Annotated in this window: 43 protein-coding genes and 1 pseudogene (1 of these 44 cut by a window edge); 18 read left to right on the plus strand and 26 right to left on the minus strand. The window is 75.7% G+C overall.

Annotated features, from left to right (window positions below):
* The 5 genes in view from ABTX81_RS23140 to ABTX81_RS23160 are tightly spaced (at most 54 nt apart) and all read right to left on the minus strand, a layout consistent with a single transcriptional unit that may run on beyond the window.
* On the minus strand, nucleotides 1-129 hold the 5' end (the start) of the coding sequence (locus ABTX81_RS23140) for a cytochrome P450 (protein ID WP_350548696.1). 1,383 nt of this gene lie to the left of the window's left edge; the window shows 129 of its 1,512 coding nt (coding positions 1-129); its start codon is at nucleotides 127-129; its stop codon lies beyond the left edge, outside the window.
* A gap of 54 nt (nucleotides 130-183) precedes the next feature.
* Complete coding sequence (locus ABTX81_RS23145) at nucleotides 184-804, minus strand: GTP-binding protein (RefSeq protein ID WP_350548698.1); 621 nt, start codon at nucleotides 802-804, stop codon at nucleotides 184-186.
* Nucleotides 785-1,144, minus strand: a complete 360-nt coding sequence (locus tag ABTX81_RS23150) for a DUF742 domain-containing protein (RefSeq protein ID WP_350548700.1) — start codon at nucleotides 1,142-1,144, stop codon at nucleotides 785-787. Before ABTX81_RS23150 ends, ABTX81_RS23145 begins: the two co-directional genes overlap by 20 nt.
* Nucleotides 1,141-1,548 carry a roadblock/LC7 domain-containing protein gene (locus ABTX81_RS23155; protein WP_350548702.1) on the minus strand — a complete coding sequence of 136 codons (408 nt, stop codon included), beginning with the start codon at nucleotides 1,546-1,548 and terminating at the stop codon, nucleotides 1,141-1,143. Before ABTX81_RS23155 ends, ABTX81_RS23150 begins: the two co-directional genes overlap by 4 nt.
* Nucleotides 1,545-3,191, minus strand: a complete 1,647-nt coding sequence (locus tag ABTX81_RS23160) for an ATP-binding protein (RefSeq protein ID WP_502892833.1) — start codon at nucleotides 3,189-3,191, stop codon at nucleotides 1,545-1,547. The genes ABTX81_RS23155 and ABTX81_RS23160 overlap by 4 nt, the downstream gene beginning before the upstream one ends.
* Nucleotides 3,192-3,619: 428 nt before the next feature.
* On the opposite strand from ABTX81_RS23160, the gene ABTX81_RS23165 reads away from it, so the two are divergent.
* Entirely contained in the window at nucleotides 3,620-4,498 is an 879-nt protein-coding gene (locus ABTX81_RS23165) for a hypothetical protein (RefSeq protein ID WP_350548706.1), read from the plus strand.
* An 18-nt stretch (nucleotides 4,499-4,516) separates the two neighbouring features.
* Here ABTX81_RS23165 and ABTX81_RS23170 read toward each other — a convergent pair whose 3' ends face one another.
* Both ABTX81_RS23170 and ABTX81_RS23175 read right to left on the minus strand, forming a co-directional pair.
* The gene (locus tag ABTX81_RS23170; RefSeq protein WP_350548708.1) at nucleotides 4,517-4,963 is read right to left on the minus strand and encodes a PIN domain-containing protein; all 447 of its coding nucleotides are present in this window, start codon (nucleotides 4,961-4,963) and stop codon (nucleotides 4,517-4,519) included.
* 218 nt (nucleotides 4,964-5,181) lie between these two features.
* Nucleotides 5,182-5,853 (minus strand): hypothetical protein, encoded by a 672-nt coding sequence (locus ABTX81_RS23175; RefSeq protein WP_350548710.1) that lies wholly within the window; start codon nucleotides 5,851-5,853, stop codon nucleotides 5,182-5,184.
* Nucleotides 5,854-6,116: 263 nt separating this feature from the next.
* Between ABTX81_RS23175 and ABTX81_RS23180 the strand changes: the two genes are divergently transcribed.
* Entirely contained in the window at nucleotides 6,117-9,353 is a 3,237-nt protein-coding gene (locus ABTX81_RS23180) for a fibronectin type III domain-containing protein (RefSeq protein ID WP_350548712.1), read from the plus strand.
* A 150-nt stretch (nucleotides 9,354-9,503) separates the two neighbouring features.
* Here the strand turns inward: ABTX81_RS23180 and ABTX81_RS23185 are convergent, their stop codons facing one another.
* Together ABTX81_RS23185 and ABTX81_RS23190 are read right to left on the minus strand one after the other, a co-directional pair.
* Entirely contained in the window at nucleotides 9,504-10,616 is a 1,113-nt protein-coding gene (locus tag ABTX81_RS23185; protein ID WP_350548714.1) for an LLM class flavin-dependent oxidoreductase, read from the minus strand.
* The gene (locus ABTX81_RS23190) at nucleotides 10,613-11,644 is read right to left on the minus strand and encodes an LLM class flavin-dependent oxidoreductase (RefSeq protein ID WP_350548716.1); all 1,032 of its coding nucleotides are present in this window, start codon (nucleotides 11,642-11,644) and stop codon (nucleotides 10,613-10,615) included. The genes ABTX81_RS23185 and ABTX81_RS23190 overlap by 4 nt, the downstream gene beginning before the upstream one ends.
* Before the next feature lie 313 nt (nucleotides 11,645-11,957).
* Between ABTX81_RS23190 and ABTX81_RS23195 the strand changes: the two genes are divergently transcribed.
* Complete coding sequence (locus ABTX81_RS23195; RefSeq protein WP_350548718.1) at nucleotides 11,958-12,407, plus strand: hypothetical protein; 450 nt, start codon at nucleotides 11,958-11,960, stop codon at nucleotides 12,405-12,407.
* Nucleotides 12,408-12,534: 127 nt separating this feature from the next.
* Here the strand turns inward: ABTX81_RS23195 and ABTX81_RS23200 are convergent, their stop codons facing one another.
* The 4 genes from ABTX81_RS23200 to ABTX81_RS23215 all read right to left on the minus strand — a co-directional run bounded on the left by ABTX81_RS23200 (nucleotide 12,535) and on the right by ABTX81_RS23215 (nucleotide 18,271).
* Nucleotides 12,535-12,708: a hypothetical protein gene (locus tag ABTX81_RS23200; protein WP_350548720.1), complete on the minus strand. Its 174-nt coding sequence runs from the start codon at nucleotides 12,706-12,708 to the stop codon at nucleotides 12,535-12,537.
* Between the two features lie 145 nt (nucleotides 12,709-12,853).
* On the minus strand, nucleotides 12,854-15,718 hold the full coding sequence (locus ABTX81_RS23205; protein ID WP_350548722.1) for a helix-turn-helix transcriptional regulator: 2,865 nt from the start codon (nucleotides 15,716-15,718) through the stop codon (nucleotides 12,854-12,856).
* Nucleotides 15,719-15,864: 146 nt separating this feature from the next.
* Nucleotides 15,865-16,377: a recombinase family protein gene (locus tag ABTX81_RS23210; RefSeq protein ID WP_350548724.1), complete on the minus strand. Its 513-nt coding sequence runs from the start codon at nucleotides 16,375-16,377 to the stop codon at nucleotides 15,865-15,867.
* Between the two features lie 508 nt (nucleotides 16,378-16,885).
* The gene (locus ABTX81_RS23215; RefSeq protein WP_350548726.1) at nucleotides 16,886-18,271 is read right to left on the minus strand and encodes a cellulose binding domain-containing protein; all 1,386 of its coding nucleotides are present in this window, start codon (nucleotides 18,269-18,271) and stop codon (nucleotides 16,886-16,888) included.
* A gap of 299 nt (nucleotides 18,272-18,570) precedes the next feature.
* Between ABTX81_RS23215 and ABTX81_RS23220 the strand changes: the two genes are divergently transcribed.
* The 3 genes from ABTX81_RS23220 (at nucleotide 18,571) to ABTX81_RS23230 (ending at nucleotide 20,661) form a co-directional block, all read left to right on the plus strand.
* Nucleotides 18,571-19,077, plus strand: coding sequence for a hypothetical protein (locus tag ABTX81_RS23220; protein ID WP_350548728.1), 507 nt, complete (start codon nucleotides 18,571-18,573; stop codon nucleotides 19,075-19,077).
* Between the two features lie 62 nt (nucleotides 19,078-19,139).
* Entirely contained in the window at nucleotides 19,140-19,970 is an 831-nt protein-coding gene (locus ABTX81_RS23225) for a hypothetical protein (RefSeq protein WP_350548730.1), read from the plus strand.
* Between the two features lie 178 nt (nucleotides 19,971-20,148).
* The gene (locus tag ABTX81_RS23230) at nucleotides 20,149-20,661 is read left to right on the plus strand and encodes a TetR family transcriptional regulator C-terminal domain-containing protein (protein WP_350548732.1); all 513 of its coding nucleotides are present in this window, start codon (nucleotides 20,149-20,151) and stop codon (nucleotides 20,659-20,661) included.
* 210 nt (nucleotides 20,662-20,871) lie between these two features.
* Here the strand turns inward: ABTX81_RS23230 and ABTX81_RS23235 are convergent, their stop codons facing one another.
* Complete coding sequence (locus ABTX81_RS23235) at nucleotides 20,872-22,050, minus strand: Cmx/CmrA family chloramphenicol efflux MFS transporter (protein WP_350548734.1); 1,179 nt, start codon at nucleotides 22,048-22,050, stop codon at nucleotides 20,872-20,874.
* Between the two features lie 297 nt (nucleotides 22,051-22,347).
* Nucleotides 22,348-22,575: pseudogene (locus ABTX81_RS23240) on the minus strand (SDR family oxidoreductase); the annotation flags it as partial.
* Between the two features lie 389 nt (nucleotides 22,576-22,964).
* On the opposite strand from ABTX81_RS23240, the gene ABTX81_RS23245 reads away from it, so the two are divergent.
* On the plus strand, nucleotides 22,965-23,552 hold the full coding sequence (locus ABTX81_RS23245; RefSeq protein ID WP_350548736.1) for a lytic polysaccharide monooxygenase: 588 nt from the start codon (nucleotides 22,965-22,967) through the stop codon (nucleotides 23,550-23,552).
* A 72-nt stretch (nucleotides 23,553-23,624) separates the two neighbouring features.
* On the opposite strand, the gene ABTX81_RS23250 is transcribed toward ABTX81_RS23245, so the two are convergent.
* The gene (locus tag ABTX81_RS23250; RefSeq protein WP_350548737.1) at nucleotides 23,625-24,047 is read right to left on the minus strand and encodes a cold-shock protein; all 423 of its coding nucleotides are present in this window, start codon (nucleotides 24,045-24,047) and stop codon (nucleotides 23,625-23,627) included.
* A gap of 807 nt (nucleotides 24,048-24,854) precedes the next feature.
* Between ABTX81_RS23250 and ABTX81_RS23255 the strand changes: the two genes are divergently transcribed.
* The 4 genes from ABTX81_RS23255 (at nucleotide 24,855) to ABTX81_RS23270 (ending at nucleotide 30,829) form a co-directional block, all read left to right on the plus strand.
* Entirely contained in the window at nucleotides 24,855-25,982 is a 1,128-nt protein-coding gene (locus tag ABTX81_RS23255; protein ID WP_350548738.1) for a nucleotide disphospho-sugar-binding domain-containing protein, read from the plus strand.
* A gap of 182 nt (nucleotides 25,983-26,164) precedes the next feature.
* Entirely contained in the window at nucleotides 26,165-26,794 is a 630-nt protein-coding gene (locus ABTX81_RS23260) for a GNAT family N-acetyltransferase (RefSeq protein WP_350548740.1), read from the plus strand.
* A 160-nt stretch (nucleotides 26,795-26,954) separates the two neighbouring features.
* The gene (locus ABTX81_RS23265) at nucleotides 26,955-28,754 is read left to right on the plus strand and encodes an HSP90 family protein (RefSeq protein WP_350548742.1); all 1,800 of its coding nucleotides are present in this window, start codon (nucleotides 26,955-26,957) and stop codon (nucleotides 28,752-28,754) included.
* Nucleotides 28,751-30,829 carry a hypothetical protein gene (locus ABTX81_RS23270; RefSeq protein WP_350548744.1) on the plus strand — a complete coding sequence of 693 codons (2,079 nt, stop codon included), beginning with the start codon at nucleotides 28,751-28,753 and terminating at the stop codon, nucleotides 30,827-30,829. The genes ABTX81_RS23265 and ABTX81_RS23270 overlap by 4 nt, the downstream gene beginning before the upstream one ends.
* 246 nt (nucleotides 30,830-31,075) lie before the next feature.
* Here ABTX81_RS23270 and ABTX81_RS23275 read toward each other — a convergent pair whose 3' ends face one another.
* The 3 genes from ABTX81_RS23275 to ABTX81_RS23285 form a co-directional block, all read right to left on the minus strand.
* Nucleotides 31,076-31,765 carry a polysaccharide deacetylase family protein gene (locus tag ABTX81_RS23275; protein WP_350548746.1) on the minus strand — a complete coding sequence of 230 codons (690 nt, stop codon included), beginning with the start codon at nucleotides 31,763-31,765 and terminating at the stop codon, nucleotides 31,076-31,078.
* Between the two features lie 154 nt (nucleotides 31,766-31,919).
* Nucleotides 31,920-32,213 carry a putative quinol monooxygenase gene (locus ABTX81_RS23280; RefSeq protein ID WP_350548748.1) on the minus strand — a complete coding sequence of 98 codons (294 nt, stop codon included), beginning with the start codon at nucleotides 32,211-32,213 and terminating at the stop codon, nucleotides 31,920-31,922.
* A gap of 22 nt (nucleotides 32,214-32,235) precedes the next feature.
* Complete coding sequence (locus tag ABTX81_RS23285; RefSeq protein ID WP_350548750.1) at nucleotides 32,236-33,096, minus strand: helix-turn-helix domain-containing protein; 861 nt, start codon at nucleotides 33,094-33,096, stop codon at nucleotides 32,236-32,238.
* Between the two features lie 385 nt (nucleotides 33,097-33,481).
* Here ABTX81_RS23285 and ABTX81_RS23290 point away from each other — a divergent pair, with 385 nt between their 5' ends.
* Together ABTX81_RS23290 and ABTX81_RS39705 are read left to right on the plus strand one after the other, a co-directional pair.
* Complete coding sequence (locus ABTX81_RS23290; RefSeq protein ID WP_350548752.1) at nucleotides 33,482-34,123, plus strand: DoxX family protein; 642 nt, start codon at nucleotides 33,482-33,484, stop codon at nucleotides 34,121-34,123.
* 309 nt (nucleotides 34,124-34,432) lie between these two features.
* Entirely contained in the window at nucleotides 34,433-34,660 is a 228-nt protein-coding gene (locus tag ABTX81_RS39705; protein WP_502892834.1) for a winged helix DNA-binding protein, read from the plus strand.
* Nucleotides 34,661-34,673: 13 nt separating this feature from the next.
* Here the strand turns inward: ABTX81_RS39705 and ABTX81_RS23300 are convergent, their stop codons facing one another.
* On the minus strand, nucleotides 34,674-35,546 hold the full coding sequence (locus ABTX81_RS23300; RefSeq protein ID WP_350548756.1) for a hypothetical protein: 873 nt from the start codon (nucleotides 35,544-35,546) through the stop codon (nucleotides 34,674-34,676).
* Nucleotides 35,547-35,765: 219 nt separating this feature from the next.
* Here ABTX81_RS23300 and ABTX81_RS23305 point away from each other — a divergent pair, with 219 nt between their 5' ends.
* Nucleotides 35,766-36,158 carry a hypothetical protein gene (locus ABTX81_RS23305; protein ID WP_350548758.1) on the plus strand — a complete coding sequence of 131 codons (393 nt, stop codon included), beginning with the start codon at nucleotides 35,766-35,768 and terminating at the stop codon, nucleotides 36,156-36,158.
* A 24-nt stretch (nucleotides 36,159-36,182) separates the two neighbouring features.
* Here the strand turns inward: ABTX81_RS23305 and ABTX81_RS23310 are convergent, their stop codons facing one another.
* Together ABTX81_RS23310 and ABTX81_RS23315 are read right to left on the minus strand one after the other, a co-directional pair.
* Nucleotides 36,183-37,055 (minus strand): SCO4651 family lipoprotein, encoded by an 873-nt coding sequence (locus ABTX81_RS23310; protein WP_350548760.1) that lies wholly within the window; start codon nucleotides 37,053-37,055, stop codon nucleotides 36,183-36,185.
* A gap of 173 nt (nucleotides 37,056-37,228) precedes the next feature.
* Nucleotides 37,229-38,332 (minus strand): NADH:flavin oxidoreductase/NADH oxidase, encoded by a 1,104-nt coding sequence (locus ABTX81_RS23315; RefSeq protein WP_350548762.1) that lies wholly within the window; start codon nucleotides 38,330-38,332, stop codon nucleotides 37,229-37,231.
* A 197-nt stretch (nucleotides 38,333-38,529) separates the two neighbouring features.
* On the opposite strand from ABTX81_RS23315, the gene ABTX81_RS23320 reads away from it, so the two are divergent.
* From ABTX81_RS23320 to ABTX81_RS23330, 3 genes are all read left to right on the plus strand, one after another.
* Nucleotides 38,530-39,246 (plus strand): hypothetical protein, encoded by a 717-nt coding sequence (locus tag ABTX81_RS23320; RefSeq protein ID WP_350548764.1) that lies wholly within the window; start codon nucleotides 38,530-38,532, stop codon nucleotides 39,244-39,246.
* Nucleotides 39,247-39,327: 81 nt separating this feature from the next.
* Nucleotides 39,328-39,714, plus strand: coding sequence for a hypothetical protein (locus tag ABTX81_RS23325; protein ID WP_350548766.1), 387 nt, complete (start codon nucleotides 39,328-39,330; stop codon nucleotides 39,712-39,714).
* A 36-nt stretch (nucleotides 39,715-39,750) separates the two neighbouring features.
* On the plus strand, nucleotides 39,751-40,452 hold the full coding sequence (locus ABTX81_RS23330; protein ID WP_350548768.1) for an Lsr2 family DNA-binding protein: 702 nt from the start codon (nucleotides 39,751-39,753) through the stop codon (nucleotides 40,450-40,452).
* Nucleotides 40,453-40,621: 169 nt separating this feature from the next.
* Here ABTX81_RS23330 and ABTX81_RS23335 read toward each other — a convergent pair whose 3' ends face one another.
* From ABTX81_RS23335 to ABTX81_RS23345, 3 genes are all read right to left on the minus strand, one after another.
* Nucleotides 40,622-41,236 (minus strand): TIGR03086 family metal-binding protein, encoded by a 615-nt coding sequence (locus ABTX81_RS23335; protein WP_350548770.1) that lies wholly within the window; start codon nucleotides 41,234-41,236, stop codon nucleotides 40,622-40,624.
* 343 nt (nucleotides 41,237-41,579) lie between these two features.
* Complete coding sequence (locus ABTX81_RS23340; RefSeq protein ID WP_350548772.1) at nucleotides 41,580-42,809, minus strand: serine hydrolase domain-containing protein; 1,230 nt, start codon at nucleotides 42,807-42,809, stop codon at nucleotides 41,580-41,582.
* Nucleotides 42,810-42,936: 127 nt separating this feature from the next.
* Nucleotides 42,937-43,968: a medium chain dehydrogenase/reductase family protein gene (locus ABTX81_RS23345; protein ID WP_350548774.1), complete on the minus strand. Its 1,032-nt coding sequence runs from the start codon at nucleotides 43,966-43,968 to the stop codon at nucleotides 42,937-42,939.
* 277 nt (nucleotides 43,969-44,245) lie between these two features.
* Here ABTX81_RS23345 and ABTX81_RS23350 point away from each other — a divergent pair, with 277 nt between their 5' ends.
* Nucleotides 44,246-44,977 (plus strand): dienelactone hydrolase family protein, encoded by a 732-nt coding sequence (locus tag ABTX81_RS23350; RefSeq protein WP_350548776.1) that lies wholly within the window; start codon nucleotides 44,246-44,248, stop codon nucleotides 44,975-44,977.
* Nucleotides 44,978-45,040: 63 nt separating this feature from the next.
* Here ABTX81_RS23350 and ABTX81_RS23355 read toward each other — a convergent pair whose 3' ends face one another.
* Entirely contained in the window at nucleotides 45,041-45,586 is a 546-nt protein-coding gene (locus ABTX81_RS23355) for a DinB family protein (protein ID WP_350548778.1), read from the minus strand.
* Nucleotides 45,587-46,170 lie beyond the last annotated feature (584 nt).

Genomic DNA, 46,170 nt, shown 5'->3' on the forward strand with positions numbered 1-46,170 from the left:
TTCGTCGGGGCCGGGGTCGTCGAGCGCGTCGAGCACGGCCTGGTCCCGGCCGCCCGGGGCGCCGGCCCGGTGGGCGGGGCAGCCGGCCGGCGGGGCGAGGGGGGCGTCGTCACGGAACGGGGAGGTCACGGTGGCTCCGGGGGTGTGCGGCGGGCGGGGGACGGAGGTGGGGAGGGGCGCGGGTCAGTGGGCAGGCGGCGGCCCCGCGAGGTCGTAGAGGTAGTGCATGAGTGCGAGCAGCACGTCCCGCCCGGACTCGCGGACCCGGGCGTCGCACGCCACGATCGGGACCTCGGCCGGCAGGTCGAGCGCGAGCCGCAGCTCCTCGTCCGGGCAGTCGGGGGAGCCGGGGAAGGCGTTGACGGCGACGACGAACGGCACGCCGCGGTCCTCCAGCCGCCCGATCACGTCGAAGCTGATCTCCAGCCGGCGGGTGTCGAGCAGCACGACCGCCCCCAACGCCCCTTCGAACAGGCCGTTCCACAGGAACCAGAACCGCTCCTGCCCCGGCGTGCCGAACAGGTAGAGCACCAGCTCGTCGCTGATGCTGATCCGGCCGAAGTCCATCGCGACGGTGGTCTCGGACTTCCGTTCGATCCCGGCCAGGTCGTCGACCTCCGCCCCGGCCTGGGTCATCGTCTCCTCGGTGGTCAGCGGGCGGATCTCGCTCACCGAGCCGACCAGGGTCGTCTTGCCGACGCCGAAGCCGCCGACGATCACCACCTTGACGGCCGCAGCGGCCGAGTCCGGCAGCAGATCCTCGTCCGCCGGCCCGAGCACCGTGTCAGAGCCGCTGAAGTCCATGCATCACCGCCTCCAACAGGGCACGGTCGGGGAGTAGGGCGGCCGGGACGGCGGCGCGCGCCTCGACCCGTTCCCCGGCCACGAGGTCCGCCAGCAGCTGGGTGACCGCGCTGACGGGCAGCCGCAGGTAGGCGGAGACCTCGGCCACCGAGAGCGGCGATCCGCACAGGCGCAGGATCGCCGCGTGCTCCGGCGGCATCGAGGGGGCGGGCTCCGCCCGGGAGACGATCAGGGTGACCAGGTCCAGCGCGGCCTCTCCGGCCGGCTGGGTGTGGCCGCGCGTGACCACGTAGAAGCGTTCCGGGGCCTCGTCGCCCCAGTCCCCGCCGGTGGTGCTCATGCGACGGGCTCGCCCCTTCGCGGAGGTGTGCTGAGGTGCTCGCCGATCCGGGCGACCAGGTCGCGCATCCGGTGGCCCATCAGCCCGGCGTCCACGCCCTCGTCGGCGAGCACCGCGAGGTAGGCGCGGGCACCGGCCGCCATGAGGTAGAAGAAGCCGCCGCCCATCTCGATCACCACCAGCCGCATCCGGCCGTCCCCGTGCGGGAACTCGTGGCCGACGGCGGCGGCCAGGCTCTGCAGCCCGGCACAGGCGGCGGCGAGCCGGTCGGCGGCGTCGGGCGCGGTGCCGTACTGGGCGATCCGCAGGCCGTCGGCGGAGAGCACGACGACGTTGCGGACGAGCGGGACCTCGTCCGCGAGCTGCTTGAGCAGCCAGTCCAGGTTGGTCCGTGGCTGAATCATCGCTCGTCCTTCCGCGTCCCCGTCGGGTCTCCGTCGCTGTGGTCGGCCGGTCCGGTGCCGTTGATGCCCTCGGTGAAGGCGGCCAGCCAGAGGCCGGGCTGCACCGCGTCGTTGCCCCCGTCCGCCGGTCCACCGGGCCCGGCCGCGGCCGGGCCGGGGCCGCCGATGGGTCCGCCGCCGATGGGTCCGCCGCCGGTCGGGGTGCCGCGGGCGGGGGTGCCGCCGGTGGGGACGGCCTGACCGGCGCCGAACCGGACGGCCGGCGCGGAGTGCCGGCGGCGCCGGGGCAGACCGCCCGCGGTCCGCTCGGTCACCAGCGGGACGCCGTCCCCGCCGGTCGGCGTGCCGTCGAACGCCCTGCGGGTGCCGCTGAGCGGCCCGGGCGGCGGGCCGAACAGCGGGCGGCGCGGCGGCGGCGAGGTGTGCGGCCGGCGGTCGTCCACCGGGTCGGGGCCGGACGAGCCGGTGACGCCGATGCCGTGGGCGCGCCCGGTCGCGGGGGCGGTGGTGATCAGCTCCTGCGGGAAGACCAGCACCGCCCGCACCCCGCCGTAGGCCGAGGGGCGCAGCGAGACCTGGAAGCCGTACGCCCGGCAGAGCCGGCCGACCACCGCGAGGCCGAGCCGCGGCGTCTCGCCGAGCTCGTTGAGGCCGAGGCCGGCCTGGGCCTCGGCCAGCATCCGCTCGGCCCGGGCCCGGCCCTCCTCGCTGAGGCTCAGCCCGCCGTCCTCGATCTCGATCGCGATGCCGCTCTGCACCTCGACCGCGGTCAGGTGCACGAGGGTGTGCGGCGGGGAGTAGCGGGTGGCGTTGTCCAGCAGCTCGGCCACCGCGTGGATGAGCGGTTCGACGGCCGGGCCGACCACGGCGACGTCCGAGACCGGGTGCAGCTCGACCCGCTCGAAGTCGAGGATGCGCGACATGCCGCCGCGCAGCACGCTGTACAGCGGCACCGCCTTGTTCCACTGGCGGCCCGGCCGGGCGCCGCCGAGCACCGCGATGCTGTCGGCGAGGCGGCCGATCAGGGCGTTGCCGTGGTCGAGCAGCAGCAGGTCGCCGAAGACGGCGGGGTCGGTGCCGTGCGCGTGCTCCATGCTGCGCAGTTCGGCGGCCTGCCGGTGGGCGATCGCCTGGACGCGGCGGGCGATGTTGACGAAGGAGCGCTGGGCGGCCTCGCGCCGCGCCTCCTCGTTCTCGACGATCTCCAGCACGGCGCGCAGCAGGGTCTGCTGCGCCGCCCGGAACTCGGCGCCGACCGTGACGTCCTGCAGGGTGTACGCGCGGACCACGTTCTCCAGGCCCTCGCCCATCGAGAGCCTGGTCATCGCGGCGGGCAGGACGGACTTGGCCAGCCGGACGTACTCGGTCTCCTGCCGGGTCAGCCGGCGCAGCAACTCGCCCTCGCGCTGGAGCGCCCGGGCGCGCAACTCCTCCGCCGTCCGGCCCCGGCGGGCGGCCTCGGCGGCCACCAGGACCACCGCCAGGGTGCCCACCACCGCGCACAGGGCGACCCCGGTCCGGGCGCCGGGAGAGGCCGCGGCCACCGTGACGGCGGCGACGGCGGCCGTCGCGAGGGTGGGCAGGAGCCAGACGAGCACGGGGGCGGAGCGCCGGCGTCCGGGTGACGAACCAGCACCAAGCATTCAGCATCCTCAGAACGGTCGAAGAGCGGGGGGAAGGGACGGGCGGGCGGTCGGCCCGGGGGCGTGCGTGGTCAGGGCGGGGCGGGTGGCGCCGGGGCCCGCCGTCGCCGTGCGCTGCGCGCGCCGGCGGGAGCGGCCCGGCCGGACTCCGGGACCCGCGACCGGGCCGGTGTCGGGCTCAGGTTTACCGTGCGCCGCCCCCCGCGCACGGGCGCCCACGCCCAGTTCGCCAATGCGAGCGGACTCCCGGTGAACTTGCCACGAGCACGCGCCGTTTCGTGCTAGGGAGCGCGGGGGTGCGCCCCGGCGTACTGCTGTGGCCGGCGCTCCGGTGCGCCCTTGATCAGCCGAAATGACGAACCGTCGGACGGGTCGGGGGCGGGCGGCGGGGGAACCATGGCCCAACACGCCCGACTCCGGGGGGACGGATGTCGAACGGATCCCGGCCGGCGACCGGTCCGGCCGCCCAGCTGCTCGACCTGGTGGCCACCGCCGTGGGCCTCACCGTGGCCGCCGCCGTGGTGGCGGGCTTCGACCTGGGCGGTCCGCCCGCCAACCGGGGCGCCGCCGTGCTCGGCGCGGCGGGCCTGCTGGTGGCCGTGCACGCCGCCGGGGGCGCGCTGGTCCGCCGGTTCCCGCCGGACCGCTCGTGCGCGTCCTGCCTCGGGGCGCTCCTGCTGGTACCGGTGCTGCTGGCGGCGGAGCCGGCGGCGCTCTGGCTGGCGGTGCGCCTGGCCGGCGGGCTCGGCCTGCCGGCCGGGCTGTCGGGGCCGGGCGCGACGGTGGTGGCCGCGGTGGTGGTGATGCTCGTCGGGGTGACGGTGCGCCAGCTCTGGTCCGTCCTGGCCGACCACGACGGGGACGGCGCGGCGCTGCGCGGCGTCGCCCGGCACCTGCTCGCCGTGGCCGGCCTGGCGCTGGTGGTCGCCGTGCTCGACGGCGCCGTGCTGGCGAACGGCCCGGGCTGGCGGCAACTGCTCACCCTGGTCGCCCTGGGGGCCGTGCTCGGCCCCAAGTTCAGCCGGCTCTCGCTGCCGGGGCGCGGCGTGCGGCTGCGCTCGGCGGCCGGCCTGGCGGTCGCGACGGCGGGCAACCTGCTGAAACTGTGGCTGGTGACCTGGCTCAGCACCTGGATGGAGCTGCCGCTGAGCCTCGCCGGGTTCGCCGCCTTCGCCGCCGCGGCGCTGCTGGTCGCGGTGGTGATGCTGCCCACCTCGGTGGCCGGCCGGTGGGCGGCGGACCCCGGTGGGCCGTCCCTGCCGGGGGCGGTGGCCGAGCTGTACGGCCGGCTGCCGCCGGCCCTGTGAGCGGCCTGGCGCCGGTGGTCAGCGGGGGCGGACGGCGCGCGGCCCCGTCACCGCGGCGCCGAGGGCGGTGACCCGGGCACGCAGCCCGCGGTCGGCCGTGACGACCAGGCAGTCCCGTCCGGGGCTCGCGGCCAGCGCCGCCGCGACCAGGTCGACGATCAGATCGTCGCCACTGCCGCTCGCGGCCTCCACCCGGACCTCCGGCGTCGCCGCCACTCCCCGGGCGGCGCCCTCCACGACCAGGACGACTTCCAACGGCCCGGTCCGCGCCCACGCGGGCAGACCGGGGCGCTCCTCGCCCGCGGCGCCGCCCAGTCCGTGGCCGCCGAGCGGCGCGAGCGCGTCGCGCAGGCGCTGCGCCGCGCCCCGCCGGTCGCGCCACCAGCCGTCGGGCACCGAGCCCACGACGTTGGCCCCGTCCACCACCAGCAGCGGAACACCCCGCGCGGCCTCGCTCTCACCCATGGCGGGCAAGTCTGTCACCTCGTGGACGCGCCACGGCCGACGGGTGTGGGCGGTGAGCGGAAGTCGCACGACCGGTGCCGCCTTCCCTGCGCGGGGCACCGCCCGCGGGCCCCGTGTGTACGCCAGCGTGGATGAGCGGAGCAGGCGTCATGTCCGGTGGCGTACACACGGGGGCGGGGTGACCCGGCGCACGCCCCGCGCCCCCTGCTGTCCCGGCCTCAGAACTCCGGGAAGCACTGCTCGGCGAACTCGCCGCCGAACACCCGCCGGGCGTGGGTGAGCATCCGCCGGGCGTACACCGGGTCCCGGGCCAGGCGGGAGTAGCCGTCGAGCCCGACGGTGATGACGCCGGCGGTGTCGGCCAGGTAGACGTCCAGCCCGGGGTACATCAGCTCGACACAGGGGACGTCGTCGATGTCCAGCGCGAACACCGGGTACTCGCCGTACTCGTCGCCCGCCCCGGTCGCCAGCACCCGGCGCGAGTCCGAGCCGCCGGCGAGCAGGAAGCACTCGTCGAAGCGGTCCGACACGGTGTCGAAGCACGAGCCCCAGACCTCGCCGAGCTCCTCCCGGGCCAGCTCGCCCAGCGACCGGGGCGTGAACCGGCCGTCCCCGTCGAGCCACCCGAACCGGCGCAGCAGCCCGGCGTCGAACGCCAGCCAGCGCCGCAGGCTCGGCGGCAGCGGCCGCCCGCTCGGGAAGACCGCCCCGGCCAACAGCCCGTCCGGCAGCGGCTCGGGCGCACCGGTCAGCCACGGCCCGGCCCACGGGCCGTACTCCAGGATCGGCCGGTGCGGGTCGGCCGCCACGGCGGCGACGGCACGCTCGGTGAGCGCGACGCCGTGCGCGTCGCTCGGGGGGATCGGGGGGATCGGGATCGCGGGGTTCATGGGGCTCGCTGTCCTGTCCGGGAATCGCTCGGCTGGTAGGCGGTCGCGCCGAATCTACGGGGCCCCGCCGACACCCGGAGTCCAAGGGCCCTGACCACGTTCCGTACGCCTGTCGCGGGAGGCTCACTGGACGCCAATTCTGGTGCAATTGCACTGAGTTGAGGATGGTTTGGTTCCGCTTCCCCGTCGGTAGCATCCGGCGGGGCCCCACCGGGGCCCGGTCCCGCGGACCCGTGTGTGCCGCGGGCGGAGAGGTAGTGACCATGTGGCATTCGAGGAAGACCGGGACCGGGCGCTTACGCGGCCGCTCGGTCCTGGCCGTCGCGATCGTGCTGGGGCTGGGCGCGGGAACGGTCGGAGCGGCCGGCGCCGCTCCGGCGCCGGCCCGGGCCGGCGCCCTGACCCAGGCGGTGCAGGCGCCGCTGATCGACTCCGTGCAGCCGTTCGCCTCCGGCACCGTGCACGTGACCGTCACCCCCGGTGACACCGCCCAGGAAGCGCTGGCCAAGGTCGACGTGTACGTCTACCCGTTGGACGCGGACGGCAACGCGGGCTTCCCGGCGTTCGCCGTCGGTACCGTGAACCACCCCGACCCGGCCAACCCGCCGGTGGTCGAGATCGGCGGTCTGACCGACGACGTCAACTACGCGTTCCGGGCCGTCGAGACCACCGCCGGCGGCACCGTCTCCGGCACCTCGCCCGCCTTCATCGGCGGCCCGCAGACGCCCAAGGCGCCGCTGGCCCCCACCCTGGCCACCTTGCTGGGCCGGCACGAGGGGCTGATCGCCTCCTGGAACCCCGCCCACCCCAACGGCTCGCCCGTGACCGGCTACACCGTCACCGCGACGCCGAACGGCCCGGGCGCGAGCGTGACCGTGAACGTGGCGGGCGATGTGCTGAGCACCGCCGTCACCGGGCTGGTCGACAACAGGTACTACTTCGTCTCGGTCACTGCCACCAACGCGGCCGGGACCGGACCGGCCGGCACCTCGGACAGCCAGACCACCGGCGCCAACGACAACGGCACCGTCCTCACCAGGCCCGCCTACACCGCCGGCGCCCCGCAGGACGTGATCGCCGCGCCGCCGCCGGTCGGCGCGGACGGCGGCCAGCCCGATCCGTCCTCGCTGAAGGTGACCTGGGACGCCCCGCTGGACGACGGTGGGAACACCCTCACCAGCTACACCGTGGACGCCACCGCCCCGGGCCACCCGCCCGCCACGGCGACCGTGCCGGCCGCCACGAAGCAGGCGACGCTGACCTCGCTGGCTCCGGGCGTCGAGTACGCGATCACGGTCACCGCGACCCAGCAGGACGGCGCGCGCGGCGCCACCAGCGCCGTGGTCAAGGCCGAGCCCGCCCCGGTCCTCGCGGCCGGCACGGTGCTGCTGTCCGCCGCCTCGGCGGCGGCCGTCACCGAGGTCACCGGCAACAGCGTGGTGTTCACCGACCCGCCCGCGCAGGTGACCGGCCTGAAGGTGAAGAACGTCATCGTCGTCGGGGAGAGCAGTAACCCGCTGCTCCACGACGGACTGCTGCGCACGGTGGAGAAGATCAGCACCGTCGGCGGCAGGGTGACCGTCACCACCAGCCATGCCGCGTTGGAGCAGGCCTTCCTGTCCCTGGCCTTCACCGCCACCGGCAGCCGGCTGGCCTCCGGTCCCGACGGCTACCGGATCAAGATGCTCAACCCCAACGTCCAGGCGTCGGTGGCCTCCCAGGGCTCCGGCCCGGGAGCGAGCAAGACCTTCACCCTCGACCTGGCCGAGAAGCTCACCAACGATCCCAAGATGAAGGAGCGGCTGGGCGACAACACGACGGTCACGGCGAAGCTCACCGCGGCACTGAGCCTGAGCACCAACTGGTCGGCCACCGCCGGCATGGAACGCGACCCCAACTACTACGCCGTGGATCCCCGCGGTTACACCCTCACCTACGACTTCTCCGCGACCGCGACCGCGAAGGCGTCGATCCAAGGCGAACTGGGCATCGCGTACAAGCACGAGACGCAGCGCGAACCGCTGCTCAGCCTCAAGCCGGCGACCTGCCTGACGGTGTACGCGGTCGTGCTGTGCCCCTCGCTGACGGTCTACACCGAGACCTCGATCGACGGGTCGATCAAGTTCTCCTTCTCCGCCTCCTACGAGCGGACGATGGGCGGCAGGATCAACCGTGACAACACCGGGACGGTCCACAAGACGGACCTGACCAAGGACCCCGTCACCACGTTCGACTACTCGCTGAACGCGGCGGCCAAGGTCACCTTCGCCTTCCCCGTGGCGCTCGAGATCCTCGTCTACAACCTCGTCGGCCCGCGGCTGGAGATCACGCCCGCCATCGAGATCAACGCGGACACCTCCGCCAACCCATGGCTGACGGTGAAGGCACCACTGAAGGTCGCGCTGTACTTCGTCGTCGACTTCAAGGTCGCCAGCATGTCCGCCGGCGGTGAGTTGTACAACACGAGCTTCGACCTGTACAAGGCCGCCGGCCCCTTCCCCGGACCGTCCCTGTCCGGCGGCTCGTCCCTCGCCCTGGGCGCGCGCGGCGCGGCGTCCTCCGAGAGCCTGACCGCGGCGGCCGGGCAGCACCAGTACACCGTGACCTGGCCCGCCGGATGCGACCCCGGCCAGGGGGTCACCTGGTCCATGACGCCCGGTTCGCTGGGCACCGTCGACCAGAACGGCCTCTACACCCCGCCGCACCCGCGCCCCAGCCACTACGTCGACCTGGTCAACGCCACCACCGCCGGCACGCCCACCTGCCCGCCGGCCACCGCCCAGGCGGCCGTCCACCACGGCTCGACCCTCCCGGGCGCCCCGAAGCACCCCGGGATCAGCCCGGACGGCTCGACCGTCAGCTGGACCGCGCCCGCCGACGGCGGCAGCGCCATCCAGGAGTACGTGGTGACCGTGGTGCACGATCGGAGCGACCCGGCCGGCGCCGAAACGGTCCTGGGGAGGGTGCCCGGCACCGAGACGTCGCTGGCGATCCCCGCCGACCGCGTCGCGCAGATCGAGGCGGACCACGCCGAGGTGCAGGTCACCGCGGTGAACGAGCGCGGGCAGGGCCCCGCCTCCGTCCCGTCGCGCCCCGCCCCGTCCACCAACCCGCTGCCGTTCGTGGCCTGGACGAAGGGGGCCGTCAGCGGCGGCACCTTCTCCGTGACGCCCCACATGGTGAACGTGGGTACGAACGACGCCACGAACGTCCGCTACCAGCTCAGCTACCCCGAGGGCTTCACCAGCCGCACCAGCCCGTCCGCGTGCACCGTCGACGCGGCGCAGCGGCTCCTGACCTGCGACATGGTCGACATCGCCGCCGGGCACCAGGCGATCACCCCGCTGATCTCCTTCACCCTCGGTCAGCTGACCCCGGGCACCGGCTACCCGCTGACCATCACCCGCCTGTCGGCCAGCCCCTACCCGAGCGATCCCAACAACGGCACCATGACCCTCCTCTGCACCGCCGACACCGCGGGCAAGGTCACCTGCGCCTGACCGTCCCGCGTCGAGAAGGCCGGTCGGACCGGGGCACCGCCCCGGTCCGACCGGCCCACGCGGTGAACAGAAGCCCGTCGTGACCGCGGTGTTGCCCATCGGGCCTGGCGGTCGGCCGCGGAGACTGCGCGCCCCTGCTCATCGAGGAGATCAAGCCCATCGGGGCGATCCGGCCGGCAGGCCGAGGTGGCCGTGGAGGGTGTGGGACGTGTAGGCGGTGCGGAAGGCGCCGCGGCGCTGGAGTTCGGGGACGAGGGCGCGGGTGATCGCCAGGAGGTCGTGGGGGAGGCGGGCGGGGCGCAGGCGGAAGCCGTCCAGGCGGAGGCCGGCGGTGTCGACGGCGTGCCAGGCGAGGAGGAGGTCGGCGAGTTCGGCGGGGGTGCCGGTGAAGACCTCGGCGTCGGAGGCGAGCGGGGCGCCGTCGAGGTCGTCGAGCCGCGCCTTCTGCCGGGCGGCCTCGCCGGGGCGCTCGTCGAGGAGGACCAGCAGGTCGGCGAAGACCTTGAGGGGGCGGTCGGCCGGCCGGGCGACGGCGGTGGCGGCGGCCGCGACCTCGGTGAGGACGGCCGCGGCGTCGGCGGGGGAGTGCGGGGTGACGAAGACGACGTCGCCGCCCCTGGCCGCCAGTTCGTACGGGATGCGGGCGTGGGCGAGGACGGTGACGGGGAGGGCCGGCCGGTGGCCGTCCCAGAGCCGTCGGACGGTGGCCAGCACCTCGGCCGCGTCGTCGAAGAGCGGGGCGAGCCGGGCGGAGATCGTCTCGGGCGAGCCGAGGTCGTCCTCCCTGAGCGTCGCCGGCGGGCGCCGGCCGAAGTGGGCGGCGTCGTCGGCGCGGGCGGAGATCTGCGGGCGCCAGCCGGCCCGGCCGTGGCCCGCCCGGTCGAGGGTGGCCAGGGCGGCGGACAGGTGGAGCGGCTCGGTGTGGGTGACGTTGGTGGTGGGCACCAGCCCGATCCGGGAGGTCAGCGGTGCCACCCGGCTCGCGATCAGGACGGCGTCGAGCCGGCCGCGCACCTGGTCGGTGCGCTCGTCGGGCCCGCGCAGGCTCACCGACTGGACGGCGAGGGCGTCCTCGAAGGTGACCAGGTCGAGCAGGCCGTGCTCGGCCTCCGTGACCAGGCCGGCCCAGTAGCCGGCGGTGAACAGCTCGCCGGGGCGGGCGCCCTCGGCGCGCCAGGCGGCCGGGTGCCAGCCGGCCCCGTCCAGGGCGACGGCGAGGTGCAGCGGCGGCAGGCCGTGAACGGTGTCGGCGGGGCCGGTCATACGGCGTTCTCCCGGCTGGGTCGGCGGGCCTGGGCGAGCCCGAGGTGGTCGCGGAGGGTGGTGCCGGCGTACAGGGTGCGGTGCGCGCCGTCCGCCTGGAGCAGGGGGACGACCAGGTCGACGAAGTCCTCCAGCGGGCCGGAGGCCGGGTGCGGGGTGAGCAGGAAGCCGTCCGGGCCGCCGCCGCGCACCTGCGCGGTGAGCGCGTCGGCGACCTGGCGCGGGGTGCCGGTGACGTCGGCGGCGCCGTCCCGCGCCGCCGACGGGGTCTCGCCGAGCGCGTAGCCGACGGCGCTGAGGATCCTGAGCCCGTCGGGGGACCGGCCGTGGGCGGCGAGCCGGCCGGCGAGGTCCTGCCGGATCCTCCGGGCCTCCTCCAGCCCGGTGAACGGGACGATCACCACGTCCGCGTCGGCCGCCGCCGGGTCGAGGTCCCGTGCGGAGGCGACGGTCCGGACGACGACGGGGTGGCCCTGCGGGGCGCGCGGGGTGGTGAACCGGCCGTCGAGGGCGAAGTGTTCGCCGCGGTGGGTGAAAGCGCCCGCGCCGGGCCGGACGAACACGCCGCCGTCCGGGTCCGCCGGGACGTCGTCCTCGGCCCAGCTGTCCCACAACGTCCGGGCGGCGCGCAGGAACTCGGCGGCGTGGGCGGGCCGGTCGGCGTCCGGGGGCGAGGCGGCATGCCGGAGCGCGCCGACGGCGGGGCCCTCGGGGCCGGGCGTCACGCTCCAGGCCGCGCGGCCGCCGCTGAGGTGGTCGAGCGAGGCCAGCCGCCGGGCCAGTTCGTAGGGTTGCCGGCCGACCGGGCCGAGGCCGGCGGCCAGGCCGAGGCGGGTGGTGGTGGCGGCCAGGGCGCCGAGGGCGGTCAGGACCTCGGGCCCGGGCGGGGCGCTCTCGGGCAGGAGCAGGAAGTCGAACCCGCCGCGCTCGGCGGTGCGGGCGAGCCGGGTGAGCCCGGCCAGGCCGTCCGGGCCGGGGTCGTCGGCCACGGGCGGGAGTACGGCGAGATGGATCTGCTGTGCGGACACGACGACGATCGCCTCCTGTCGGCCGCCCGTTCGCCGCGCGTTCGTCCGCGCGGCCGGGCCCGCTCATCCTGCGCGTCGGCGCACCGGCCGGGCAACGGTCGCAACGAAGTCTTCACGCGCGGAAACCGGAGGCCATGAAGGGTTGCCCTCCCGATGGGAATCGGTCATTGAAAGGCCGAAATCGACATCAGTCTTCAATTGGGAGGGTGGAATTAGGAATTCCGCGCGAATCGATGCCAGCATGTGCGGTGTGAAGCGTGAAATGTCACATGGCTTCATGCCGTCGTCCCTACCCATGAACGGGAATCACCCGATGAACCGGCTCCTCGCCACCCTCGCCACCAGCGCCGTCCTGACCGTCGCCGGGGCCACCGGCGCCGTCGCCCAGGGCGCCGCCCCCGCCGCCGACGCGCTCGAGTCCTCGCCCGCTCCGGGCGTCTGCGTCACCGGATACCGGGGTGTGGTGGTCAACGAGATCTGCGCCGTCGTCAGCGGCGACCAGGTCACCTTCTACGGCCAGACCACGCCCGGCAGCGTCGGCTGGACGGCCCGCACCGTCCCCTACCGGATGACCGCCTCGGTGGTCGGCGGTGCCGCGCTCGGCACCATCACGCCCACCGTCCTGGTCGACCACTCCAGCACGCCGGTCGGCCGGATCTCCGGCACCGTGCCGTGCGGTTCGAGCGCCACGGCGACGCTGGAGACCACCGCGTGGGGCTGGCCCCCCGCCACCGCCACCATCACCGTGGCGGCCGGCTGCTGATCCCGCCGGCCCCCGGCACGGCGAAGGCCCTGCCCGCTTCCCCGGGCAGGGCCGTTCGTCCTTCCATGATCAGCCGGTCCCCGGCCGCCGCCGCCCGCACGCGGCAGCGGCCGGGGACCGGTGCGCGTCAGTGCGCCCAGTGCGCGGGGCCGGAGCGGCTCAGCCGGGCCAGCCGGACCAGGGCGGGATGGTTCCCCGCCTTGCGGGGGGACGGCGAGAGCCGGACGGTTGCCCCCGCCGGGGCCGGTCCGTCCGTCGCCTGGACGGCGGTCGCGCTCGGCGCGTGGTGACGTGCACTCATCCTGGGATCCCTCCTGGTCGGGGAGCGGCTGCCCCGCTCGCTCGCCGGTGCCACCAGGGAACCCGCTCGGGGTGGCCGGATCAATGCGGGTGACTACCTATCGGTCCCCGGGAACGATGAGGGGCCGGCTGCGCCCCGGCCCCGCTCAGCCGTCCGCCGCGTCGTCGGCCCCGGGCTCGGCGTCCGCCCGGGCGAGCGCCTCCGCCGTCCCGGCCCGGCTGGTGCCCAGCTTGTGCAGCACGTTCGCCACATGGTGCTCCACCGTGCGCGGCGAGAGGAAGAGGGCCTGGGCGATGTCCTGGTTGGCGGTGCCCTGCGCGAGCAGTTCCGCCACCTGCCGCTCACGCGGCGACAGCTGCTTGCCGTAGCCCCGGCGCCCCGGCGAGCCGATCCCGCCGAGGTCCAGGTCCCGGCGCAGCTTGCGGCACCGCGCGGTGTCGGTGGTCGCGCCCAGGTCGAGGTAGACCCGCTCGGCGGCCGCCATCCGCTCCGCCGCCCGGGCCCGGTCGACGGCGGCCAGCGCGGTCGCGATCCGCTCGTCGGCCCGCGCCGCCTCGTACGGGCGCCCGATGTCCTGCCAGCGGTCCCGGGCCCGGGTGAACGCCTCCGCCGCGCCCGGCCCGCCGTCCGCCGTCAGCAGCAGCCCCCGGGCCTGGTCCAGCGCCGCCGACACGGCGGGCGCGCTCCGGTCGGTGAGCGCCTCGGCCGCCTCCGCGACGACGGCGCCGGCCTCGTCCCGCCCGCCCGTCGCCAGCAGCGCCTCCACCGCCACCGGCAGCAGCTCGGCGGTGCGCGCCCAGGCGCCCGCCTGCCGCGCGGTGGCCAGCGCGGGACCGACCGTCGCGGCGGCGCCGGCGCTGTCGCCCTCCAGCAGTTGCAGCCCGCCGAGCCCGGCCGCCGCCCGCAGCGCGACGGTCACCTGCGACTCCCGCTGCCCGTACCGGGCGGCGACGGTGAACTCCTCCCGGGCCGGCGCCAGCCGGCCCCGCCCCGCCGCCAGCCGTCCGAACAGCAGCGAGCGCTCCGCCCCGGCCATCGCCAGGTCGTCGAACTCCGTGCCCAGCGCGGCGAACCGCTGCTCCACCCCGTCCCAGCGCCCGGCCAGCATGTCCAGCCGGATCAGCGCCAGCCGGCTGTAGCACTCCAGGTACGGGATGGCCGTCAGCATGGCCAGCCGCCGGCTCTCCGTCAGCAGGTGCGCGGCCCGGGTGTCGTAGCCCAGCTCGATGGCGATCTCGCCGGTGTTGTACAGCGCCCGGGTGGTCTGGCGCATCACCTCGGGGCTCTCGGAGGCGCGCGGCAGCTCGTCCAGCCGGCCCCAGACCGCGGGATCGCCGGCCCGGGCCTGGAAGGTCAGCGAGGTGGCCCGCACGGCGGCGGCCACGTCCTCGTCCGGGTGGGCCGCCAGCAGCCGCTCCGCCCGGTCGAGCCACTCCCGGGCGTGGCGGCCGGCGCCGTCGCGCTCGTCCATGGAGATCGCCACCATGGCCCGGGCCGCCCGGACCGGGCGGTCCTCCAGCTCCTCCAGGGACTCCCGGATCCGGCCGAACCCGGCCCGGTTGCCGCTGTGCACCGCGGTCAGGAAGCCGAGCGCGAGCCGGATTTCGCCCCGGTCGGCGACCGGCAGCCGGGGGTCGGCGACCATGCCGCTGAGCACCTGCACGCTGGCCGCCGGGTCGACGTCGTCGGCCGCGAGCCGGGCCAGCGCCAGGGCGGCCCGGCCGCGCCGGCGCGGGTCGAGGTCGGGCTCGTCCAGCAGGCCGCGCAGCATCCGGCGGGCGCCGCCCGGGTCGCCGAGGGCGAGGGCCTGCTCGGCGGCGTCCTGGGCGAGGTCCTGCCAGGCCGCGCGGTCGCCCATGGCCAGGGTGTGCTCGGCGATCCGGGCGAGCGGCCGGGGGTCGCGGGTCTCCAGCGCGGCGACCGCCCGGCGGTGCAGCAGCCGGCGGCCGGGCCCGGGGATCCGCCCGTGGGCGACCCGCCGGGCCGTCGGGTACCGGAAGGCGTACCGGTCGGGCGAGGTCTCGTGCAGGACGGCCGCGTGCAGCGCCTCGGCCAGGCCGTCCGCGCCCTCCCCGGCGTCCAGCCCGGCGACGGCGGTGAGCAGGTCCTCGTCGGCGGGCACCCCGAGCACGGCCGCCGCGGCGACGACGGCCGCGCCGTTCGCGCCGAGCCGGGCGAGCCGCCCGGTCACGGCGTCCACCACGGCGCGCGGGACCTCGGCGTCGGCCAGCTCGGCGGCCAGATCGGACGCCCGCCGGGGCCGCGGGCGGCCGGCCAGGGCCCGCAGGTCCTCCTCGACGGCCAGCGGCAGGCCCTGGCCGCGTTCGTGCAGCACCCGGACGAGTTCGGCGGTGGCCGCCGGACCGAGGACGGTCCGGGCCAGCTCCGCCACGTCCGCGGAGTCCAGCGGGTCCAGCCGCACCAGGCCGACGCCCGCGCCGGGCCCGGCGGGCGCGCTGCGGTAGGCGGCCGCGGGTGCCGGGGCGCCGGGCGGCAGGTCCTCGGGGCGATAGGTGATCACCAGGGAGAGCCGGGGCGGCAGATCGCGGGCCAGCCGCAGCAGCAGGTCGAGGGTCGCCCCGTCGGCCCACTGCACGTCCTCGACCACCAGCACCGGGTCGTCGAGCGCCGCCAGCAGCGCCCGCACCCCCTGGGTCAGCAGCCGCCGGGCGGGCAGCAGCTCGCCGCCGTCCGCCGGCGCGGCGGGCAGCCGGTCGGCGAGGTCCGGCAGCACCCGGCGCAGCGCGCCCGTGCTGGGCGGCAGCTCACCGGGCGGGGGCAGCAGCGCGGCGGCGTCCCGCAGGGCGTCCACGACGGGGCCGAACGGCTCCGGCTCGCGCAGCGGATGGCAGCGGCCGACGAGCACGGCGCGCCGCGTCCCCTCCAGCGCTCGCAGCGCCTCGGTGACCAGCCGCGACTTGCCGACGCCGGCCTCGCCCTCGACGGTCAGCACGGCCGGCGGCCGGGCCAGAGCGTCGGCCAGCCGGGCGAGCTCCCGGGCCCGTCCCACGAAGGCGCGTCCCACGGAGGCGTCGGGCGCCGGCGCCCGGTTCACCGGCACCGGGCCCGGCCGGAGGCGGAGGGAGTGTGAGCGGACATGCCCCCATGATGCCCGCGCCCGCCGCGCACCCGTCGGGCGGGGCCGGGCATGCCCGCTCAGAGCGCCCCGTAGGCCACCGGACCGCCGCCGACGAGCGGCGCCGGCGCGGCTGTGGCGGCGAGGACGGCAGGGGCGGCCGCGGCAGCGGGGACGGCGGGGACGGCGGGTGCGGGGAGGTGCCGGCGGACGGGGGCCTCCCGGCGCAGGCCGCCCGGGCGGACGACCCGCCCGCGGGCCTCGACGACCTCGCAGCCCGCGCGGGCCAGGCGCTCGACGGTGTCCGCCGCCGCGCGGTCGTCGAGCGAGAACACGAACGGGCCGGGCACCAGCACCACGTCCAGCCAGCCCCGCTCGGCCGCCGTCAGCAGGCTCGCCAGGGCCGGCAGCGGGCCGCGGGTGCTCAGCCCGTGGTCGGCGTACACATCGGGGTAGGGCAGCGAGAGGCGGTGGGCGAGGTGCTCCATCGCCGAGCGTACGTAGTCGGCCTCCTGCGGGTCGTACGGACGGCACCGCAGGTACATCGCGGACCGCCGGACCGACCGGTGCACCGGTTCGTGGGGGTCGTGCATGCCGTTCACCTGGCCTTGCTCACTGTGACTCACTGTGACGGGTGGGGGTGCGGTCGGGGGTGGGGGAGTGCGGGGTGGGGGAGTGCGGCCGCGGCCCGGTGTCCAGCGGACCGCCGGAACGGTACGGGGATCAATGGGGGCCACTACCCATTGCTGCGCTCCGCGGTGGGCGGTGGGCGCCGGACACCTGAGATCGTGCGGATTCCCGGGGCCGGGGCCAAGGGTGGGACGGCGGCGCCCGGTGGTGCGGGTGGTGACAGCCGGGCGCCTGTGCGCCGGTTTGCCGGAGCGATCTTCCGGCCCACCCCCGCCCACCTGCGGGTTCACCCGGCCCTTGCCCCCGTGGGCCGGGGGCCGGGCGGCCCGTCGGCCCACCCGTCCGCCGCAGTGCGCGTCGTCCGGCCGTGGTGCACGAAGCACCGCGCGCCCCCGGCGTGCTTCGCACCCGCCCCGCCGTGCCCGGCCGCGTGGTGGCGCGGCCGGGCCGGCAGGATCTGGACGGTCGGGATCAGGAGGCCGGGACGGTGTCGGTGAAGGTGGTCCCCGCGGCGCGGTAGGCGGCGACGGCGCTGCCGACCTGGGCGGGGGTCAGCACCCGGTCCTTGACGTGCAGGACGTAGTCCACCTGCTCCTCGTAGCTGCGCGCCTCGGTGCCGGTCTGGCCGGCGAGGTCGGTGAGCCACTGGTTGAAGGCGATCACCATCGGCCGCTCGGGCAGGTAGCGGGCGTCGTGGCGGGAGAACTCGACCCCGTCGACGTAGTAGACGATCGCGCTGTCGTCGATGGTCAGCACCAGGTCGTGCCAGCCGGCGAACGAGGTCCGGGAGGTCGTGTACTGGTTGACGGAGCCCTCGGGGCCGTAGGTCTCCCAGGAGGTGGTGAAGAAGATGTTGGAGGTCTCGCCCCAGCCGCCGTTGGGGAGGTACTCGAAGTCGTACTCGGAGTAGTCGTCGGCGTTCGGGGCCTTGAGGTCGTTGATCGCGAAGAAGCTCTGGATCAGGTGGTCGCCGTCGGGGCCGCTGACCGGGGCGTCGGTGAACCGGACCCGGGCGGCGTACGTGCCGTTGCGGAACTTCATGGCCTGGCTGTGGAACTCGCTCTGCCGGGTGGACTCGGCGGTCCCGGAGGTCGAGGTCCGCAGGGTCATCACCGAGTTGCCGGCCTGCTTGGCGAAGGTGACGTTCTCGGGCGCCCAGGTCGCCCCGGCCACACCGGGCCCGCCGCCGCCGGAGCGCGCGTTCCAGCCGTGGGCGGCGAGCGAGGGGTCGTCGTGGCCGGTGTAGTCGAGGTCGTCGAAGAGCACCGCGCCGGTCGGGACGGTCGGTGCGGTGGGGGCGGTGCCCCAGACCTGGACGCCGCCGACGGTGGCGGTGACCTTGGACCAGTTCGCGTACCCGGTCTGCGCGGCGCCGAAGGAGTAGTCGTCGCCCTGCTCCATGGACTGCCAGTCGGTGCGGTGGACGCGCAGCTGGAGGTCGCCGCTGTCGGCCCCGGGGGCGAGCGTGCCGGCGCCCGCGCTGAAGCCGATCTCCAGGTAGCGGTCGGCGGCCGCGCCGGACTCGTTGATGGTGCCGATGGTGCCGGTGACGTTGGCGCAGCCCCGGACGGCCCAGTCGCAGGCGAAGCGGTACGCGGCGAAGGGGGAGTCGGATCTGAAGTAGTAGCGCAGCTTGACCTGGTCCAGGGTGACCGGCGCGGAGCCGGTGTTGACGACCTTGAGCCACGGCGAGGCCTGCGAGGTGCCGCTGCCGCCGTTGCGGTACTGCACGGCGAGCGGCTCGCCGGCGGCGGCGGCCGGCAGGGCGCCGAGGACGCCGGCGCCGAGCCCGGCGGCGACGGCGGCGGCGAGCGCCGCGCGCAGGCGGGGGCGCCGGCGGCTGGTGGGGACGGTCATGGGGGTCCTCTCCTGCTGTGGGGGATGGCGCGCGGCACCGGCGGAGGGGAGCCCGGTTCACCTCGGACGCGGTGGTGGGGGAGGAGGTGGCGGGCCGCGCGATCAGAAAGTGGCATAGACCAATTTGATGGTCAACCCCGAAGCGGGGCGATCGGCCGGAACGCGGCGTCGATCGCCCGGAGTGGCTGATAGTGCCCGTCGGCGGCCGCCGTACGGCGGTTCCGGCCACGGCGTTTGAGGCCGCGACAGCCGGGGAACTGAGGTTCGAAATGCGCCGGGCCGCGATACGATCCCGCGTCATGGCAGCGGAAAGGGGGCGGGGCGTGGTCCAGGGCGAGCGTGCGCCGGCCGGCGTCCCCGACCCGGATCCGGACGAGCACATACGGTTCGCGCGCTACCGCCGGGCCCTCGGCCCGGTGGCCCCGGAGGACGCGGCCGATCTCGTCGCCCGGGTGCTCACCGACCCCGATCCGGCGATGGCGAACAGCGCGGTCTGCGAGTACCTCGACCGGCGGGCCGCCGAACTGCTCACCGACCCCGGCTACCCGGCCTGGTGCCGGGAGCTGACCGGGCCCGTGGCGGTGGACGGCTTCACCGCCCGGCGGCTGCGGGAGAGGTCGCTGCTGCGCGCGATCGCGGTGGACGAGCCGTGGGACGCCGAGGAGTTGCTGGCGGCGTCCACCTGGCTGCAGCCGCGGGTCGCGGAGGGATCGCTCGCCCCGGCCGCCCTGGCGGTCCTGGCCGGGGACGGTCGCACCCGGCGCGTCCGCACCATCGCCGGGTCCCGGATCCCGCGCCCCGGGTAGCCGGCACACCCGCCCCCGTCCCCGTCCCCGCTCTCTTCCCCCGTGCAGAAGGGCCCGCCCCGTTGAGCATCCCGTCGCACCGGCAGCCGCCCGCCCCGGCCGGGGCCGGCCCGTCCGCCGGCCGGGTCGATCCCACCCTCGCCGACCGCCTCACCGACGCGGTGCTGCTCGCCGGTCTGCCGGTGGCCTTCGGTGACCAGGGGCCCGGCGTCCGCATCCGCCCCGCCCGGCCCGTCGACGACGGCGACCGCTGCGCGGGCGTGGCCGCCCTCGACTGGCTGCCGTCCCCGCGCCTGAGCGGCGCCGCGGCGATGGCGGAGCCGGGCGCGGCGGCCGGGTCGGCGCGGGAGGTGGTGGAGACCGCCATGATCAACGCGCTCGCCGAGTTCCTGCCGGCGCTCGGGCTGGAGACGAGCCGCGACCGCACCGGCCGGGAACTGAGGGTCGACGGCCGGGCGGCGCTCGGCGGCGGCCTGACCGTCCCGCCCGGCGTCCTGGTCGCCCGTCCGGCCGGGCCGACGCCGGCCGAACTCGGGCTCCCGGCGGGCGTGGTGCACACCGTCCGCCGCAGCGCCACCCTCGCGGGCCTGCCGCTGGCCGCCCATCTCGGCGCCACCGGTATCACCCTTACCCCCTTCACCCCGACCGGCGGCGCGGACGACCGGCCCGGCGCGGCGGACCTCGGCTGGAACCCCGCGCGCCGCCTCGCCGACCTGGCCGACAGCTCCCTCCCCGAGGCCGCCCGCGCCGCCGCCGCCCGGACAGCCGTCGACGGCGCGATGCGCCACGCCCTCGGCACTGCCCTGCGCGCCTGCGGCACGGAGTTGCGGTGGCTGCACGCCCACCACCGCCTTCGCGCCTTCGGCGAGTCCGCCTCGACGATCCGCCGCTGAGGTAGGCCGGGCCGGGTGCGTGGTCGAGGGCGGGATGCGTCACGTGGGTCCCGCTCGCGTGGATGTCGGCGCATGGCCCCGGACACCCCCGACTCCGCCGCGGCCCCCCGCGCCACGCGCCGACGGCCGCCGCGCCCGCGGCGACCGGACACGGCACGAAGTCGCCCGGCAGGCGGCCATGTCCGCGACCGTGCACGGGCTGGACGCCATCACCGTCGGCGCGCTCGCCGCCCGGACCGGGCACAGCAAGAGCGGCATCCTCCCGGTGTTCGCCAACCGGGAAGCCATCCGGATCTCCGCCGTCGCCGAGGCCCGTGTCCTGTACCTGCGGCACGTCGTCGAGCCGTCGTCGGCCGCCGCCCCGGGGCGGCCCCGGCTCTGCGCCCTGCTCGACAGCCGGGTCGCCTACCAGCGCGACGGCGTCTTCCCCGGCGGGTGTTTCATCACCACGACCTCGGTCGAATACGGCCGCCGCACAGGCCCCGTCGCCGATGCCGTCCGCGACCTCGTCCGGGAGCGGCTGCACCTGCTGGAGTCCGAACTGTCCGCCGCCGGCAGCCGCTTCCCGGCCGACGACGCCTTCCGCGTCGACGCCCACCTGCGCGCCGCCAGCACCCGCTACCCACTCTTCGGCGACGACACCGGTGCGGACCGCGCCGGACGTCTGTCCCTGGACGTGCTCGGCGTCTGACGCCGACGCCCGAAAGGATCGTCGGACCGACGCAGGATCGCCGGCGGCGGCTGTGCCCGGCGGAGGCCGGCGGTCCGGCCCGGGAGCCGGACCGCCTGCTCGCCGAGCGCGGGGAGTCGGACGGCGACTGCGTGTCCTCGGCGCCCGGGCTCGCCGGTCGTGGGGCCGGTGAGCCCGGGCGCCTCGGCACGGCGGGTGCCGTGGTCGCGGCTACCCGGGTGCGTCGGTTCGGCCGGTGCCCCGGAGGGCCGGGTGCAGGGGAGCGGCGAGCAGGAGGGCGGACAGGGCCAGCAGGGTGCTGAGCCAGAACGGACCGAGGTCCCCGGCCGGGGTGTCCAGGGTGGTCGCGGCGGCGAGGGGGCCGGTGGCGGCGCCGAGGTTGAGGGCGGCGGTCGCGCAGGCGCCGGCCAGGGTCGGGGCCGCCGCGGCCTCGTACAGGACGCGGGTGACCAGCGTGCTGCCCACCGCGAACGACAGCGCACCCTGGACGAAGACCAGGGCGAGCAGCGCGGCGGGTCGGTGGGCCAGCAAGGCCAGCGCGGGCCAGCCGAGGAGCAGCAGCGCGCCGCCGGTGGCCAGGACCGGGCCGGGGTGCCGGTCGGACAGCCGCCCGGCCGCGGTGACGCCGGTGAACGAGCCGGCGCCGAACAGCACCAGGACGACCGGGACCCACGACTCCTCCAGTCCGGCGGTGCCGGTGACCACGGGCGCGAGATAGGTGAATCCGGCGAAGGTGGCCGCGTTGACCAGCGCGGCGAGCAGCATGACCGCCATCAGCCGGGGATTCCTCAGCTGTGCGAACTCCGCGCGCACGGCGGGCCGTTCGGCGGCGTCCTGCGGGGTGCGGCGGGCCGGGACCCCGGTGAGGATCCCGAGGGCGGCGGGCAGGCAGAGCGCGGCGACGGCCCAGAAGACGGCCCGCCAGCCGAGCGCCGAGCCCAGCGCCGCCCCGGCGGGCACGCCGGCGACCGTGGCCGCCGTGGTGCCCGACAGCAGGACGGCGAGCGCGCGTCCCTTGCGGTCGGCGGGCACCAGTGCGGCGGCGGTCGTCAGCGCGACGGCGAGGAACCCGGCGTAGGCGAGCGCCGCGACCACCCGGGTCGCGAGCAGCACCGGGAGGTCCGGGGCGACGGCCCCGGCGGCGTGCGCCGCCGTGAAGAGCAGGAGGGACCCGAGCAGGCTCCACCGGCCGGGCAGGGCGCGGGCGAGCACGGCCGTCAGCGGCGCGCCGACGACCAGGCCGATCGCGAAGGCCGAGGTGAGCGTGCCGGCCGCGCCGACCGTGACATCGAGGTCCGGGGCGATGGCCGGCAGGAGACCGGCGAGCATGAATTCCGAGGTGCCCATGGCGAAGACCGCCACGGCGAGCAGGTACAGCGAAAGAGGCATCGAGTGGCTCCGGGGTGAGGAGAGGCGCGGAAAGGGCGACTCGTCACCGCGGTCAGCACCCAGGGGCCCAGGGGCCGCACGCGTCGGGCCGCGCCGGGTGGCGGCGCGGCCGGGACTGCGGGCTCAGCGGTTCATCGGGGTTCAGGGGGCTGACGGCGCGTGACCGAAAGCCCCCACCTCGTCCGACTCGGGGCTCGACATGGCCGACACGCTACCGGACCGGCGCCCGCCGCCGCACGCGGTGCGGTCCGCGTGGCCGGAGCGACGGGAGCCCCGCGGTCAGTGGTTGGCGCTCATGCCCATCCGGCCGGCGGGCTGCAGCCCGGCGAGGAACGGGTGGGTCTGCTCGGGGTGCATCGGGGTCCTTACGGAGCCCGGGGAGACGGCGTTCACCCGGATGCCGCGGGTGGCGTACTCGACGGCGAGCGACTTGGTGGCGGACTGCAGGCCGCCCTTGGTCAGCGAGGCGAGTACGGCGGGGACCCGGGCGTCGGCGTTGTCGACCAGGCTGGTGGTGACGTTGACGTGACGACGGCGACCTTCTGGTGGCGGATGCCCATGACAGCCATCCTGGGTGTGGGGTGAGCGCGAGCCCGTGCCCGCCGGGGAGGGGATTCCTCGACGGTAGGCAGCACGGCCCGCGCGCCGCAACGTCGGACGTCCGGGCCCGGTGCCGGAAGGAATCCGCCCGTGGACGGCCGTCACCGTCACGGCGCTCGAACCCCGCCCCAACGGCCCCGGCGCCGGCTCCGGTTGACCGAACGTCAAGGTGGTCCAGACCATTGACGGTGGGCGTCGCGCTCCCTACGGTATGGGCATCCACCTGGCGCAGGCATGCCAAGATCTACGGCTGGCGCACCCCCACGCGCTTCCTGCGGTCAGGCGCACTCTCCATCCCCCCACGGAGGAGCATCATGCGCAAACGCCACATCGTCGGCGCGGCCCTGGCCGCGGTCGCCGTCCCGCTCGCGATGGCCGTCCCGGCCAACTCGCACGGGTTCATCAACCTCCCGCCGAGCCGTTCGGCCCTGTGCGGCGCGGGTGTCGTCAAGAACTGCGGCGACATCCAGTGGGAGCCGCAGAGCGTCGAGGGCCCGAAGGGCTTCCCGACCCGCGGTCCCGCCGACGGCACCATCTGCGCGGGCGCCGACGCCCGCTGGGCGCCGCTGGACAACCCGCGCAACGGGGCCTGGCCGACCACCAAGGTGACGGCCGGCGGCCAGCAGACCTTCACCTGGGAGATCGAGGCCCGGCACTCGACCACCAACTTCCGCTACTTCCTGACCAAGCAGGGCTACGACCCGACCCAGAAGATCACCCGGGCCGGCCTCGACCTCACGCCGTTCCTGACGGTGCCCTACAACGGCCGCCAGCCCGCCGCCGTCACCACCCACACCGCGACCCTCCCCACCGGTCGCACCGGGCACCATGTGGTCGTCGCGGTCTGGGACGTCGCCGACACGGCGAACGCGTTCTACTCCTGCACCGACGTGCTCTTCTGAGCCATCCCGGACAACCGTCGGCCGGCCCGCGTACGGGGCCGGCCGACGGCGCTTTCGCAGCGACTGCCGGGCTCAGCCCTCGGTCCAGCCGTGGCCCTTCGCGCACTGCAGCATGGCGTTGCGCACCTTCAGGACCTGCTCGCCGGTGAGCGACGGCGCGTGCTCCAGCAGCAGCTCGGTCACCTCCACCAACAGCTCCGCGGAGGTGAGGACGTCGCACTCGACGTCGTCGCTGTCGGGCGCCGGCACCCGCGCCACGGACCCCGCGGGACCGGCCGGACGGGCCAGTGCGCCCTTGGGCAGGCGCACCGAGGAGGCCTTCAGCCCCCGGTCGCCCTCCTCCATCTCGAACTCGACCACCAGGCCCGAGTGCACCAGCGACTCGGGCATCAGCATGTCGTTGACGTGCAGGAAGACGTCCTCCCCGCCGTGGTCCGGAGCGATGAACCCGTACCCGCGCACACTGTCGTACCGCACCACTCGACCGGTGACCACAACACACCCCCATGGACAACAACCCGGGCCCCCTGCCCGACACCTGACGTAGAGGATAGAGGACCGGGCGCCATGTGCACGCCGTCGCCCGGCCGCGTTCAGGGGGCGATGGACTCGATCGCGGCCCTCAGCCGGGCGAGCAGGCCGGCGAGTTCGCCGCGCGGCCGGAATCGGCCTGGTCAACGCGGTCGTGCCGGCCGGTGAACTCCTCGACGCCGCCCGGGAGCCGGCGGCCCGGAGCACCCGGCACGCGCCGACCGCGGTGGCCGTCTGTCTGCGGGCGGTGACCGGGGCGTCAACCGGCCGATCGCGGAGGGCCCGGCCGTCGAGGCTGTCCGGTTCGCCGCCACCGTCCCCGCCGAGGGGGTGCGCGACGGCCTGCGGCGCTGCCTGGACCGCTCCGCCACCCGGCGCCGAGGAGCGGTGGCGCGGGGGTTCCCGGGTGCTCGCGCCACCCGCCCGAACCGGCCGACGCGCCCGGCCTCGCCGCGCGCGACCGGCGGGAACCGGCCAGGTGTGGACCCGGCCCCGGCGCGGCGCCCGGCGGCTCGGCCACGTCGGTGGCCTGCCCGCTCCGGGGCCCCCGCCAGGGCGCGCGGACCCCCGGCGAGCGCCGTGCCCCGCACGCGCGCGCCGGGAACACGGGCCGAGCGGCCGCCCCGACCTCCCACCTTCGCGCTCCAGAACGTCCGATTATCGATCCCACGGGGAAGAGCAACTGATCGTCCGTCAGTTGAGGGCGGACGATGGGGACCGCCCCCGCGCGATCCCGATGACGACCGACCCGCGAACGACCAGGAGTCAGCTGTGCGCATACTCTTCACCGGCCCGGCAGCACCCAGCCACCTGTTCCCGATGGTGCCGACCGCCCAGGCCGTGCGGGCCGCCGGGCACGAGGTGCTGTTCGCCAGCGGGCGGCCGCTGGACCAGCTCCGCCAGGCCGGGTTCCCGATCGTCGAGATCGGCGACGGGCGGCCCGTGCGGGACTCCTTCGAGGAGGTCGCCGGCCACCAGGCGCATTACACCCAGCCGGATCTGACGCAGGCGGAGATCCTCGAGATCGGGGCCGCCTCCTTCGCCCTGGCCTCGCGCTCCACCGTGGACGACCTGCTGGCGGTGGCCGCCGGCTGGGGCGCCCAGCTGATCGTCCACGACTCCTGTCTGGCCTCCGCCCAGCTGGTCGCGGCCAAGCTCGGCATTCCGGCGGCGCTGCAGAACTTCGGCATCAGCTCCGGCCTTGAGATGGCCTCCCGGCTGGCCGCCCACTTCACCGACGTCTACGAGAAGCACGGGGTGGCCGGGCCCGCCGACACCACCCCGCTGAACATCGTGCCGGCCTCGCTCGGCGGCGACCCGGGCGGCCTGCGGATGCGCTACGTCCCGTACAACGGCGGCGGCGTCGTCCCCGCCGCGCTGCTGCACCGGGGCGTCCGGCCCCGGGTCGCCGTCACCCTCGGCACGGTGATCGCCGGGATAGACGGCCTGGAGGCCATCGCCCCGCTGACCGCGGCGGCCGCCGAGGTCGACGCCGAGTTCCTGCTCGCTGTCGGCGACGCCGACCTCGCCGACCTGGGCAGCCTGCCGGCCAACGTCCACCCGCTGCCGTGGGTGCCGCTCGCCGAACTGCTGCGGGTCTGCGACGCCGTCGTCCACCACGGCGGGTCCGGCAGCACCCTCACCGGGATGCAGGCCGGCCTGCCCCAGCTCCTGCTGCCCCAGGGCGCCGACAACTTCACGGTGACCGACGCCCTGGTCGCCACCGGGGCCGCGCTGCGCTCCACCAGCGCGGACGTCGACACCGCGCTGCTCACCCGCCTGGTCACCGACCCCGGGCTGCGCGCGGCCGCCACCCGGCTGCGCGCCGAGAACGACGCGCTGCCGAGCCCGGCCGAGCTCGTCCCCGACATCGAGGCCCTGGTCACCGGCCGCCCCTGACCCGCCGTCCGGGCGGCGCCCCGGGCCGCCCGCGCGGCGGTCCGGGGCGCTTGCGGTGCCGGTGGCCGAAGTCGCCGCCGCGACACCGCCGTTCCGCGCCCTCCGCTCGACCGCCCGCCGTCACCCGGCCTCGCACCCGCCTCGCAACCCCGGCCCTTCGCCCAAGATCAACACGATGCAGAATGGCCGTCATGTCGACCACGAACACTCCGGCCGCCGGGCCGGCGAACCTGCCGAGGACCGCGACCGCCCACGACGCCGAAACGATCAGCCGGCTGCTGGCCCGCGCCTTCGACGACGATCCGATGATGCGCTGGTTCCTCCCCGACGCCACCGTCCGCGAGGCCGAACTGGGCCGCTACTTCAGCACGATCTTCACCCGCCAGTACGCCCGCCACGGGCTGTGCGAGCGCACCGGCGCGGCCGCCGCCTTCTGGGTCGCGCCCGAGGCGCGGGCGAAGGCCGTTCCGGACGCCGAGACCATCGGGGAGCTCCAGGACATCCTCGGCGACCGGGCCCCGCTGCTGCGCGACGCCGCCGAGGCCGTCGCCGCGCACGCGCCCGACGAGCCGCACTGGTACCTGGCCCTGCTCGGCGCCGACCCGGCCGCCCAGGGCCAGGGCCACGGGGCCGCCCTGCTCCGCTCCGGCCTGGCCAGGGCCGACGCCGCCGGCCTGCCCGTCCACCTGGAGTCCTCGAAGGCGGCCAACCTGCCCGTCTACGAGCACTTCGGGTTCACCGTCCGGGCCGAACTCGACCTCCCCGGCGGCGGCCCCACCCTCTGGGCCATGCGCCGCGCCCCCCGGCCGTGAACCGTCAGGCCCGCTGTGCCCGTCCGCCGTCCGCCGTCCGCCGCCGCGACGGACGGCGGGCGGCCCCGGCCTCCGCAGGTCGAACCCCCGCACGAAATTCGCTCCCGTGTGTCGGTGCCCCGCCCTAGGGTGCTCCCAACACGACTTGGGAGAAGAACCCGTGAGCCAAACGTTTCGCGTCGACCTGCGCGGAATCGTCGATCTGCTGAGCCATCACCTCTACACCAGCCCGCAGGTCTACGTCCGCGAACTGCTGCAGAACGCGGTCGACGCCATCACCGCCGTCCGCCAGGACGACGCCTCGCCGCAGCGCACACCCCGGATCGCCATCTCCTCCGCCGAGGCGACCGGCGACGGTTCGCTGACGATCAGCGACAACGGCATCGGGCTGAGCGAGGCCCAGGTGCACGAACTGCTCGCGACCATCGGCCGCAGCTCCAAGCGCGACGACCTCGGCTTCGCCCGGCACGAGTTCATGGGCCAGTTCGGCATCGGACTGCTCTCCTGCTTCATGGTCTCCGACGCCATCGAGGTGGCCACCCGCCGGGAGGGCGAGCCCACCGTGCTGTGGCACGGCCGCTCCGACGGCGGCTACACGCTGGAGCCGGCCCCCGCCGACCGGCAGCGCCCCGAGGCCGGCACCACCGTCACCCTGCGCCCCCGCCCCGGCCGCGAACACCTGCTGACCCGCCGCGCCGTCACCGAACTGGCCGCCCACTACGGCGCCCGGCTGCCGCACCCGGTCACCGTCGACGGCGAGCCGGTCACCGGCGGACCGGCCCCCTGGGAGCGCCCCGAGGGCGAGGGCGCCGCCGAGCGCCGGGCCCGCCTGGAGGCGTACTGCGAGGAGGTGTTCGGCTTCGCGCCGTTCGATGTCGTCGACATCGCCGCGGCGGAGGCCGGCCTGCGCGGCGTCGCCTTCGTCCTGCCGATGCCGGCCAACCCGGCCGTGCCGGCGGCGCACCGCGTCCACCTCAAGCAGATGCTGCTCTCCGAGGGTGCCGAACGGCTGCTGCCCGAATGGGCGTTCTTCGTGCGCTGCGTGGTGGACACCACCGAGCTGCGGCCCACCGCGAGCCGGGAGGCGCTCTACGAGGACTCGCTGCTGGAGGCGACCCGGGAGGCGCTCGGCGACCGGCTGCGCGGCTGGCTGGTGCGGCTCAGCGTGCAGGAGCCGGCCCGGCTGCGCTCCTTCCTGCGGGTGCACCACCTGGGCGTCAAGGCGCTGGCGCTGCACGACGACGAGATGCTCGGGCTGGTCACCGAGTTCTGGCCGATGGAGACCAACGTCGGCCCGCTGACCCTCGCCGAGTTCACCGCCCGCTACGGACTGCTGCGTTACACCCCGCTGCTCGACGAGTTCCGCCAGGTGGCCCCGGTCGCCGCCGCCCAGGGGCTCGCCGTCGTCAACGCCGGCTACGTCTACGACGCCGAGCTGATCGACCGGTTCGCCACCGTCGACCGCGCCCTGGAGACCGAACGGCTGCGCGCGGCGGACCTCACCACCCACCTGGCCCGGCTGGACGCCGCCGACGAACGCTCCATCGCGCCCTTCCTCGCCGCCGCCGACCCGGTACTGGCACGGCTCGGCTGCGACCTGCTGGTCCGCTCCTTCGAACCCTCCGGCCTGCCCGCCCTCTACCTGCTCGACGACGACACCGCCTTCCAGCTGGACGTGCGCGGCGCCCGCGAGCAGGTGGACGAGACCTGGGCGGCGATCCTCGGCAGCTTCCAGAGCGAGACCGAGCCCCGGCCCCGCCTCGTCCTCAACCACCGCAACCCGCTGGCCCGGCAGGTGCTCGCGCTGGCCGAGCCCGAGCTGCGTGCGATGTGCCTGGAGGGCCTCTACGTCCAGGCGCTGCTGCTCGGCCACCACCCGCTGCGCCCGGCCGACACCGCCGCCCTCAACCAGTCCTTCCTCGGCCTGATCGGCCGGGCCGTCGCCGGAGGCGCACCGTGAGCCGGACCGAACGGGAACTGCGCGAACTGTTCCGCAGCACCCATGTGATGCCCGACGGGGCCGCGCGGTTCGCCGCCCTGGAGGAGGTGATCCGGCACGCCGACGCCCTCGGCCTGGTCGAGTTCGCCTTCGACGTGCGCATGGAGGCCACCGAGGTGTTCCAGCAGAGCTGGGCGCCGGCCAAGGCCTTCCTCACCTTCTCCTGGTGCCTGGCGGCCTACGACCGCGAGCCGGGGCGCTTCGACGGCGACCACGAGGAGACCCTGCTCTGGCAGTTCAAGTGGATGGTCTCCAGCGTCCACCAGTTCCCGGAGATCCCGCTGGGCCGCTCCGCCGACCTGCTCGACGACATGGAGCGCCGCTACCGGCGCGGCGGCCACAGCCCGCACGCCGTCCTCCAGCACCGCGGGCTGCTGGCCGAGGCCGTCGGAGACCCCGTCCGCGCCCAGGAGTACTACGAGCAGATGGCGCTCACCCGCCGCGACGCGCTGTCGGACTGTTCCGGCTGCGTGCCGAGCAGCCAGGTGCGGACCCTGGTCGCGCTCGGCCGGGACGAGGAGGCGATCCGGATCGGCGAGTCGGCCCGCCGCTCGGGCTGCACCGAGCAGCCGCAGTGGATCAACTCCGAGCTGCTGCTTCCCTATCTGCGGACCGGGCGCGGCGAGCAGGCGGCCGAGGCGCACCGCGTCGCGTACCGGCGGATCCGCGGCAACCCGGGCGACCTCGGCCTGCTCGGCGCCAATCTGCTGTTCTGCGCCCAGAGCGGCAACCCGGCGCGCGGGCTCGACCTGATCGAGCGCCACCTCTCCTGGCTGGACCGGGCGCGGACCCCGCTGGCCGAGATGGAGTTCGCCGCGGCCGCCGTCGCGGTGCTCTCCGCGGTGGAGGCGGGCGGCGACGGAACGCTGCTGCTGCGCTTCCCGACCGTCGAGGGCCGGCGCCGGCCGGACGTCACGGTCACCGGGCTCGCCGCCGAACTGCGCGAGCGCGCCCTCGGCCTCGCGGCCCGGTTCGACCACCGCAACGGCAACGCCTACCAGACCACCCGGACGGGGGAGTGGATGGCCGCCGGGCCGATCGGCGAGCCCGTCCCGCTGCCGGCGTCCGGCACGGACCTCCGCTCGCGCAGCGGCGAGCGCGTCCACCGGCTCACCGACCGGGTGGCGGCCCTGGTCACGGCCGGCGACCCGGCCGGCGCCGCCCGCGCCCGCGTCGAGCTGGCCGAGACCCTGCTGGCCGCCGAACGCTTCGCCGAGGCGGTGGAGGCCGCCGAGGAGGCCGTCCGCGAACTGGACCGGCACGGCCCGCCCGGGGAGGCGGCCGCCTGCCGCTGGCTGCTCGCCCGGATCGGCCTGGAGCGCGGCGAGCGCGGCGACGCCGCCGAGCGGCTGCGCCAGCTCCTGGACGAGACGGACGACGCCGACCGGCCCGACTCCCTGCCGTCCCGACCCGACCTGGAGGTCCGGCTCGGCGAACTGCTCGGCTACCGCGAGGAGTCGGCCGCCCGCTACCTCGCCGCGGCCCGGGGCTTCGCCGCCGCCGGACGGCGGGCCGACGGCCTCGGAGCACTCGCGCAGGCGATCGGCCGCCACCCCCACGGCGGCCCGGAGTCCGCGACCGGCCTGCTGCGGGACATCCTGACGGAGGCCCGGACGGTGCTCGACGGCGCCCCGGACCCCGCCCACGCCACCGAGTCGGTCGCCGTCCTGCGCGGCTACGCCGACCGGATGCGGGCCACGGGCCGGCACGGTGAGGCCGCCCACCGCCTCGCCACCGCCCGCACCCTCCTCGAACAGCGCCTCGCCACCGACCCGGCCGCCCCCGACACCGCCGAGGACCTCGCCGACGTCCTGACCGAGCTGGGCCAGGAGCACCTTCACCTCGGCGACCACGCCGCCGCCGAGGAGGCCGCCCGCGCCGCCCTCACCGCCGCCGAGGGCCTCGGCCTCAGCTGGGACGCGGCCCTGCTGACGGTCCGCGTCCTGCGCCTGCGCGGCGCCACCGACGAGGCCGCCGACCTCATGGCCACCCACGAGATCACCGAGGAGGACCTCCTGGAGGCCGAGGAGGACTGACCGGCGCCACCCGGACCCTCGCGCCCGGCGCGCGGTGGGCGTCGGGTCACGCCCACCGGCGTCGCGGTGTTCCCCGCCGACGTCGCCCGGCCGGTCCGGCGGCTCGCCGAACGCGACCACACCCTCGTCCACTGGTCGAACTGCCCCATGGCGGTCACGTCGCCGCCATGGAACAGCCCGGCCTGTTCACGGCCGACGTCCGCGCCTTCTTCCGCCGCTTTCGCCGATGTCCCCGGCGCCCGGCGGTCAGCTGCAGGGGAGGACGGCGAAGGTGTAGCCGCGGGACTTGAGGGTGCGCAGGATGGCGGGCAGGGCGGCCACGGTCTGGCTGCGGTCGCCGCCGCCGTCGTGGAAGAGGACGACGGAGCCGGGCTTGACGGCGCCCAGCACGCGGCGCTCGATGGCGGCGCGGCCGGGGCGGGCCCAGTCCTGGGGGTCGACGCTCCACAGCTGGATGCTCTTGCCGAGGCCGGCGGCGCCCGAGCGGACGGTGCCGTTCACCCCGCCGTAGGGCGGGCGCAGGCAGCCCGGGGTGGTGCCGGTCTGCGCCCGGATGCGCGCGTCGGTGGCCGTCACCTGGTACTGGAAGGCGGACTTGGAGAGGTTCCGCAGGTCCGGGTGGGACCAGCTGTGGTTCTGCACGCTGTGCCCCCGGGCGCTCACCAGGCGGGTGACCTCGGGGTACGCGGCCACGTTCTGGCCGATCTCGAAGAAGGTGGCACGCGCGCCGTACTGGGACAGCAGCGTGAGGATCTGCGGGGTGTAGCGGGGGCTCGGGCCGTCGTCGAAGGTGAGGTAGACGACCTTGGGCGCGGCGGCCTGCGCCGGGACGGCCGGCAGCGCGACCACGGCGGTGGCGGCCGCGACCAGGGTTCCGGCGGCGAGCCGGGCGGCCCGGCGCCCCCGGGGCCGGTCCGCTCCTCGGGGTGAAGACACAGGTCCTCCCAACGGCCGCGGCACGGGAACGAACCCGGTGCCCGCCCCCTCCCCGGCACTGCGCCCAATGTAGCGTTCCGTCCCCGCACCGTCCCGGGTGCGCGACGGCCGGGGGTCGCACTTCGGCCACCCCCGGCCGGTCCCGGCCAGGGGCTCAGCGGCCGTGGGCGGTGAGCGCCTCCGCGAACTCCACCTGCGGCTCCTCGGCGAGGAGTTGGGGGAAGCGGGCGAGCAGGCCCGTCACATAGGGGGCGGCGAAGTGGGCGTCGCGGGCCGCGCCGTCGGCGTACCGCTCGGCCACCAGGAAGCGGTTCCCGTCCTGGCGGCCGACGGTGTACGCCAGCGCGCCGGGCTCCCGCGAGGTGGCCTCGGCCACCTCGCGCAGCGCCGCTTCGAGGGCGTCCGCCTGCCCGGGCCGCGCCCGCAGGATCGCCAGCACCATGGTCATCCGCTGTCTCCGTTCGTCTCGGTCACTCCCGGTCAGCCTCGCCGCCGGCGGCGAGCGGCGGATAGTAGAAATGCGACACGCCGCGCCCGAGCAGGGCGGTCGGCGGCGCGCCGGTGAACCGGCGGAACTCGCGGATGGCGTGGGCCTGGTCGTAGTAGCCGGCCGCCAGCGCCGCCGGCAGGTAGTCGCGCCGGTCCTCCCGCAGGAGCAGCCGGGCGAGGCGCTGGAACCTCGCCAGACGCTGGAACTCCTTCGGCCCGGCCCCCACCGCCGCCGGGAACGCCCGCTGCAGCCGGCGCGCGCCGACCCCGGCCGACTCGGCGAGCCGGTCCATCCGCAGACCGGCCGGCCGGTGGTAGACGCGCCCGACGGCGGCGTCCAGCCACGGCTGCGGGCGGTGGTGCTCGGCCAGCAGCCCGGTGAGGAACCGGTCCAGCACCGCGACCCGTCGCGCCGGGCCGGCCGCCGCCCGGACCTGTTCGCCGAGCCGCCGCCCGGCCGCGCCCCACAACTCCTCGGCGCCCACCACCCGGTCGGCCAACTCGTCGACGCCGACCGGCGAGAGATGGCGCAGCGCGCCGGCCCGGAACCGCACCGCGACGAAGCCGGCCGAGCCGGCGCACCGGTCCAACTGCCAAGCGGCGCGCCGGAGGCAGACCAGGTGGGCGGCCGGCAGCGGCGTCGGCGCCCCGGCTCCGCCGACGGCCCGCAACTCCACCCCGCCCGCCAGGTGCACCCACAGTTCGGCGCCGGTCCCCGGCAGCAGCCGGGGCAGCGGGCCCGCCCCGCCCCCGCACCACCAGTACCGCTCGACGAACGCCCGCAGCGCGGGCGCGGGCGGCGCGTGGCCGATGCCCGGGAGGCCGGGTGGGTGCGGGGTCATGACGGCGATGCCGGAAGGCCTCACCCCGACCTGATCCGACCTCACCCCGGCCTCATCCGGCCTCATCCCGGCCTCATCCCGGCCTCATCCGGCCTCATCCCGGCCTCATCCGGCCTCATCCCGGCCTCATCCGCCCGCATCCGCGGTGGAACCGGCGATTCCGCCGCGGGCCGTCCCCGCGCCGCCCCCACGGTCGAGCGGCTCCGGGAAGCCTATGCGGCGCGGCAACAGCGCGCTAAGCTGCGGACTTCTGAGCCAGTACCTGACAGGCCATGCCACGGTCGGTGCTCCGGGCCGCCCCTCACCCGGATCCCATCGGCCGTGACATGCCCCGTCGCCGTTCGGGTGCTGGGAACTCTGATGGACCGGAATGAAGGAGGGGCAGATGGAGTCGTTTCCCGCACGGATGGTGCGGTCGTCCAGACGCCGTGCCGACAGTTTCGCCCGCGCCTACCGGCGGGTGGCCCCCGGCGTCCTGCGGATCAGCGTGGGCGTCCTGTACCTCTGGTTCGGGCTGCCGAAGTTCTTCCCCGGCGCCAGCCCCGCCGAGGACCTCGCCACCCGTTGCATGAGCCTGATGACCTTCGACGCGGTACCGCCCGACGTCTCCCGGTTCCTGCTGGCGCTGATGGAGGTCGGCATCGGGCTCGGCCTGGTCACCGGAGTACTGCTCCGGGTGGTCCTCGCGGTGTTCTTCGTCCACATGACCGGCGTGTTCGCGACGCTGGTCCTGCTGCCGAACGACGTGTGGACTCACGGCGTCCCGCCCGTCCCCACCCTGGAGGGGCAGTACATCCTGAAGAACATCGTGCTGGTCGTGGCCTGCCTGACCGTAGCCACCCGGGAGCGCCGCCTGCCGCGGCCCGCGTCGTCGGAGTCGGCGCCGGAGCCCGGGCTCGCGCCGGAGCCGGGCCCCGCCGTGTCCGGCGGTGCCCCGCTCCCGACGGCCGCGGCGCCCGCCCTCCCGCCGGACACGGTGCCCCGCCCCCGGACACCCGGCGACCTCCGCGGCCAGTTCGCCGGTTGAGCGCCGGCGCCGAGGCGCCCGCCCGTCAGCCCCGGTCGGCGGCGGTCCGGGCGAACCCGTTGCGCTCGTGGTGCGCGGCGCGCTCCTCGGCCTGGGCGGCCACCGTCGCCCAGGCCCTCGACCGCCTGGCCCGTGCCGCCTACCGCCTGAGCGCTGCCGACGCCCGCCTGCGCGGCCGGGCCACCCGCACCCCCGGCGCCCTCTCGCTCACCCACGCCCGCGCCCTGCGCACCCTCGCCGACCAGGGCCCGCTGAACCATCGGTCAGCTCGCCGCCGGCACCGAGACCACCGGCGCCGCGACCACCCAGCTGGTCATCGGCCTGGTCGCGGCCGGCTACGTCACCCGCACCCGTCCGGCCGAGGACAAGCGCTCGGTCCTCGTCACCCTCACCGACACCGGCCGCGAACGCCACGTGCGCCGCCGGCGGGTCCTCGCCGAGGCCCTCGACACCGACCTCGCCGACTACGACCCCGAGGCCCTCGACAGCGCCGCCGAGGTCCTCCAGCGCCTCTCCGCGGTGTACGACCGCCTGTAGCCTCTCCGGGTGCTCAGTGCGCTCGCGGGGTGTCCGGCAGGCGGACGACGGCCACGCCGGCCTGGGACTCGCCGAAGCCCCAGCCCGCGACGAGGGAGCAGCCGGCCGCCTCCAGGACGTCGGCCCACGGCCAGCCGTCGGCGCCGTAGTAGAAGCCGCCCTCGCTGCGGGCGTCGCTCGGGCTGAGGCAGAGCAGGCGGAGGTGGTCGCGGAGCGCGGGGTGGGTGACCGCGCCGAGCCGCTCCTCCCAGGGGGCCTCGGCGGAGCGGGGGCGGGTCATGTCGTGGGCCGACACCAGGTGTTCGGGGCCGCGCTCGGTGAAGGTGGCGGCCCGCATCGCGTCGGTGAGCGTGCCGTCGGTGGCGACGCGGGGCAGGACCGTCAGCCAGCAGTTCAGCTTCTCGCACCGCCGGTCGGTCAGGTCGACCCCGTGCCGGCCCAGGAGCGTTCCCAGCTCCGCGCCGCGCACCAGCGTTTCGCCGTCCTCGTCGACCGTGGCGACCGCCCGCAGATCGGTGACGAAGGCGTCGTCGAACGGCCGGGGGCCCTTGTGCCCGTCCTCGCCCCACGGCCCCGTGCCGGCCAGGAGGTCGGGGTCGAAGCGGAACAGCGACTCGCTCAGGTCGAACCGCCAGGTCCAGGGGGAGAAGGGGAACTCGCCGTCCGGGTCGGGAAGGTGCCTCGGCGTGGCGGCCGACAGGGCGTCAGGGGTGGCCCAGTCGTTCGGGAACAGGAACTCGTCGAGGGAGTCCGAGGCGTAGTGGACGCCGTACCGGGCGGCGGGGTCACCGTCCGGTTCTCCGCCGAGCAGGATCTCGAAAGCACCGGCCAGCGCGGCCTCCCACTCACCGGGGCCGGTCGCCTGGTCCTTCTCGGGCATCACCATGAGCACTCCTTCACCTCGTGTCGCGCGGGTCGGACGCACGGTACCGGCCGTGACCGACATCCCCGGACGGCAGGGGCGTTGTCACACCCGGTCGGGCGGTCCTGAGCGCCGCCCAGGACCGCCCGACCGGCCCCGCCGCACGACCTGCGATCATGGGAAGCCGGCTTTCCCGAGCGAGCGGGCGAGCGAGCGGGCGGACGACAGGGCGGGGTGGGCGGCATGAGCGAGACGTGGCGGCGGCTGCAGCCGTTGCGGGTGGCACCCGGCTGGACGATCGACATGAACAGCCTCTACGCCGTGGACCCCTCGCCGGAGACCGTCGAATGGCTCGCCGGGTCGGTGCTGGTGAGCGGTCACCTGGTGCACGACGGCCTCTGCTTCGACGCCCGATGGGAGCCCGAGGGGGATCCCGAGGGGTGCTACGAAGTCGACTTCCTCCTCCTCGCCGGCTACAAGCGGCGCGGAACGGTCGCCCGTGACCACACCTACCTCGGCACCTGGACCACCAGGAGCCGGTCCGCGCTGGTGGCGACCCTGGAGGAGTTCATGTTCACCAGGCGGCCCCCGGCCGATCTCAAGGCCCCGCCGGCCGACGCCCCCGCGGCGGAGTGACCCGGGCGCGGACCCGGCCGGGCCTCAGCCGGCGGCGGGGCCCGCCATGGCGGGCGACGGGTCGAGGAACTTGTCGAGGTCGGGGGAGGTCCGGAGGTCGCTCGCGGCGGGGGCCGGCAGCGCCGGGGCGGTGCCCAGCGCCGAGTAGGTGACGGTGACGGCCTCCACCTCGCCCTCCTTGTCGCCGAACGCGCGGAAGCGGACGAGTTCCTGCTCGGCGTTGAGCCAGAAGTCGAGGGTGAACGTTTCGCCGATCTTCTTCAGGGCCGCTTCGACGTGGAGGCGGTGCTCGGCGGTGAGGTCGGGGATCCCGTTCAGCACGGCGGCGACGTCCTCGACGGCGCGGTAGTGCGTGAGCCGGGCGCCGTCGACCGTCTCGGTCCCGAACGCGCTGATCCGGCCCGCCTGGGCCAGGGTCAGCTGGTTCACCGGGTCCATCGCCAGGCTCAGCTGCGGGTAGAAGGGCCGGCGCCACATCAGGAAGGGCGTCTTCACCCAGAAGACCTGCTCGCCGACGGCCGCCGCGGCCTGCTCGGTGGGGCCGAAGTACGCCTCGTTGGCCACCACCCGGACCCTGATCCGGTTGTTCGGGAGGTCGCCCAGGTAGTCGATCGCGGCGGGACGGTTCGCCCAGGCGGCGAAGCCCGCACCGGGCTTGGTCTCGCCGCCGTCCCGAGCGGTCAGGGTGTACCGGGCGCTGCCGGCCTTGCGCATCACCTCGGCCGCCGCCGCCAGCGCCGCCTTGGGATCGGTCCGGGCCGCCTCGGCGGCCGCCGGGCCCGTGGCCGCCGGTGATGCGCCGCCCGCGCCGCCGCCCGTGCTGCCGCAGGCGGTGAGGCCGCCCGCCAGGACGGCGGCCGCGACCGTCACGACGACGGCGGAAGGTGCCCCGCGCATGGATACCCCCTGTGAGCCCGGACTTCCCTGATGGTGGTGGCCGGACTCTAGTGGATCATGAGCCCGTCCCGACACCGCATTTCCGCCGGGTCCGTTCCCCCGCGGGCCGGACGAACGACGGAGCGGGAAGTCGGCCGGGTCGACTTCCCGCTCTGCCCGCGCCGGGCCGTTCGCTACGCCCGGTGGTACGGGGACGGCGTCGCGACCTCGCCGCCGAGGGCGACGGCCGCGTGGCGGGCCCAGTACGGGTTGCGCAGCAGCTCGCGTCCGATCAGGACGGCGTCGGCGCGGCCGTCGGTGAGGATCTGCTGGGCCTGGGCGGGGTCGGTGATCAGACCGACGGTCGCCACCGGCAGGTCGGTCTCGGTGCGGACCGCCTCGGCGAACGGCACCTGGTAGCCGGGGCCGGCCTCGACCTTGGCGTCGGGCGCGTTCCCGCCGGTGGAGACGTCGAGCAGGTCGACGCCGTGCGCGAGCAGTTCCTTGGCCAGCCGGACGGTCTCCGCCGAGGTCCAGCCCTCGCGCCCGTCCTCGGGGTTCTCGGTGAGCCAGTCGGTCGCGGAGACCCGGAAGAAGACCGGCAGGTCCTCGGGCCACACCGCGCGGACGGCGTCGACGACCTCCAGGGCGAAGCGGATCCGCCCCTCGAAGGAGCCGCCGTAGGCGTCGGTGCGGCGGTTGCTGTGCGGGGAGAGGAACTCGTGGATGAGGTAGCCGTGCGCGCCGTGGATCTCGACGACCTGGAAGCCGGCGTCGAGCGCGCGCCGGGCGGCGTCGGCGAACTGACGGACGATCTCCCCGATCTGCTCGACGCTGAGCTCCTGCGGCGTGACCCGGGCCGCGTCGAAGGGGACGGCGCTGGGCGCGACCGGCGTCCAGCCGTGCTCCTCGTCCGGGTGGAGGGCCCGGCCGTGGTCGACCCAGGTGCGCTCGGTGGAGGCCTTCCGCCCGGCATGGCCGAGCTGGATCGCGGGCACGGTGCCCTGCGCCTTCAGGAACTCGGTGATCCGGCGGAAGGCCTGGGCCTGGGTGTCGTTCCACAGGCCCAGGTCGTAGGGGGAGATCCGGCCCTCGGGCGTGACGGCGGTGGCCTCCACGATGATCAGCCCGGTGCCGCCGGCGGCCCGCGCGGCGAGGTGGGTGAAGTGCCAGTCATGGGGAACACCCGCCGCCGCACCGTCCGGCGCGGCGCTGTACTGGCACATGGGCGGCATCCAGACCCGGTTCGGGATGGTGAGCGACCGCAGGGTGTACGGGCTGAAGAGGCTGGTGCGCATGTCGGACTCCTGATCGGGTCGGCGGGCGGAGAGGTGACGCGGCCCCTGAGTGATTGCAGCTGCAATCACTGTCGGAACAATAATTGCATGCGCTGCCTAAATCAAGCGAATGGCTGGGGCGGGTCGGACTTTCCCGAACTGCCCTTCTGCGGCGGAGAGTTCTGGCATCATCGGCCTCGTTCGAGGAGGGGTGGATCATGGGTGTGGGGTATCCGGGCCGGTTCCGGACGATGTTCTGCGTGGTGGCCGCGGCCGCCATGGTGGGGGTGGCGGGCTGCTCCTCGGGAGGGGCGGACGGCGCGGCCGGTGCGCCGACGACGGACGTGGGCCGCGAGTCGGCGAGCCCCTCCGCCGACGCCGCGGACACCCCCTCGCCGGACCCGACGCCGACCGAGACCCCCTCGCCCACGCCGACCTGCGACGACCCCGCGCTGCTCGGCGACACGGCCCTGAGCGGCTACCTGGCCCGCCTCCCTGGCTCGCTGCGCATCATCGACCCGGGCGTCTACATGGCGTTGGACGGTCTGCACCTGGACACCCAGCAGTCCCAGCGGGCCTGCGCCCCGATCCCGGTGAAGATCACCCGGTTCGCGGTGCGGCTGTCCAACGTCGGCGCCGGCGCGACGGGACGGCCGTCCTACTCCTACCGCCCGCTGGACACCGTCGAGGTGTCGCTCGGCCCGGCCAACGGCGTCGCCCCGGGCAGTCTGCCCCCGGAGACCTCGCTCTGCTCCGGCGTGCTGTCCGTGGTGCACACCGGAGAGCCGGTGAAGGACACCGAGCTGCCGGAGCGGCTGAACCTGGTCGCCCCGAGCCCGGCACCCACCGGGCCGTACAGCCAGCAGGTCAAGGTGACCGGCGCCCGCCTGGTGGCGGCCGGCCTGGTGCTGCCCGCCGACACCCGCGGCTGCTGATGCCGGAACGACCGACTTTTCCGGATTACCCATGTGCGGGCGGACTTTGTGGGACATGATCGACCTGTGCCGAGTGACAACGTGAGTCCGAAGTCCGCGAATCTGCCCGCCTCGTGGACCGCCTGGTGGTTCCGGCGCTGCGAGGCGCACCTGCGGGCGGTCACCGTCGAACTGTCCTGGTGGGGACACGACTTCTCGGACGGCCCGCCGGACGCCGAGGACGCGCTGATCCTGCTGCGCCGGACCGCGGCCGGACTCCGGGCGGCCGGGCCGGGGCCGGACGGGGCAGCGACGGCCGCGCTGCTGCTCCGGGCGACGGCGCCGCTGGAGGCGGCCGAGGCCTTCACCCGTAGGCTGGACCCGCACGTGCTGCCGCTGGTCTCCCACCACTTCGGCACGGCCGCCCGCCACCTGGCGGCCGCCCGCGAACACCTCGCCGCGGACGGTCCGGTCCGGGGCGTGGTGTGATCGTCGTCGGGGCCCGACCGAACGTGGAGACTGCTCGTGAGTGATCGGCCGATACCCGAGGCGGGCGATGTCCGGCAGGCGTGGGGCCGGGTGACCGCCTGGCTGGCGCGGCACGATCCCGGCCTCCTCGCCGGCCTCGGCGGCCCCGGGGACCCGGCGGCCCTCGACGCGGCCGAGCGGCGCATGGGCGTGGAGCTGCCGCCCGAGGTGCGCCGGTGGCTCCTGGCGAACGACCTCGACGCCGGCCGCCGGCCCGAGGCCGGGGCCGGCCTGGTCGCGCTGGGCCTGGACGGTGTCGTCCCCGACGGCCCGCTCCTGCTCGGCCTCACGGACATCGAGCGCGTCCACCGCAGCATGATGAACACCGAGGAGATGGCGCCGTCCGGCGATCCCGACCACCCGTCCTGGCGCCGGGAGTGGCTGCCGATCGCCGCGGAACGCGACGGCTTCCACGGAACGTTCGTCAACACGCGCACCGGCACCGTCGGGACCTGGTCCGAAGGGTCGTCCCCCGAGGACGGTGAACACCCCTCCCTGTCCGCCTTTCTCCAGGAGGTGGCGGACCGGCTGGAAGGGGTGTCCACGGGTGACTGGAACGGATCCGCCCGGGCCCGCCGGCTCGCGCCCCGCCCGGCGGACGAGCCCGTCCGCCGGTGGGCCCGGGCCAACGGCTACCTCGTCCACGACCGCGGTCGGATCCCCGCGGCCGTCCGCGAGGCCTACGAAGCGGCGCGGTGATCCCGCCACGGCGTACGGCGGCCTGCCGGCGAGCCCGACGAGGAGGCCGTGACGTCCTGGCGGGTCCGGCCGTTGGCGCTCGGCGGCCGTGCCGGCCTCGGGAGCGCCGGCCATCCGGTCAGGTGACCGGCTGACCGGAGCGGCCGGGACGGCCGGAGAGGGACACGCCTCAGCCGGCCTGCGGCGTCCACCGGGGGTCGCGGCCGGTGAAGGCGAGCAGCCTGGCGGCGTGGCCGCCGTCGGCGTCGGGGGCGTCGACGTCGGGGGCGTCGACGACGGGGCCGAACTTCCCGAAGTTGTCCCGGACGAAGTCGACGATCCGGGCCGCCGGGCCTTCCAGCCGCTCCGCCAGGGACTCGGTGAGCGGGAGGTCCTGGCCGGTGGCGCGGGCGATGTCCCAGGCGTGCACGGCGGCGTCCAGGGCGGCGACCGCCGTCGCGGCCTGCGCGGGCATCGGGCCCATCGGGGTCGGCACGGTCTCGGCCTCGCGGACCGACTCCCACGCCTTCATCGCCCCGTCGAGCACCGCCGCCAGCCGCACCACCGCGTCGCGGCCGTCGCCGTCCAACGCGTCGACCGGCGCGAACGGGTCGCCGTCCGGGGCGTCGCCGGTGATCTGGGCGGTGAGCGCCAGCTGGTCGAGCCTGGCGTGGTGGAAGACCTGGCGGACCGTCCACTCGCTGCACGGCGTGGCGGCGCCCCAGCCGTCCTCCGGCACACCGCGCACGGCGGCCAGCAGATACGCGTGGGCCTCGGCCAGCAGCTCGAACCCGTCGACGGACATCAGGCATCCCCCCTGGAAACAACGGCAACGGAACCTTTCATCTCCACCATAGGCCCCGGCACTGACAGTTGGCATCGGCGGACGGCGGCCCCCGGCAGGGGCGGAGGAGGGCCCACAGCCGTCTCCGCGTGGACGGCCCGGCAGGATCGTGGAGTTGGCGTGGAATCCCGTCGGGCCGGGCGGCACCCGCAAGCCCTGCGGGTGCCGCCCGGCCCGGCGATCAACGGCCCGGCGTTCCGGGCTCTCCTTGCGGCGGCTGCCCGTCGGACGCGGGTCGGACGGGCACACCAGCCGCCCGGCCGGTCCGGTGCCCGGCCGGTCCGGTGTCCGACCGGGCGGGCGGTCAGCCGGTCGGGGCGGCGTCGGCGGCGGTGGCCGGCCGGCGGCCGCAGAAGGCGGTCGCCAGCAGCTTCTGCGAGGTCGCCCAGCCCTGGCCGGTGTCGCGGTAGCCGTTGGTCGAGACCGCCACCAGCCGGCGGCCGTCCGGGGTGCCGTAGAGGGCGCTGTTGTGCCCGCGGCCGGTGCCGCCGTTGTTGCCCCAGACCTCGCCGCAGGGCGTGGTCAACCGGTGGATCCCCAGGCCGTACTGGGCGCCGCCGCTCGCCGGGGCGACCGTCAGCATCTCGGCGAGCAGCGGTGCGGGGAGCAGCCGCCCGCCGAGCAGGGCCCGGAGGAAGGTGTCGAGGTCCGCGGTGGTCGAGATGCCGACGCCCGCCGCGTCCATCTCGCTCGGCTCCATCTCGGTGACGTCCACCGGGCCGCCGGGCAGATCGAGGTAGGTGTGCGCGTGCGGGCCGCGGATCCCCGTCGCGTGGACCGGCATCGAGGTCCCGGTCAGCCCCAGCCGGTCGATGATCCGGCGCTCCACCTCCCGGCGCCAGTCCTGGCCGGTGACCCGCTCGACGATCATGCCGGCCAGCAGGTAGTTGGTGTTCGCGTAGTGCCATTCCGTGCCGGGCGCGGAATACGGCGGGTGGCTGTTGGCCACCGCGAGGAGCTGCTGCGGCGTCCAGCTGCGCCAGCGCCCCTCGCGGAGCCAGGTCGCGTGGTCGACGTCGATGGCCGGGTCCGCGGTGTAGTCGAACAGCCCGCTGGTGTGATTGAGCAACTGGCGCACGGTGATGGAGCCGCCGCCCGGGACGGCCCCCGGCAGCAGGCTCTCCACGCTGTCGTCCAGCCCGAACCGCCCCTCGCCGACCAGCTGGAGGACGACCGTCGCCACCAAGGTCTTGGTCACGCTGGCGATCCGGAACCGGCCGTTCGCCGAGGCCTCGGCGCCGGTCGAGAAGTCGCCCACGCCCTCCGCGCCCTTCCACGCGGTGCGCCCGTACTCGGTCACCCGGGCGAGGGAGCTGGACGCCCCGCCGATCCCGACCACGCCCTCCAGCGCCTCGTTCAGCGCCCGGGCGTCCACGCCGCCCCGGTGCGCACTGTTCCCCGGCTGTCCCTCGCCGACGGCGCCGGCCGTGGGGGCGGTCACGCCCACCAGACCCGCGCCCGCCAGCGCGAGCGCGACGACCCGCACGGCCGTGCCGCGCCGTCCGGTGCGGGCCCGCTGCTCCGCCACCTTCATGAGACCTCCTGTGTCCGTGCCGACGGCCTTCGCAATACTCGAAAAGGCGTAAGAAATTGACATATTGTCAGATGAGCACGAACCGGTCGTCCATCCACAGGCTCCGGCGGTTTCGGCCGGGCGCCGGTCAGGGGACCAGGACGACCTTGCCGCTGACCGTGCCGGACTCGGCCAGGCGCAGGGCCTCGGCGGCGCTGGTGAGCGGGAGTTCGGCGGCGACGCGGGCGGAGACCTCGCCGCGGCGGACGGCGCCGAAGACCTCGGTGAGGTCGGCCCGCAGCCGAGTGCGGAAGCCGTCCCTGCCCAGCGCCCGGCCGGCCCAGATGTTGTAGAAGTGGGCGCGGCGCCCGTTGGGCAGGGCGTTCCAGGCCCAGGTGCGGGCGAGGACCTTCAGCACCGGCCACTGCTTGGAGCCGCTGTCGTCGCGGGTGGAGGCGCTGCCGTAGGCGACCAGGGCGCCGCCGGGGGCGAGCAGCCGCCAGGAGTCGATCACGCTGCGCCCGCCGACGTGGTCGAACACCGCGTCCACCCCGCCGGGCGCCAGCTCCCGGACCCGGGCCGGCACGTCGTCGTCCCGGTAGTCGACCGGGACGACGCCCAGCTCGCGCAGCGCGTCGTGGTTGCGGGCTGAGGCGGTGCCGATCACCGACACCCCGGCCGCGCGGGCCAGTTGGACCAGCACGGAGCCGACGCCGCCGCTCGCGCCGTGCACCAGGACGGTCTGCCCCGCGCGCACCCGGGCCACCCGGTGCAGCATCTGCCAGGCGGTGATGCCGTTGACCACCACGGTCTCCGCCTCGGCCGGGGTGAGGCCGTCCGGCACGGGCACCACGTCCGCGGCGTCGAGCGCCAGATGGCTGGTCCAGCCGCCGACCTTGACCAGTGCGGCCACCCGTCGGCCGGCCAACGCCGGGTCGACGCCCTCGCCGGTGGCCAGCACCCGGCCGACCAGGTCGTAGCCCGGGACGAAGGGGAACGGCGGCTGGTCGTAGTACCGCCCGCGGCGCATCTGCTGCTCGGCGAAGGAGACGCCGGTCGCCTCCACGCCGATCACCACCTGGCCCCGGCCGGCCTCCGGCACCGTCCCGTACCGGAGCTCCAGCCCCTCCGGAGCCACCACACCCGGCAGGACGACCTGAAGCAGGCGCTGGTCACTCATGGCCGCGCCCTCCTTTTCTGGAGAAGTAGAGGATTTCGCGTTCGTTATAAGGTGTAACTCCCATCGCCGTGAGTGTCAATAACGTCCGTGACACCCTCTAACTCTGCGGTGCGGGCGCGGTGCGCCGTGGTATGTTCCCCGTCGCCGTGCGCCGCTGCGAACCGAGGAGGTGGGACCGATCAACGCTGGACCGATCAACGCTGTGACAGGTCGGGCACCCCTCCCTCGCATGGCCCGGGAGTGCCCGCAGTAGGCACTCCGAAAGGCCCGTACCGTGATGCGCTTCACCGCTGACACCTCGTCCGACGGCATCCGCGAGCAGCTCTTCGTCCTGGGGGAGACCCCCGGCGCGCTCTGGACCCCCGACGGCTCCGCCCGCCCCCGCCCGCTTGTCCTGCTCGGACACGGCGGCGGCGAGCACAAGAAGGCTCCCGCCGTCCTGGCCCGCGCCCACCGGCTCGTCGCCGAGCACGGCTTCGCGGTGGTCGCGCCGGACGTCCCCGGGCACGGCGACCGGCCGGTGCACCAGGAGTACGACCGGATTGCCACTGCCAACCAGGCGCGCATCGAGGCCGGGGCCGAACCGGCGCCCCTGCTCGCCGAGTTCCACGCTCTGGTGGCGCGGCGGACGGTGCCCGAATGGCGGGCCGTGCTCGACGCGGTCCAGCGGCTCGACCACGTCGGCGCCGGGCCGGTGGGCTACTGGGGCGTCTCGCTGGGCTGCGGGCTCGGCGTCCCGTTCGTCGCCGCTGAACCCCGGGTGCGCGCGGCGGTCCTGGGCCTCGGCGGCGCCCTCGCCTCGGCCGAGGAGGCCGCGCGGATCACCGTCCCGGTGGAGTTCCTGCTCCAGTGGGACGACGAGCGCGTCCCGCGCGCGGCCGGGCTGGCCCTGTTCGAGGCCTTCGCCTCCGCGGAGAAGACCCTGCACGCCAACCCCGGCCGGCACGGCGACGTCCCGGACTTCGAACCGGACAGCGCGCTGCGGTTCTTCGGCCGGCACCTCGGCTGAAACCGGCGCCGCCCCCGGCGCGCGCTTCGCGTCGCGCGCCGGGGGCGGGCTGTCCGGCGGTGCTCAGCCCATGCTCTTGGCGCCGTCCAGCGACTCCCGCAGGATGTCGGCGTGCCCGGAGTGCTGCGCCGTCTCGGCGATCAGGTGCAGCACCACCCGACGGGCGGACCATCGGATGCCGGGCTCGCTCCACGGCGCCGGGGGCAGCGGGTGCGAGACGTCGAGGTCCGGCAGGGCGGCGATCAACGCGTCGGTGCGCCGGGCCGTCTCCTCGTAGGTGGCGAGCACACCGGCGAGGGTCTCGCCGGGCAGCAGACGGAACTCCTCGGCCCGCTGGTCCAGGTCGGCCTGCGTCAGGTTCATGAAGTCGGGCATCGCGGACGGGCCTTCGAGGAGGAAGCCGGCCCAGGACCGCTCGACGGACGTGACGTGCTTGATCAGGCCGCCCAGGCACAGTTCGCCGGCCGTGGTGCGCAGCGCGGCCTGCTCGTCGGTCAGGTCGCGCGTGGTGAAGCGCAGGAAGTGGCGCTGGGTGGCGAGCTGCGCCAGCAGGTCGGCCCGCTCGCCGGTGACCGCGATCGGGGCGGTGGTGGTCGCGGTGTCGCTCATGGCTGTACCTCCGTGGGTGCTGCGGTTCCGGCGGCCCGCGCCGCCGTCCGACGTGATCCACAGTAGGAGCCGTGTAGGCCAGAACCTGTCCTCCATTCTCCGCTTCCCCGCTTCAGGGCACGGCCCTCCGGCGGGTCCCGTCCAGGTGGATGCCGACGTACCGGGCGAGCGTCGGCCCGTCCCCGGGAGCGTGGGCCTGGAAGGACACGCGCCGCAGGAGACCGGCGTCATCGAGCGTGACGCCCTCCCGGGCCGGCATGCCGCCGACGGCGACCACCGAGCGGCCTACCCCGCCTGCGCGATCACGTCGCCGTCACCCGGGCGATCCCGGAGCCGACCGGCCACCGGCTGGACGCCGACGCCGTGGAGGAGCCCGGGTCCTTCGGCGGCTTCGACGAGCCCGGCCCGGAGACGGACGCGGTCTGCCGCGCCGCCACGGCCCTCGGCCTTCCGGACCACTGACCGGCCGTCGACGCGTCCGTGGCCCCGGCCCCGGAGACCTTCGCGGTGCCGCCGGAGCCGGTCCGGGTGCCGCTCTGCGAGCCGGACGGGTGCGACTGCGCGGACCGCACCGAGGGCAGCCC

This window comes from Kitasatospora sp. NPDC097605 (assembly GCF_040302725.1).
GTDB lineage: Bacteria > Actinomycetota > Actinomycetes > Streptomycetales > Streptomycetaceae > Kitasatospora.

Bases quoted from the DNA above. Each gene is read 5' to 3' on its own strand.
- ABTX81_RS23235 (WP_350548734.1), bottom strand. From the start codon at position 22,050: ATGCCTCTTTCGCTGTACCTGCTCGCCGTGGCGGTCTTCGCCATGGGC.
- ABTX81_RS23195 (WP_350548718.1), top strand. From the start codon at position 11,958: ATGAACCGGCTCCTCGCCACCCTCGCCACCAGCGCCGTCCTGACCGTC.
- ABTX81_RS23150 (WP_350548700.1), bottom strand. From the start codon at position 1,144: ATGAGCACCACCGGCGGGGACTGGGGCGACGAGGCCCCGGAACGCTTC.
- ABTX81_RS23340 (WP_350548772.1), bottom strand. From the start codon at position 42,809: ATGAAGGTGGCGGAGCAGCGGGCCCGCACCGGACGGCGCGGCACGGCC.
- ABTX81_RS23245 (WP_350548736.1), top strand. From the start codon at position 22,965: ATGCGCAAACGCCACATCGTCGGCGCGGCCCTGGCCGCGGTCGCCGTC.
- ABTX81_RS23335 (WP_350548770.1), bottom strand. From the start codon at position 41,236: ATGTCCGTCGACGGGTTCGAGCTGCTGGCCGAGGCCCACGCGTATCTG.
- ABTX81_RS23290 (WP_350548752.1), top strand. From the start codon at position 33,482: ATGGAGTCGTTTCCCGCACGGATGGTGCGGTCGTCCAGACGCCGTGCC.
- ABTX81_RS23345 (WP_350548774.1), bottom strand. From the start codon at position 43,968: ATGAGTGACCAGCGCCTGCTTCAGGTCGTCCTGCCGGGTGTGGTGGCT.
- ABTX81_RS23280 (WP_350548748.1), bottom strand. From the start codon at position 32,213: ATGACCATGGTGCTGGCGATCCTGCGGGCGCGGCCCGGGCAGGCGGAC.
- ABTX81_RS23215 (WP_350548726.1), bottom strand. From the start codon at position 18,271: ATGACCGTCCCCACCAGCCGCCGGCGCCCCCGCCTGCGCGCGGCGCTC.
- ABTX81_RS23220 (WP_350548728.1), top strand. From the start codon at position 18,571: ATGGCAGCGGAAAGGGGGCGGGGCGTGGTCCAGGGCGAGCGTGCGCCG.
- ABTX81_RS23230 (WP_350548732.1), top strand. From the start codon at position 20,149: ATGTCCGCGACCGTGCACGGGCTGGACGCCATCACCGTCGGCGCGCTC.
- ABTX81_RS23155 (WP_350548702.1), bottom strand. From the start codon at position 1,548: ATGATTCAGCCACGGACCAACCTGGACTGGCTGCTCAAGCAGCTCGCG.
- ABTX81_RS23200 (WP_350548720.1), bottom strand. From the start codon at position 12,708: ATGAGTGCACGTCACCACGCGCCGAGCGCGACCGCCGTCCAGGCGACG.
- ABTX81_RS23165 (WP_350548706.1), top strand. From the start codon at position 3,620: ATGTCGAACGGATCCCGGCCGGCGACCGGTCCGGCCGCCCAGCTGCTC.
- ABTX81_RS23320 (WP_350548764.1), top strand. From the start codon at position 38,530: ATGGGTGTGGGGTATCCGGGCCGGTTCCGGACGATGTTCTGCGTGGTG.
- ABTX81_RS23185 (WP_350548714.1), bottom strand. From the start codon at position 10,616: ATGACCGGCCCCGCCGACACCGTTCACGGCCTGCCGCCGCTGCACCTC.
- ABTX81_RS23175 (WP_350548710.1), bottom strand. From the start codon at position 5,853: ATGAACCCCGCGATCCCGATCCCCCCGATCCCCCCGAGCGACGCGCAC.
- ABTX81_RS23355 (WP_350548778.1), bottom strand. From the start codon at position 45,586: ATGAGCGACACCGCGACCACCACCGCCCCGATCGCGGTCACCGGCGAG.
- ABTX81_RS23145 (WP_350548698.1), bottom strand. From the start codon at position 804: ATGGACTTCAGCGGCTCTGACACGGTGCTCGGGCCGGCGGACGAGGAT.
- ABTX81_RS23285 (WP_350548750.1), bottom strand. From the start codon at position 33,096: ATGACCCCGCACCCACCCGGCCTCCCGGGCATCGGCCACGCGCCGCCC.
- ABTX81_RS23260 (WP_350548740.1), top strand. From the start codon at position 26,165: ATGGCCGTCATGTCGACCACGAACACTCCGGCCGCCGGGCCGGCGAAC.
- ABTX81_RS23305 (WP_350548758.1), top strand. From the start codon at position 35,766: ATGAGCGAGACGTGGCGGCGGCTGCAGCCGTTGCGGGTGGCACCCGGC.
- ABTX81_RS23315 (WP_350548762.1), bottom strand. From the start codon at position 38,332: ATGCGCACCAGCCTCTTCAGCCCGTACACCCTGCGGTCGCTCACCATC.
- ABTX81_RS23310 (WP_350548760.1), bottom strand. From the start codon at position 37,055: ATGCGCGGGGCACCTTCCGCCGTCGTCGTGACGGTCGCGGCCGCCGTC.
- ABTX81_RS23350 (WP_350548776.1), top strand. From the start codon at position 44,246: ATGCGCTTCACCGCTGACACCTCGTCCGACGGCATCCGCGAGCAGCTC.
- ABTX81_RS23210 (WP_350548724.1), bottom strand. From the start codon at position 16,377: ATGCACGACCCCCACGAACCGGTGCACCGGTCGGTCCGGCGGTCCGCG.
- ABTX81_RS23180 (WP_350548712.1), top strand. From the start codon at position 6,117: ATGTGGCATTCGAGGAAGACCGGGACCGGGCGCTTACGCGGCCGCTCG.
- ABTX81_RS23160 (WP_502892833.1), bottom strand. From the start codon at position 3,191: ATGCTTGGTGCTGGTTCGTCACCCGGACGCCGGCGCTCCGCCCCCGTG.
- ABTX81_RS23300 (WP_350548756.1), bottom strand. From the start codon at position 35,546: ATGGTGATGCCCGAGAAGGACCAGGCGACCGGCCCCGGTGAGTGGGAG.
- ABTX81_RS23170 (WP_350548708.1), bottom strand. From the start codon at position 4,963: ATGGGTGAGAGCGAGGCCGCGCGGGGTGTTCCGCTGCTGGTGGTGGAC.